This window comes from Brevundimonas sp. NPDC046655 (assembly GCF_044901625.1).
Lineage (GTDB): Bacteria > Pseudomonadota > Alphaproteobacteria > Caulobacterales > Caulobacteraceae > Brevundimonas.
In genome coordinates this window covers 56,529-113,285 of sequence record NZ_JBJDPV010000006.1, presented here as the reverse complement: position 1 = coordinate 113,285, position 56,757 = coordinate 56,529, and the positions used below count along the sequence as shown (strand labels likewise).

Below are 56,757 nucleotides of genomic sequence, written 5' to 3'. Positions count from 1 at the left end.
CGGTGACGACGATCTCGTCCACAGCGGTCTCGACCGCCATCCGCATCATGGGAGCGGCCATGGGCGGCGGAGGCGGGGGCGGCGGCGGGGGCCCGCCATAGTTTGCGAACTCTCCTGAACCCAGGGTCGTCGTGCCCTGCGGCCAGCAGCCGGTCTGCGGATAGCGGATCACCGGCTCAACCGGCACTGTGCCGTCGTCCTTCCTCAGCGTGCCGGCCACCACCTGAACCGGAGCGTCAGGGAAGCCGGTGCCGCCGAAGTTGGCCAGGGTCACCCACCCCGTGAGGTCCAGCGTCCGCCCGTCGGGGTTCAGGCGCGCCACATAGTCGGCCGACCACTGCAGCCCCGTGGCCAGATAGGCCAGGGTCACGGTGTGGCGGCCGGCCTGCTCGGCGCGGGTGCGGACGGACAGCACCGGCTGGTCGCCCAGACCTTCCGGCACGCGGTCGAAGATGACGCGCTCGGTCTGGCCCGAGCAGTCCAGGGCCTCGAACCGGCCGTCGATTTCCAGCACGGTCCCTTGCGCGCCCGCGCGGATGACGGCGACCTTCTCGACCTGTTCGCCGGTCGCGGGATTGGTGCGGACGACGCGGACGACCTCGCCCACCGACTTCTCCATCAGGCTGGCGGGCGACAGAAGGTCGAAGTCGGCGTTGCGCTCGACCAAATGGGCGGGCAGGCCCTCCAGCACCGCGCTCTGGGGCACCACGCCGGTGGCCAGGCCACGAAAGCGGATGATCCCCTCGCCCGCCGGCAGGTCGACGGTGCGCGTCTCGACGATCAGGGCCAGGCCCTGCTGGTCCAACCGGTTCCAGGACTGACGCGACTGGGCCATCAGTTCGACGGTGTTCACGGGGCGGTCGCGGTAGATGACCACCGTCGCTCCGTCCGGTCGCGCGGAGACGCTTTCCGTCTGGGCCAGGGCGACGGGAGCCCAGACCGCAGGGCCCAGCAGCGTCAGGGCCGTGGTGATCGCCAGCAGGCGGCGCATGGGATCAGCCGCCGGTCGTGATGGTCGCGGTCAGCTTGGTCTCGCCGTTGGCGGGCACGGGCACGCGCCAGACCACGGTGTTGGCGTCACGCAGGTCGCCCTCGATGCTCTGCTCGCTCAGTTCCGTGTCGCGCCCAAGACCGCGCTGGCGCACCTCGACCGTCACCGGCTGCGAGCGGGCGTTGCGGACGGTGTATTCCATCGCGTAGCGGGTGCGCCAACGATAGTAGGACGACTTGGGCGCGGCGGCGCTGGAAACCAGACGCGGCTGCACCGTGACGTCAAAGGCCTCGCCGGTCGTGATGACGATCTCGGATCCGGCGGGGGCATGATCGACCTGATCCTCGCCGATGAAGCGCGGCTCGCCCGCCTCGTCCTTCACATAGACGCGCATGACGCCCGCCGGCAGGGCGCGGGCGGCGCTGCCCGAGGCGTTGCTGAAGATGACTCCCACTTCGGCCGCGCTGGGCTCCTCGGCGGTCTGGAAGCCGTTGGCCACATAGAGGTAGCGCTTGCTGGCCGGGACGCCGACCGCGTCCAGCAGACCGACCTGCTTGGTCTGGTTGTTGGCGACAGTGACGGCTTCCGGCAGCGGATAGACATAGACATCGGCCAGGGCGCCCTGCCCGCCCGACTGTGTTCCATTCCCCCGCACGGCGCCCGCACGCACCTGGCGTGGATTATAGCCGCCCTGGTTGACCAGGTTAATGTCGCCGGCCACCACCCGTGTCTGGGCGTTGGAGAAGGTCGCGCCGGAGTTGTTGGTGATGGTGACCCAGCCGGTCAGGTCCAGCTTGCCCGCCTTCTCGTCGAAGCGGGCGACATAGTCCGCCTTCCACGCCAGGCCGGTGGTCAGGTAGCTGAGGGTGGTTTCGCGACGGCCGGCGCCCTCGGCGTCCAGTGTGACGCTGAGCGTCGGGCGCGGGCGCAGGTTCTGCGGCACGCGGTCGAAGATGACGCGGGTCGGCACGCCGTCGTCGCGCAGCACCTCGATGCGGTTTCCGATCTGCAGCACCACGCCCTGATTCGCCGCCAGGACGCGCGCGCGCTCAGTCTCCTGCACCCCCGAGCCGGGATTGGTGCGGACAATGCCAATATCGCCGCCGACGGCGCTTTCCATCAGCTTGCCCGGCGTCAGCAGGTCATAGTCGAAGTTCTGCTCGACCACCGACAGGCCGCGCCCCGACAGACCCACCGTCTCGGGCCGGATGCTGGCCGACACGCCCGGAAACTCCTGACGCGATCGCCCGGCGGGCACGTTCAGGTTCCGCACGTCCTCGACCAGGGCGATGTTCTGGTTATAGACGGTCAGGGAGACGCGGTCGGGACCGCCCGGCCCCTCCTCTACCTGCTGAGCGGCTGCGGGCGCGGCCAGCAGCATGGCGACGGCGAAGGGTCCGAGTGCGCGGATCATGGGTTCCCCCTGAGCTTGTCCGGCGACCACGCTGGCACGGAGAAACAGCCGTTGTCGAGGGTGCGCGGCGTCCGGTCGCTATAGCTTCACACTACGGGAAGGTTTAAGCCCCGGTCCGTGACCCGGTCCCAGAGTGAAAACTGGTCGATTGCGCGCTCGCTGGCCTTCCTGGCCGCGACGTTCGCCATCGTGATCGGAACCCTGATGCCGTTCGCGGCTCTGGCGGCCTCGGTTCCCGGCCAGCCCATCGTCATCTGCTCGGCCGAAGGGCCGCAGACGATCCTGGCGGGCGGCGTGGACGGCCCCATCAACAAGCACGTCGGGGCCAGGTGCGCGGCCTGCGTCATGCCCCTGCTGGCCGCTCTGCCCGAACCTCCAGCACCGACGCCCGCTCCGGTCGTCCGCATGGTCGAGCCGGTCGTCTATACGCCTTTCCGAGTCAGCCCCCCGCCGCCGGCTCGCGCTCCGCCGCGCCCGCCGTCCACCGCCCCGCCCCACGCCTGAAACCAGAACCTCTGCCGCCTCGCGCACGCCCGATGACGACGCCCGCGACCGCACCTCTGTTTTCAGGATTTGATCTTCCATGTCTTTCAAGACCACCGCGGCGCCGTGCGCGCTGCTCATCGGCGCCTGTCTGGCGCCCGCCTTCGCTCACGCCTCCGAGGCTGAGGGCCCAACGACCGTTGTCGACAGCATCATTGTCACCGGCCGCCGCAACGCCGAAGACCCCGCCGTCGTGGCCGAAGCGCGCGACCGCCTCAGCCGCACTCCCGGGGCCGTCGCCGTCGTCTCGGCCGAGAGCTACGCCGACCGCTTCGCCCAAGGCTTTTCCGACACCCTGAGGAACGTCCCCGGCTTGCTCGCGCAAAAGCGCTATGGCGAGGAAAGCCGCCTTTCCATTCGCGGCTCGGGCATCGCCCAGGGCTTCCACCAGCGCGGCGTCCTGCTGGCCCAGGACGGCGTGCCCTTCGCCGACGCCGACGGCTTTTCCGACTTTCAGGGCGTGGACGCCCTGAGCGCCCGCTACATCGAGGTGTGGAAGGGGTCGAACACGCTGCGCTTTGGCGGGGCGCAACTGGGCGGGGCGATCAATCTGGTCACGCCGACCGGCCGCACGGCCCGGCAGGAAAACCTTTGGCAGCTTGAGGGCGGCAGCTTCGGCTCGGTGCGCGGCCACGCCGCCGTGGCCCGCACCCAGGGCGACTGGGACGTCTATGCCGCCGCCTCCGCCATGCAGAGCGACGGCTGGCGCGACCATAGCGAACAGTCGCAGGCCCGCCTGACCGTCAATACCGGGCGTTCGTTCGGCGAGGATCGCGAGGTGCGCCTGATCGCCCAGGCGGCGGATATCAAGCAGGACATCCCCGGCGCCCTGACGCTGGATCAGGCCCTGAAGACGCCGCGTATGGCCTCCGCCTCGGCTCTGTCGGGGGATCAGGCCCGCGACCTGACGGTCAAGCGGCTGACGCTGCAGACCCGCTGGCGCTTCAATGAGGCAACCCTGTTCGAGGGCGCCGTCTGGGGTTGGGAGAAGTCGCTTTATCACCCGATCTTCCAGGTCATGGATCAGGACAGCGCCACGCGCGGCGCCTTTGGCCGGATCGACTGGACGGGTCAGGTCGCGGGCCTGCGCGCCGACGCCTTCTATGGCTTTTCGTGGCGGGACGGCGAGGTCGAGGCCCTGCGCTACGTCAACCTGAGCGGCCTGCGCGGGGCCAAGACGGCGGATGCGCGACAGGAGGCCTCGGGCCTGGACGTCTTCGCCGAGGGACGGTTGTTCGTCACCGACCGGCTGGCGCTGGTCGCGGGCGGTTCCTGGGGGCGGGCCACGCGCGACTACGCCGACCGCATGAACCCCGCCAATGACGACAGCATCGACTACGACTGGTTCTCGCCGCGTCTGGGCCTGTTGTGGGAAGCGGAAAGCGGGGCCCAGGTCTTCGCCAATGTGACCCGCTCGGTCGAACCGCCGACCTATGGCGCGCTGGTGCAGGCGCCGCTGACGGGCTTTACGCCCGTCGAGGTTCAGGACGCCTGGACCGCCGAGATCGGCACGCGCGGGCGGCGCGGCGCCTTCGCCTGGGACGTGACGGCGTATCGCAGCCAGATCGACGGCGAGATGCTGAACTTCATCATCGGTCCTGACATTCCGGCTGCGACCTTCAACGCCGACAGGACCGTGCATCAGGGAATCGAGGCGGGTCTGGACTGGCGCCTGCCTGTCGAGATCGCGGACGGCTCGTTACTGTTGCGCCAGACATACAACTGGAGCGACTTCCGCTTCGACGGGGATGCGCGCTGGGGCGACAACCGCCTGCCGGTCGTGCCTGAGCACCAGTATCGGGCCGAGCTGACCTGGCGTCATACCTCAGGAGTCTTCGTCACCCCCTCGGTCGAGTGGCGGATCAGCAGTCCCTATGTCGACTACGCCAACACGATGAAGGCGCCCGACTACGCCCTGCTGGGCCTGACGAGCGGCTTCGACATCGCCCCGAACGCCTCGGTCTATGTCGATGCGCGGAACCTGACGGACGAGCGTTACGTCGGCGAATTCTCGGCCGTGACCGACGCCCGTTCGGCGTCGACCGCCGTCTTCTTCCCCGGCGAGGGCCGTTCGGTCTTTGTCGGCCTGCGGTTGGCCTACTGATGCCCGCTCCGATCAAGGGAAGGGCGCCAGACATTATGTCTGGCGCCTACAGGGCCGTCTGGCGCTGGCACTTCTACGCCGGGGTGCTGGTGATGCCCTTCCTGATGCTGCTGGCGCTGACCGGCGGCCTCTATCTGTTCAAGGACGAGATCGATCAGTTCGCCAACCGGCGGATGATCCAGATTGCCCCAGCAGCGGCACGGGCCGCGCCAGGCGACTGGATCGGCAATGCGGCGCAGGCCGGAGGCGGCCGCGCGGCCAATCTGACCCTGCCGGCCTCGCCCGATCAGGCGGTGCGGGTGCGCATCGACCGCCCGGACGGATCGCAGAAGACCGTCTTCGTCGATCCGCACACGGCCCGAGTGACCGGCGTCATTGACCAGGGCGGCGTCACCGAAACCATCAAGAAGCTGCACTCGCTGAGCCTGTTCGGCGGAGCGACCGGCAAGGCGCTGAACATCCTGATCGAGATCGTGGCCGGATGGACCATCGTCCTGTGCGCCACGGGTCTGTATCTGTGGTGGCCGAGGCGGCGTCAGGGCGCGGTGCTGGTCCCGCATGAGACAGACCTGCGCCGTCGTCCCTTCTGGCGCGATCTGCACGCCCTGGCCGGCCTCTATGTCGGCGGGATCATCCTGTTTCTGGCAGTGACGGGGATGCCGTGGTCCGCTGTCTGGGGCGATCAGGTCATGGGCGCGGTCAAGGCCAGCGGCTTGGGCCGTCCACCGGCGCCGGTGGCCGGCGCCTGGCAGAGGGCCGAGCATCACGATCACCCCGCCGGCGCCGGGTGGACCATGGAGGGGGTCGTCCTGCCGTCGCCGTCCCACGATCAAAGCCTGACCGCCGTGATTGCGGCGGCCGAAGCTCGGAACCTGCCTCGCCCCTATACGGTGTCGATCCCGGCCCAGCCCGATACGGCCTATACCGTCACCGCACAGGTTCGTCGGGTGCAGGACAGCCGCACCCTCTATGTCGATCCGGCGAAGGGCGCGGTTCTGGCCGACATCGGTTTCGACCGCTTCGGCGCCGGGGCCAAGGTCATCGAATGGGGAATCTATACCCATCAGGGCACGCAGTTCGGCCAGATCAACCGCCTGCTCATGCTGGCCGGCTGCATCGGCGTCTGGCTGCTGGGCGTCAGCGGTCTGGTGATGTGGTGGAAGCGCCGCCCGCCCAGCCTGTCTCGCGCCCGCCTTGGGGCGCCTACGGCTCCGCCCGGTCCTCGCGCACGGTTCACCGTGCTGGGGATCGTCATCCCGCTTTGCATCCTCTATCCCCTGACGGGACTGAGCCTCGTGACCGTCCTGCTGCTGGATTTCGCCGCAAGACGCCTCATGCGGCCCCGCCCCGTCGTTTCCTGAAAGAAAGACCCGCCATGAAACGCATTCTCGCCCTGTCCGCCTTCCTCGCCCTTGGCGCCTGTGGTCAGGCCGCCGAAAAGCCCGCAGAGGCCGCGCCCGGCACCGTCACGGTCGCCGACGCCTGGTGCCGCCCGACGCCGAACGGCGCCAAGGCCGGCGGCTGCTACGTCACCCTGACCGCCGGGTCCGACGACCGCCTGGTCAGCGTCTCCACCCCCCTGGCCGACACTGCCCAGATCCATGAGATGAAGATGGAGAACGGCATGATGAGCATGAGCGAGCTGAAGGACGGCCTGCCCCTGCCCGCCGGTCAGAAGGTCGAGCTGAAGCCCGGCTCGACGCACATCATGCTGATGGGCCTGCGCGATCCGCTGGTCGATGGCGGCGTGGCGTCGTTCACCCTGACCTTCGAGAAGGCCCCGGCCATTGGGGTCCATGCGGCGGTGAAACAGCCGCCGGTGGTGGATTCCGAGGAGTAACAACAGCCCGACTTTCCTCCCCACTCGTGGGGAGGGGGACCGCGCAGCGGTGGAGGGGGTGACGCAGACGTCAGCCGTCGAGTCGCCCCCTCCGTCACGTCGGCTACGCCGCCGCGCCACCTCCCCATAGGATGGGGAGGAAAGCTGGATTTGCCCCCGCACCTGACAAACAGCACCGAACCGGCTAAAGGCTCGCGCTCACGAGGAATCCCATGGCTCTTAAAGTCGCGATCGTCGGCCTGCCCAACGTCGGCAAGTCCACCCTGTTCAACGCCCTGACCAAGACGGCGGCGGCGCAGGCCGCCAACTATCCGTTCTGCACCATCGAGCCGAACACCGGCGACGTGGCCGTGCCCGAGCCGCGCCTCGACGTGCTGGCCGGCATCGCCGGGTCCAAGGAGATCATCCCCTCGCGGATCACCTTCGTGGACATCGCCGGTCTGGTGCGCGGCGCGTCCAAGGGCGAGGGCCTGGGCAACCAGTTCCTGGCCAACATCCGCGACTGCGACGCCGTGGCCTTTGTCGCGCGCTGCTTCGTCGATGACGACATCACCCACGTCGAGAACCGCATCGACCCCATTTCGGACCTCGAGATCATCGAGACCGAACTGATGCTGGCCGACCTCGAAAGCCTCGAGAAGCGCGTCGTCAACGTCGAGAAGAAGGCCAAGGGCGGCGACAAGGACGCCCAGCAGACCCTGCGTCTGATCAACCTGGCCCTGACGCCCCTTCGCGCCGGCAAGCCCGCCCGCGTGGCCCAGGTGGACAAGGAAGACGAGAAGGCGTGGCACATGCTGCAGCTTCTGACCTCCCTGCCCGCCCTCTACGTCGCCAACGTCGACGAAGCCTCGGCCGACAAGGGCAATGAGCTGTCCGACCTGGTGGCCAAGCGCGCCGCCGAGGACAACGCCAACTCGGTGGTCATCTCGGCCCAGATCGAGTCGGAAATCGCCGTCTTGGACGACGAGGAGCAGCGCGAGTTCCTCGAGACCCTGGGTCTGGAAGAGCCCGGCCTGAACCGCCTGATCCGCGAGGCCTACAAGCTGCTGGGCCTGCAAACCTACTTCACGGTCGGCCCCAAGGAAGCCCGCGCCTGGACCATCCCCGTCGGCGCCACCGGCCCGCAAGCCGCCGGCGTGATCCACACCGACTTCGAAAAGGGCTACATCCGCGCCGAAACCATCGCCTTCGACGACTTCGTCGCCCTCAAGGGCGAAGCGGGCGCCAAGGAAGCCGGCAAGATGCGGGCTGAAGGCAAGGCCTATGTCGTCAAGGACGGCGACGTGATGCACTTCCTGTTCAACAACTAGAGCTTCTCCGCTTCAGTTGAGAATTTCTGCAAGGCCGCCCCTCGGGCGGCCTTGCTAGCGTCTGGGCTTCGCCATCGCCCGGAGCCTGCCATGAAGTTCGACACCCTCGCCGTCCACGCCGGCTATTCGCCCGACCCGACGACGAAGTCGGTGGCGGTGCCCATCTATCAGACGACCAGCTACGCCTTCGACGACACCCAGCATGGTGCGGACCTGTTCGACCTGAAGGTGGCGGGCAATATCTACACCCGCATCATGAACCCCACGTCCGACGTGCTGGAGCAGCGTCTGGCGGCGCTGGAGGGCGGGATCGCGGCCTTGACCGTGGCCTCGGGCCAGGCGGCCATCACCTATGCGATCCTGACCATCGCGGAGGCCGGCGACAACATCATCGCCACCAGCACCCTGTACGGCGGCACCTACAACCTGTTCGCACACACCCTGCCCCAGTATGGCATCGAGGTGCGCTTTATCGACGCCGACGACGTGGCGGCGGTCGCGGCCCATACGGATGAGCGGACCAAGGCGGTCTTCTGCGAGTCCATCGGCAATCCGCTAGGCAATGTAGTGGACTTAGCCGCCCTGGCTGATGCGGCCCACGCTCAGGGCCTGCCGCTGATCGTCGACAACACCGTGCCGACCCCCTACCTGACGCGCCCGATCGAGCACGGCGCCGACATCGTGGTGCAGTCACTGACCAAGTATATCGGCGGCCACGGCACCAGCATCGGCGGGGCCATCATCGACAGCGGCAAATTCCCCTGGGCCGAGCACAAGACGCGATTCCGCCGCCTGAACGAGCCCGAGGTCAGCTATCATGGCGTGGTCTATACCGAGGCGCTTGGCCCCGCGGCCTATATCGGCCGGGTGCGGACCGTGCTGTTGCGGAACACCGGCGCGGCGATCTCGCCGTTCAACAGCTTCCTGATCCTGCAGGGGCTGGAGACCCTGGCCCTGCGTATGGACCGGCACGTCGAGAACGCCGTGGCCGTGGCGACCTATCTGAAGGGCCACTCCAAGGTGAAGTGGGTCAACTACGCCGGTCTGCCCGACCATCCGTCCCACCCGCTGATCCAGAAGTATTTCGGCGGCAAGGCGTCGGGTCTGCTCACCTTTGGCGTGGACGGAGGCCGCGACGCCGGCGGGCGCTTCCAGGACGCCGTCAAGCTGTTCACCCGTCTGGTCAACATCGGCGACGCCAAGTCCCTGGTCTGCCACCCGGCCTCGACCACCCACCGCCAGCTGTCGCCGGACGAGCTGAAGAAGGCGGGGGTGACCGAGGACACCGTGCGCCTGTCCGTCGGGATCGAACACATCGACGACCTGATCGCCGATCTGGAACAGGCGCTGGCCGCTGTCTGAGCTTCAGCCGGCCAGGGTGGTGCACCGCAGCAGCCGGACCGGCCGGTCGCTGCGGTCCATCCAGCTGATGGCCAGGGTCTGCTTGGTGGCCGTCAGCCGCACCCGCTCGTAGCGCGCCTCGCCCTCAGCGTCGCATTTCAAAGCGGCCTCATAGCCTTCGCTGATCTCGGTGATGCGCTGGATGTCGCAGCGGTTCTCGTAGCCGCGCAGCTCGGTCGTGGTGATCTCGATCGGCACGCGGTCGCCGCGCGGATTGAAGCACCAGTCCGCCTCGGCCGCCCAGCGGCCGACGAAGCTGACGGGCCCCGCCCCCGGCAACATGGTATCTGCGCCGGGCGGGCGCGGCGCAGGAGAGGCTTTCGCCTCCGGCCCGTCGATCGGAGCCGCCGGTTCCGTCGGCGGATTGACGCGCGGCTGCCGATCACAGGCGGCAAGCCCGGCGACCGCCAGCATCAGGATGACCAAGCCTCTCATGCCGTTGAAAACGAACGAGAGCTGGCCTGGTTCATCACCACCGGGGACGGGCCGCGAAACCCGTCCCGCGGTACCTTGGATCAACGCCGCGCCGCGTCGCTGGCCACGCGGACCTGGCCAAACTCAGAGGTCGGCTTCCAGGTCGGCCATTCGTCGCTGTTGGCCAGTTGCAGGCCGAGGCGATACAGCAGGGTCAGGTTCTCGACCGCCGAACGCAGGTCCCAGTCCGCCGACCATTCGTCGCTGGGCTTGTGATAGTCGGCCGCGAACCTGGCCTTCCACGCCGCCAGACCGGCCTCCTTCCCGCCATCCACCCAATCCACGCCGTGCCACGGCATCAGGGCCGGCACGCCCGCGCGGGCGAAGGGGAAGTGGTCGGAGCGATAGTAGAAGCCCTGCTCCGGCTGGCCGTCGTCCGAGACATAGCGACCTTCCTGCGCCGCCAGAGCCTGCAGATCGTCCTCGAGGCTGTTCTGCCCCTTGCCGAAGATCGGCACGTCGCGCGTCGGTCCCGACAGGGGCAGCATGTCGATGTTGATGTCGGCCACCGTCGTCTCCAGCGGATAGACCGGATCCGCGGCATAGGCGTAGGCGCCCAGCAGGCCCATTTCCTCGGCCGCCATGTGGGCGAAGACGATGGTGCGGTCGGGCGCGGGCGCGGCCTTCAGCTGACGCGCCATCTCCAGCACGCCGATGGTGCCCGAGGCGTTGTCCCAGGCGCCGTTGAAGACCTTGTCGTCGCCGGCGGCGTGCTCGTTGACGCCGACGTGGTCCCAGTGGGCCGAATAGATGATGGTCTCGTTCGGCCGCTTGGCGCCCGGGATTTTGGCCAGCAGGTTATGGGTGCGCAGGGTGTCCGTGGTCTCGGCCGTCTCGACCGACAGGGTCACGCCCGGCACGACGAAGGCGCGGAAGTCGCCGGTGCTAATCCGAGACGTCAGTTCAGCCATGTCCAGGCCCAGAGCCTTGGCCGTGTCGGCGTTGATCGCGCCCGAGAACTCCAGATCCGCCGCGCCCGGCGTCAGGGTGCGGGTGCGGGCGTTGCCCTGGACCATGCGGGTCCAGGCGGTGTCGGTGGCGGTCGCCTTGGACACGGTGATGACGCCCAGGGCGCCGCGGCGCTTGGCCTCGTCCGCCTTATAGGCGCCGGACTGGTAGTTGGTCGTGTAAGGGCCGTTGAACAGGTCGCCGTCCGGCTCGCCGCCGACGACGAGAACGATCTTGCCGGTCACGTCGAGGCCGCCGTAGTCGTCCCAGCCGCGCTCGGGCGCGTTGATGCCGTAGCCGGCGAAGACCAGGCCCGCGCCAGCAATCGACGCCTTGCCGTCATTGCTGACCGCCCGCAGGGTGATGTCGGTTCCGGGCGTCAGAGCGTGCGCCTGACCGTCCGGGCCGGCCCAGCTGGCCCGGGCGGCGTCCGCGACGGGGGTGAAGCGCTTCAGGTCGACGACCTGCAGCCACTGACCGTTCGGACCGCCCGGGGCCAGGCCCATGGCCTCGTACTGCGCCTGCAGCCAGTCCAGGGTCTTCTTCTCGCCGTCCGTGCCGGGATAGCGGCCCTGGAAGTCGTCGGCGCTGATGGTGCGGATTTCCTCCGAAAGGCGTTGAGCCGAAAAGTCTTGAGCGGCGGCCGAACCGGCGACCAGCAAAAGAGCGGTTGCGGCGACGCCGCTGATGAATCGACGATTCATGGAAACTCCCGAGCCCTCCCCACGGAGGCTTTCGCGCAAAGTAATAGGGCGGCCCCTCGCGAGACCGCCCCTTACATTTTTGTCATGTTCCGCGAAGGCGGCGGGGAACCGGCCTACTTGCGCTGATCGGCGCTGACGGCGCGCGCCGGGCCGAACTCGGACCCCGGCTTCCACTGCGGCCAGTCGCGGCTGTTGGCCAGGGCCTGACCGGCGTCATAGACGACCGACAGATCCTGGATCATGCCGCGATAATCCCAGGTCGGCTCCCACTCGTCGGCGGCCTGGTGATAGCGGTTGGCGCGATATTCGTTGGCCGCGGCCTGGCGCTGGGCGATCGGCTCGTCAATGTATTCGCCCGTCGAGGAAAGGTAGCCCATCGGCACGCCGCGCTTGGCCAGCGGGAAGTGGTCCGAGCGGAAGTATATGCCCGCGCCCGCCCCCGCGTCGCCCTCGAAGCCGCGCCCCTGGGCCGACGCCAGGGCGACGACGCGCTCGTCCAGATCGGACTGACCATAGCCGGTGACGCCCAGCTTGCTCATCCGGCCCAGCACGTTCGTGGCGTCCAGATTGAAGCCCGCAACCGTGGTTTCCAGCGGATACAGCGGATTGGCGGCGTAGAATTCCGAGCCCAGCAGACCGCTTTCCTCGCCGGTGAAGCTGATCATTACGATGCTGCGTGCGGGCTTCGGGCCCTTGGCCCATTGACGCGCCAGCTCCAGCAGGCCCGCCGTGCCCGAGGCGTTGTCCACGGCGCCGTTGAAGATGCGGTCGCCGTTGGCGTCCGGCTCGCCCATGCCGATGTGATCCCAGTGACCGGTGTAGAGGATGGTTTCGTCCGGATGGGTCGTGCCTTCCAGCTTGGCCAGCACGTTGTGGGTGGTGATCTGGTCAGTCTTCACGTCGAATTTGGCGTCGATGGTCGCGCCCTTCAGCTCGACAGGCCGGAAGTCGCGGCTGCGCGCCTTGATCTTCTCCTGCTCGAAGTCGAGCCCGGCCTGGCGGAACATCTCGACGGCCACGTCGCGCTGGATCCAGGCCTCCATCGGCACCCGCTCGGCCGAGGGGTTCTGACGCACGATGTCGAACTGCGGCACGGACCAGGAGTTGGCCACGGTGGTCCAGCCGTAGGAGGCCGGCCTGGTCTCGTGGACGATCAGCACGCCCGCCGCGCCCTGACGCGCCGCCTCTTCGTACTTGTAGGTCCAGCGGCCGTAGTAGGTCATGGCCACGCCGCCGAAGGTGTTCAGCGACGGCTCCTCGAAGTCGGCGTCGTTGACCAGGACGACGATGACCTTGCCGCGCACGTCGGTCTTGAAGTCGTTCCAGTCGCGCTCCGGCGCGTTGGTGCCGTAGCCGACGAAGACCAGGGGCTTGCCGCGCAGGTCGACGCCATTGCTCGGCAGGCGGGTGGTGATGGTGGCCTGCTGGCCCTGGGCCAGGGCTTGCGTCCAGTCGCCGACCTTGATCTGGCCGCTGACGTTGGAGACGGTGAAGCGGTTCAGGCCGACCGCCTGGGTCCAGCCGCCGTTTTCGCCGCCGGGGGCGAAGCCGGCCGCCGCATATTGCCGGCTCAGATAGTCGATGACCTTCTGCTCGGCCGGGGTGGCGATGCCCCGCCCCTCGAAGCTGTCGTCCGACAGGACCTTGATGTCGTTGGAGATGCGCGCGGCATCAAAATCGGGGGTCTGGGCGGCTGCGCCCGACGCCAGCGAGGCGGCGAACAAAAGGACGGCGGCGGACGACATCAGGCGCATGAAACGGACCCCTCGGGCAAATCAGAGGGACGGACCCTAGAGGCCCTGCTCCATCGTGTCGATGCGACGCGCCCTCCTCGCCGTTCAAGGCGTCGGCGAGACCGCCCCGCCCGCCGGCCAATCGGTGTCGCCGACCCGCGTCAGCCGCATCTCAATGGCCTTACGCGGGGGCTGGCCCTCGGCGACGTATGTGCCGACCTCGTGCCAGGTTCCGTCGCGCACCACGGCGACGTACTGCATCTTGGCATTGGGCCCTGCCGGCGTCTCCCAGCGGAAGCCGTCCTCCGTGGCTTCGAAGGCGTAATCGCCCGAATACCCCTGAGCGTACGAACGGAACCCGTAGCGGCCGGCTCGGACGTCCCAGGACACCAGGGCGATGGCGTTGAACTGGGTCGAGCCGTCGGCGGCATAGCCGCGCCCCTCGATGATCTTGATCGACCCGCCGAGCATCGATCCGACCCGCTCTGTCTGCGTCAGGGTCATGGTTCCGGAGGGGCCATGGACGGTCGCCTCGCCGCGCCATTCGCCATCCATGAAGTTCAGACGATTGATGGCTGCACGCTGGGCCTCCGAGCCGTTGGGCGATGCGGGCATCTGGGCATGGACAGATACGGGAGCAATCAGAAGAGCGGCGGCCAGCGCCAGACAGGCATGCAACTTCATCAGCGGATCTCCTTTGCACTTTGCTTTATAAAGAACTTTCGCAACCAACGCAACGAACAAGAAAAAACCCGCCGGATCGCTCCGGCGGGTCATCTCGTCTCGAATGGGTTTCGCCTTAGTGGGCGACGCCCTTCCAGATGCGGCGGTAGCTGGCGTAGGTGATCCCTGCGAACAGCAGCAGGAAGATGATCACGCCGAAGCCCATCTGCTTGCGCTCGGTCGCCTTGGGCTCGGAGGTCCAGGCGATGAAGGCGGCGACGTCCTTGGCCATCTGGTCGACGCTGGCCTTGGTGCCGTCGTCATAGGTGACCTGACCGTCGCGCAGCGGCGCGGGCATGGCGATGAAGCCGCCCGGAGGCACGTGGCCCTTCTTCTTGTCCCAGAACGGGGTCAGGTCGCCCGCCATGTAGGGGTTGTAGTGCTGGCTCGAGGTCATGGTCAGACCTTCCGGCGGCGTCACATAACCCGACAGCAGCGAGTAGATGTAGTTGGCGCCGTCGTGACGGGCCTTGGCCATGACCGAGAGGTCCGGCGGGGTCGCGCCGCCGTTGGCGGCGGCCGCGGCCGTAGCGTTCGGATAGGGCGACGGGAACTTGTCAGCAGTGGTGGCGTCACGCATCAGCGCCTCGCCCGTCTCGCTGTCGATGTCCGCGACCTGAACTTCCTTGGCCAGGGCTTTCACGACCGGGTTGTCGTTCGGGTTCGGATATTCCGGGTTCCAGAACGGCCCGTGCTTGTCGCCCAGGTTACGGAAGTGCACCAGGTTCATGCCGTGGCACGAGGCGCAGACTTCCTTGTAGACCTTGTAGCCGCGCTGCAACTGACCCTGATCGTAGGTGCCGAACGGCCCCTCGAAGCTGAAGCCGCCGCTGCGCGGATGCTTGGCGCCCCCTGCGGCCAGCGCCGGAGCGGCGGTGGCGGCCAGGCCCAGAGCGGCCGTCAGAACGACCAGGGTTTTGCGGAAGGACACGGTTTTCTTCTCGTTCGAAATCATCGCGCTCAGCCCTTCTGCTCGGTGACGGGCAGGACCGGCTCCGAGATCGTCGCCGGGACCGGCAGCGGCTTCTCGCGCAGGCCGATCAGCGGCATCAGCACCAGGAAGAAGATGAAGTAGTAGGCCGTCAGGAAACGCGTCAGCCACAGGTAGGAGTTCAGGTCGCCGTCGATCAGGGTGAAGGTCTTGAAGCTACCGATCACAGGAGCGTCCGGCAGCTGGGCGCCGCACCAGCCGAGGCCGAAGCAGACGAACAGGAAGATGATGAAGAAGGTCTTCATCGTCGGGCGGTAGCGCATCGAGCGCACCTTGGACGTGTCCAGCCAGGGCAGGACGAACAGGACGCCGATGGCGGCGAACATGGCCACCACGCCGCCGAACTTGTCGGGGATGGCGCGCAGGATCGCGTAGAAGGGCAGCATGTACCACTCAGGCACGATGTGCGCCGGGGTCTGCAGCGGGTTGGCCGGAATGTAGTTGTCGGCGTGGCCCAAGGCGTTCGGCTGATAGAAGACGAAGACCGCGAACAGGATCAGGAACAGGATGATGGCGAAGCCGTCCTTGACCGTGAAATACGGGTGGAAGGGCAGCATGTCCTTCTTCTGGCGGTCCTTCGGGATCAGGATGCCGACCGGGTTGTTCTGACCGGCGGCGTGCAGGGCCCACAGGTGCAGCACCACGCAGCCGGCGATGACGAACGGCAGCAGGTAGTGCAGCGAGAAGAAGCGGTTCAGCGTGGCGTTGTCGATCGCCGGGCCGCCGCGCAGCCAGATCAGGATCGGCTCGCCGACGACCGGAATGGCGCCGATCAGGTTGGTGATGACCTCAGCGCCCCAGAAGGACATCTGGCCCCAGGGCAGGACGTAGCCCAGGAAGGCGGTGGCGATCATCAGGAAGAAGATGACGCAGCCGATGATCCAGATCATCTCGCGCGGTGCCTTGTAGGACCCGTAGTAGAGACCCCGCAGCATGTGCAGGTAGACGGCGATGAAGAACATCGACGCGCCGTTGGCGTGCACATAGCGGATCAGCCAGCCGCCGTTCACGTCGCGCATGATGCGCTCGACCGAGGCGAAGGCCAGGTCGATGTGCGGGGTGTAGTGCATGGCCAGAACGATGCCGGTGATGATCTGGGTCATCAGGCAGAGAGCCAGGATGCCGCCGAAGGTCCACCAGTAGTTCAGGTTCCGGGGGGTCGGCAGGTTGGCGTAGTCCATGCCGAAACGGATGATCGGCAGGCGGGTGTCCATCCACCGCTCGATCGCGGTTTTGGGGACGTAGGTGGATTCGTGATCGCTCATGGTTCCTCTGTCCGTCCTCAGCCGATCTTCACGCGGGTGTCGGACACGTATTCGTAGTTCGGCACGATCAGGTTCAGCGGCGCCGGGCCCTTACGGATGCGGCCCGAGGCGTCGTAGTGCGAACCGTGGCAGGGGCAGAACCAGCCGCCGTAGTCGCCGGCGTTGAAGGTCGGCACGCAGCCCAGGTGGGTGCACGAACCGACGACGACCAGATATTTCTCATGGCCGGCCTTGGTGCGCTCGGCGTCGGTCTGCGGCGGGCTGCCCACGGCGCCCTCGTCGATGACCTTGGTCAGCTCGGCCGGGGTGCGGTAGCGCACGAAGACCGGCTTGCCCTGCCACTTGATGACGACCTGCTGGCCTTCCTGAACCTTGGTCAGATCGAACTCGATCGACGCCAAGGCCAGGGTGTCGGCGGCGGGGTTCATCTGGTTGATCAGCGGCCAGGCCACCATCACGCCAGCACCGACCGCGGCGGCGCCGGCGGCGATGTGGATGAAATCGCGGCGGGTGGCGTCGCCGCCCCCGTGTTGGCCCTCGGGCCCTTCAGCATTCACGACCGATTCGGCCACGCTCTCACCTCTGCACTCCCGATCGCCCGCCCCGGAAGGGGTTAGTCGTCGGCATGGATCGTCCCTGCGAGACGGCAAAAGATGCCCGCGGCCCTTGTTTTACCCCAATAGACACAAGTTGCTGACACAACTTGCGAAACGGTCGCAACAAAGACCGCGACAAGACCCCGCCCCGCGCGTATGACGGCCTTAGAATGCGTCTCGCCCTTTTTCAACCTGACATCCCGCAGAATGTGGGCGCCTGCATCCGCCAGAGCGCCTGTTTCGGCGTGGAATTGCACGTAATCGAGCCCACCGGCTTCCGTTTCGACGACCGCGCCATGAAACGCGCGGCGCTGGACTACGGCCCGCTGTCGCATATGATCCGCCACTCTGACTGGGAGACCTTCCAGCGCGACCGCGCGCCCGGACGGCTGGTCCTGTTCACGACCAAGGGCGCCACGCCCCTGCCTGAATTCGAGTTCCGGCCCGACGACGTCCTGCTGTTCGGCAAGGAAAGCGCCGGGGCGCCCGACTACGTCCACGCCGCCGCCGACGCCCGGGTCTTCATCCCCATCCGACCGGAGACACGCTCGCTGAACCTGTCGGTCAGCGCGGGCATCGCCCTGTGGGAAGGCATGCGTCAGTTGGGCGGGTTGCCGACGAGGCCCTGACGACCAGGAACAGGCTCGAACCGATCCTTGCGCCACCGATGCCGGACACCGAACCGCAGTTCGGCTGTCGAGCCATGACCAAAGGCGGCGAGGTTCGGCCATCCCCCTTGTCCCCGGCGGTTTTCGACCAGAAGGCTGTACCCTTCGTCCTGGAATAACGACGCCGAAGTTTCGGATTGGAGGGAAATCACCGACGGCATGTCGAGGACATATCGCTGGGAGATGGTCTCCATTGCTCCATCGCTGTTCAGGTCGATCTGGCCTGTACAGAAACGCTGTTGCCGCCCTGCTTCATCCTGATTCTGCGCGTCGCATGACACCGGGCTCAGCTTCAGCCAACCTGCAGGGCCCTCCTCCACTTCGACGTCGCCATAGCGCCCCGGCGACAAGTTCAGCGGTCCGACGGCCGTGGCGCAGCCGCCCAGCAACAGGGTGGCAATCACACCCCATGCGCCGGCTCGCAGTTCCACCCCCTACTCCGGCGCGCCGTCGTTGGGCAGTTGCGCCAGGTTGGGACGCTCGGCGCGCTGGGCGGTGGCGGCGCGTTCGACGGCGCGCATGGTGCGCAGCAGGTTCTCGCCCGAAATCTTGCGGATATCGGCCTCGGTCCAGCCACGCCGCATCAGTTCGGCCAGGATGCGGGGATAGGCCTCCACGCTCTCCACGCCCTCAGGCAGGCTGTCGACGCCGTCGAAATCGCCGCCCAGCCCCACATGGTCGATGCCCGCCACGTCGCGAACGTGCTGAATGTGGGCCACGACGTCGTCCAGCGTGGCCTTGGGCGAAGGGTTGGCGGCCGTCCAGGCGTCCATGCCCGCCTTCACCGCGTCAGGGTCGCCCTGGTTCAGAGCCGAGAGCCGCGAGAGCTCGGCGGAGCGCAGGGCGCCCCACTGGCGCACCGGCTCGCTGATGAAGCCCGGCACGAAGGTCACCATGACGATGCCGCCGTTGGCCGGCATCATCCGCAGCACGGCGTCGGGCACGTTGCGGGGGTGGCCCGTCACGGCGCGCGCCGACGAGTGCGAGAAGATGACCGGGGCCGTCGAGACGCGGATGGCGTCGTACATGGTCTCTTCCGAGACGTGGCTCAGGTCCACCATCATGCCGAGGCGGTTCATCTCCTTGACCACCTGCTCGCCGAAGGGCGACAGGCCGCCCCACCTGGGCGCGTCCGTGGCGCTGTCGGCCCAGGTCGTGGTCTTGGAGTGGGTCAGCGTCATGTAGCGCGAACCCGAATCATAGAACTCGCGCAGCAGGCCCAGGGAATCATCGATCGAATAGCCGCCTTCCATGCCGATCAGGCTGGCGATGCGGCCCGCCTTGTGGATGCGGGCGATGTCGTCGGCTGTGACAGCGATCTCGAACACCGAGGGATAGGCGGCGGCGATGCGCTTGACCGTGTCGATCTGCTCGAAGGTGGCCTTGGCGGCCTCGACCGGCTCCAGGCTGGCAGGGACATAGACGGACCAGAACTGCGCCCCGACGCCGCCCGCGGGCAGGCGCGGGATGTCGGTGTGAAGGCGCGTCGTCGCCGCCAGATTGGTCGCCAGATCAACACGATAAGGGTCATTTCCGAAGCCCTGACGCAAGGCCCACGGCAGGTCGTTGTGGCCGTCGATCAGGGGCGTGCGGCGCAGGATCTGCATCACCCGCTCCTGCCCTGCGGTGTTGTCGCCGGCCGGGGTTTGCGCCAGCGCGGGTCCGGCCAGGACAGCGAGCGAGACGGCGGCGAGCAGAGCGGTGCGGATCATGAGGGTCCCCTGAAGACTGATAAGGTCACGCTGACACAGGCGAGGCGGCATGGAAACGGGGGTCTGATCTGGATCAAGGCCCTGTTTTGAGCCGGGGCGCATGAAGCGCGCATCGCACACTGTTCACAAAGGCCGCCCGTCATGGTTGAAGCCCTGATGATCCAAGACACCCCCACCCTGATGGTCGAGCACCGCGAGCGCGCCCGCGTCTGGTTCGAGACCCTGCGTGATCAGATCCACGCCGGTTTCGAGGCCCTGGAAGACGCCGCCCCCGCCGACCTCTTCCCCGGCGAGGCCGGCCGCTTCGTGCGCACGCCCTGGGACCGCAAGGAAGGCGGCGGCGGCGTCATGGGCATGATGAGCGGCCGCCTGTTCGAAAAGGTGGGCGTCCACTGTTCGACCGTCCACGGGACCTTCCCCGCCGACTATGCGAAGAACGTCCCCGGCGCCGAGGAAGACCCGCGCTTTTTCGCCACCGGCATCAGCCTGATCTGCCATCCGGTCAGCCCGCGCGTGCCCGCCGTGCACATGAACACCCGACTGATTTCGACTACGAAAACCTGGTTCGGCGGCGGCGGCGACCTGACGCCGGTGCTGGACGCGGACCGTCGCGACGACCACCCCGACACCCTCGCCTTCCACGCCGCAATGAAGGGCGCCTGCGACGCCTATGACCCGGCATGGCACGCCAAATACAAGCAGTGGTGCGACGAATACTTCTTCCTGCCCCACCGCAACGAACCGCGCGGCACCGGCGGCATCTTCTACGACCATCACGACAGCGGCGACTGGGAACGCGACTTCGCCTTCACCCAGGACGTCGGCAAGGCCTTCCTCGACGTCTATTCCAGGATCGTGTCGGGGCGCATGACCGAGGCCTGGACGCCCGAGGAACGCGAGGAACAGCTGATCCGTCGCGGCCGCTACGTCGAGTTCAACCTGCTCTACGATCGCGGCACCATGTTCGGGCTGAAGACCGGCGGCAATGTCGAGTCGATCCTCAGTTCCATGCCGCCCGTGGTGAAGTGGCCCTGATCAGGCCCTAGGCGGCGCGGTCGCGCCGGGTCATCACCTGATCTATCCCGTCGAACAGGGCGGCGAGGGTCAGGGGCTTGGTCAGATGGCCGTCCGAGCCTGCCGCCCGCCCCGCCTCGACATGCTCGGCCATGGCGTTGGCGGTCAGCATCAGGATCGGGGTCCGGGCGCGGCCGTGCTGCGCCTCAAAGGCGCGAATGCCCGCGGTGGCGGTCAGGCCGTCCATCACCGGCATCTGCATGTCCATCAGGACCAGATCGAAGGCCTCGCGCTTGAAAGTCTCCAGCGCCTGCGCCCCGTCCTCGACGGCGACCAGTTCCATCGCGGTCGCGCCCAGCATGATCTCGATGACCTTGCGGTTGGCCGGGTGGTCGTCGGCCAGCAATACCCGCAGCGGCTGTTCGCGCACATCGCCGACGGGGTGAACCTCATCGACGGCCTCGATCGCTTCCCCGACGGGCGGCAATGGAATCTCGAACCAGAAGCGCGAGCCCACGCCGGGCGTGCTGTCGCATTCCAGCCAGCCGCCCATGAGTTCGACCAGTTCACGCGAGATGGCCAGGCCCAGGCCGGTGCCGCCGAAGCGCCGCGTGATCGAGCCGTCAGCCTGCTGGAAGCGGCCGAAGATGCGCGCCTTCTGCTCCTCGTCGAAGCCGACGCCGGTGTCGGTGACGATAAACCGCACATCCCCCTCAAGGCCCGGTTCGACCGTCAGGCTGACCTTGCCCTGCGACGTGAACTTCAGCGCGTTGCTGACCAGATTGGTCAGAACCTGACGCACTCGCACGGCGTCTCCTAGCACCTGGCGGTCAAAGACGGGATGGACGTGCAAGACGACCTCCACCCCCTTTGCTTCGGCCGGAATGCGCCACAGAGCCGCCACGTCCTGCACCGCGCGGCCCAGATGGAAGGGCGCGGGTTCGATCATGACCTGGCCGGACTCGATGCGGGCGCTGTCCAGGATGTCGGACAACAGGCGTTCCAGCATGGCGCCGGATGAGCGAATGACCTCGACCATGTCATGCTCGTCCGCGTTCAGCTGGCGCTGACCCAAGGCGTCGGCCATTGCCACGACCCCGTTCAGCGGAGTGCGGATCTCGTGGCTCATATTGGCCAGGAACTCGCTCTTGGCGCGATTGGCCTCCTCGGCGCGGCGGCGGGCGCGGCGCAGTTCGCCCCCCTGACGCCACTGCCACAGCAGGGTCAGCAGCGCCGACAGCATGAAGACCACGCCGATGCCGACGATCCAGTTCTGCCAACGGATGACCGTGCGCTGCAGCTCGGTGTTGGCGCGAGCGGTCTCCAGTTGCTGTCGCCGCCGATCCAACTGTTCCTGGATGTCGCCGGTGACCTGACGAATGCCCGCGCTGAACCTCTGGGCCGTCTGGACATCCCGTTCGCGTTGATAGGTCCGCAACACCGCATAGGCCTCGGCCGACTGGCCAGAGGCGAACAGAAGTTCGGCCTCGACCAGGGCCACGTGGGAATCCACGCCCCCCTCGCGGTCCAGCACGCGCAGTTGAGCCAGATCACGACGCGCCCCGTCGAGGTCGCCGGTCCGCGCGCGGGCCACAGCCCGCAAAGGCAACAGCTCCAGCTTCAGGAATGCGGCCGAGCCCATGTCCTCGCCATAGGGCGCGACGCAAGCCAGCACCTCCAGCGGCTCGTCCCTGGCATCCGCCACCTGGGCGCACAGGCTGGCGTCATAGACCAGCAGGTTCTCCAGACCCGTGCGCATGCTGAGGCGGCGGTGAGCGGCGTAATAGGCCTGGGCCCGGCTCAGGTCGCCGACCTGCACCGCCATCTTGGTCAGGTTGTAAAGGCTGTCGAAGTCGGGGCGCGGATAGGCCGGATTAGCGTAGTCGAGCTCGAAGCGACGGAAGGCGATCGTCGCCCCCACCACGTCGTTCAGCTTCATCAACCCCATGCCGGTCATCTCCCACAGCCCCGAATGGGCGGTGGCGGCGAAAGGATCTTCGTCCTGAATCTCGGTCTCGGCCTGACTGAGCAGCTTCAGGCCCTCGCCCACCTTGTCCTGATCCATGAGAGCCATGGCCGTGAGACGCGCGGCGTGAGCCCGCACGAACCAGTCAGATCCCACGGCGGTCATGCGGGCCATCTCAGCGTCGACGCTAAGATCGCCTTGGTCGTAGCGGGCGGTCAGATCATTCAGTCGCGCGATCTCGATGTAGCGACGGTCGCTTTGCGCACGCGCGTTTTCGGCCAATCGCGCGTTCCAGAAGCCCGCGCGCTCGAACTCGCCCTGGTTCTGAATGATCCAGACGACGTGATAGAGGCGATTCAGTCCCTCGCGGTCGTGGCGCTTGTAGGCCGCCTCGCCGAAGGCTTCGAGCGCGGCGAAGCTGGTCTGCGAGGCGCGCTGCTCGACGGCCCGCAGCAAGTCATCGCGCGGCGCGGGCGCCTGCGCCTGAGCCAGGCCCGGAGACAGAAGAATGGCGGTCGCGAGGACCGCGGCTTTGATTGGCGACATATCACTTCCGGACTGACGCCCCAGATTGGCACAGCAGAAGTTGAGCAAGGTTTAGCGTTCGACGAACGCGCCCGCGTCAGATGCCGCTACCGTCGGCCTCGACCGGCGGCGGGGTCAGCAGCAGATAGGCGCGGATCCAGGCCGTCAGCACCGCCCGGTCGTTCGCCCCTTCGAGGCTCAGCAGGGCTTCGTCCGCCAGATCGTGCGGGATGCGATGGCCGCGTCGTCCCTCGATCAGGGCGGCGGCGTAGGCCGGCTGGAACTCCGGGTGGCACTGGAAGCTGACCGCGTCCTCGCCCCATGCCAGACCGGCATAGGGGGTGAAGGCGCTGGAGGCGATGACGCGCGCGTCGGGCGCGACCGCCACCACCTGATCCTGATGCGACACCGGGATGGCGATGGAGGACGCGCGCGGGTGCATCCAGGGCTCCTGACCGACCACGTCGTAGCGGTGCAGGCCGACGCCCCAGCCCTTGTGCGACTTCTCGACCTTGCCGCCGAAGGCATGGGCGATGACCTGATGGCCGAAGCAGATCCCCAGCAGGCGGGTCTGGCCGCGCGCCGCCCTCAGCCAGTCCACCAGCGGCGAGATCCACGGCAGGTCGTCATAGACCCCGGCCGCCGAGCCGGTGACGATGACGCCCGTATAGACAGATGGGTCTTCCGGCAGTTGCCCCGACTGCACGTCGAAGCGCGTCGTCGGCACGTTCTCGCCCAACAGATAGCGGAAGCGCGCCGGATAGTCGTCGAAGGCGTCCCGCAGATGCTCGGGCGGGTGGCCGGTTTCCAGAATGGCGATGCGGGTCATTTCGGCGTTTTCCAGCGGGGAGAAGGAAGCGTCTGTCTCTGGATTGGGGTAGAAGTCGGGCGATTGCAACGAGGCCGCCCTTCATGACCGCCGACGCGTCCGTCGAATCTCCCGTCGTCCTGATCAACATCTTCAAGTGCGACGCGCGCCGTCAGGAGGAATTGATCGAGCATCTGACGGCCCTGGCCCAGGTGCAGCGCACCCTGCCCGGCTTTGTCTCGGGCACCCTGCATCGCGGCCTGAACGGACGTGTCGTCGCCAACCACGCCGTCTGGGCCAGCGCCACGGACTGGAAGGTCATGACCCGTCATCCTCAGGTCGTGGCCGCCATGGAGCCGATCCTGGCCATCGCCACCTTCGAGCCGCACCTGTATGAGCCCGGCGAGGTGGTCGAGGCTTAGCCGGCCCGCCAGACCTCGGCCCGGGCGCCCGCCTCACCCAGGGTCGCCGCGACCCAACCGCAGATTTCCGCAGCCGCCGCCTCGGCGCCCGACGGCGGGTTGATCACCGTCATGGTGCAGCCGTTCATCTTCATCGGATTGTTCAGCGGGCGCAGGCGCGCCTCGGCCACCAGCACCCGACCGACCCTGGCCTCCTCCAGACGGCGGATGAAGCCGTCGAAGGTCTCCATGTCCTTCAAGGGGGTCCAGACCGCCACCGTCGCCGTGCGGTCGTGGCGCAGGATGGCCGCAGCCGTCTCGGCCGAGCGCACATAGTCGTCGGGCCGCTCGAACGGCGGATCGATCAGGACCAACGGCCCCTTGGTCGCCCTGGCCGCCTTCAACGCCTCGACATATCCGTCGCCCTGACGGCCCTCGGCTGCGGGCCAATCGGCCAAGGCCTCGGCCAGCATTTCCTGCACGGGCGGATGGAACTCGAAGCCGAGGTAGCGGTCGCCTTCACGCAGCGCCCGAGCGATCAGCAGTGGCGAGCCCGGATAGAAGCGCGCCCCGCCGTCCGGATTCAGCGCCGCGACCTCGGCCGCCAGGGCCTCGATCAGCGGCGGCCGGTGCTCGGCGGTCATCAGCCGCGCCACGCCCGCCTCGGCCTCTTTCGACCGCGCACCGTCGCCCGACAAGTCATAGAGGCCCGCGCCCGCATGAGTGTCGAGGACCGTGACCGCCCCCCTCTCCTGCCGCTCCTTCAGCAGCCACAGCACCAGGGCGTGCTTGACCAGGTCGGCGAAGTTTCCGGCGTGAAAGCTGTGACGATAGTTCATGCCCGCTCCGTCCCCCGGTCCGGGCGCTGGGTCAAGAGGAACCCGCGCGCGATGCGGCCCGTTGGCCTCCGGCGACCAGGACCCGACCCATGCCCGACGGCCCCTCTGCTCTTCCAATCGTCCACGATATCCCCGAGGGGCTGAGCTGGTGCAGCGACGACAGCCCCGGCATCACCCGTCGCCGGTCGGGCAAGGGCTTTTCCTATCGCGACCGGGACGACCGCCCCATTGGAGACCGCAAGACGCTGGACCGCATCCGCGCCCTGGCCGTCCCGCCCGCCTGGACGGACGTCTGGATCTGCCCGCGCGCCAACGGCCATGTCCAGGCGACGGGGCGCGACGCGCGTGGGCGCAAGCAGTACCGCTATCACCCCGACTGGACCCGCCACGCCGCCAGCCACAAGTTCGACCGCCTGTCCGACTTCGCCCGCAGACTGCCGAAGCTGCGGCAGAGGGTGGAGCATGATCTGTCTCGACGCGGGCCATGCCGCGACAAGGTGCTGGCCACCGCCGTGCGCCTGCTGGAAATCACCCTGATCCGCGTCGGCAACGCCGAGTACGCCCGCCAGAACCGCAGCTACGGCCTGACCACCCTGCACAAGCGACATCTGGATGTGGACGGCGCGGCCCTGACCTTCGAGTTTCGCGGCAAGAGCGGCAAGGACCACAAGATAAGCGTTCGCGATCAGCGGCTGGCGCGGGCGATGCGCACCCTGGAGGGCCTGCCCGGCCAGCATCTGTTCAAATACCGGGACGCGGCGGGCGACCTGCGTCCGGTCACCTCGGACGACGTCAACGCCTATATCCGCGAGGCCATGGGCGAGCAGTTCTCGGCCAAGGATTTCCGCACCTGGGCCGGGACCGTGTCCGCCGCGCGCGCCCTGTGCGGCATGGAGCCGCCGACCTCGTCCACAGATGCGCGGCGCAAGATCACCCTGTGCGTCAAGGAGGTGTCCGGCCTGCTGGGCAATACGCCGACGGTCTGCCGCGCCGCCTATGTCCATCCGCGCGTGATGGCGACGTTCGAGGACGGGAGCCTGGCCGACGCCCTGCCCGGCGCCGAAGCGAAAGGGTTCGAGCCGGCCCTGATCCGGTTGCTGTCGTCGCCATGAAATGACGGTTGTTTCATTTTGAAGATCGGCGTTCTTCATCCTAATCCGCCTGCCTGGCCGCCCCCTTGTGAGGATACGCTGATGGATTACCGCCTTTCCAACCGCTTCCTGAGGCTGGCGGTCCTGTTCGCCCTGATCGGCATGGGGCTGGGCTACTGGATGGGGGCGACCGAACAGTTCGCCGCCTCGCCGGTTCACGCTCACATCAATCTGCTGGGCTGGGTGTCGATGGCGCTTTACGGCCTCTTCTATCGGATTCAGCCCGGGGCGGCGCTGGGCTGGCTGCCCCAGACGCACTTCTGGGTTTCGCTGGTCGGGCTGGTGATCTTCATGCCGGCGCTTGCGGCCAAGCTGCTGGGCGGGGCGGACGTGCAGGCGGCGGCCAACCTGGGCCTGATGGCGGGCCCGACCCTGACCCTGCTGTCGATGATCCTGTTCGTGATCATCGTCTTCCGCGCCACCGGCCCGCGCTCCGCCGTGGCCTGATACGAAAAGCCCCCTGCCTTGCGGTCAGGGGGCCTCGGCTTCGCGGGTCAGCGACCGATCAATCAGCCCAGTTCAGCACGACCTTGCCCGACTGGCCGGACTTCATGGCCTCAAAGCCCTGCTGGAAATCCTGATAGGGCATCTGGTGGGTGATCAGCGGCGACAGGTCCAGACCAGCCTTCAGCAGACCCAGCATCTTGCGCCAGGTGGTGAACATCTCGCGGCCATAGACGCCCTTGATGGTCAAGGCCTTCAGGATGATCGTGCCCCAGTCGGTCTCCATCGGCTTGGACGGAATGCCCAGCAGGGCCATGCCGCCGCCCATGATCAGGGTGTCGACGCACTGCTTGAAGGCGACGGGCGAGCCCGACATCTCCAGCGCCACGTCGAAGCCGACCTTCAGGCCCAGTTCGTGCATGACGTCGCGCAGGTCCTCCTTGGTGGTGTTGACCGTGCGCACGCCCGGCGCAACCTTCTGCGCAAGTTCCAGACGGAAGTCATTGATATCGGTCAGGACCACGGTGCGGGCGCCCGCATGGCGCGCAACGGCGGCGGCCATCATGCCGATGGGACCGGCGCCGGTGACCAGCACGTCCTCGCCCAGCAGGTCGAACTGCTGCGCCGTGTGCACGGCATTGCCGAACGGGTCCAGGATCGAGCCAATCTCATAGGGAACGTCGTCCGGCAGCTCAATGACGTTGAAGGCCGGGGCCACCACGTATTCGGCGAAGGCGCCCTGGCGGTTCACGCCGATGCCGCGGGTGTCGGGGTCCAGGTGGAAGTGACCGGCGCGGGCCGCTTCGGAGTTCAGGTCGATGACGTGGCCCTCGGCCGAGACGCGCTGGCCGACCTTGAGGCGGCGATCCACGTCCTTGCCGATGGCGACGATCTCGCCGGCGAACTCGTGGCCGGTGATCATCGGGACAGGCACGTTCTTCTGGGACCATTCGTCCCAATTCCAGATGTGGATGTCGGTGCCGCAGACAGCGGTGCGGTGCACCTTGATCAGCACGTCCTCGTCGCCCGCGACGGGGATGGGGGCGTCGATCAGTTCCAGCCCCTCGGCCGGTTTCGTCTTGGCCAGGGCCTTCATGGTGGCGGTCATGGTGGGTGCTCCCGTTGCTTAGATGCAGCCGCTAGGCCCCCTTGGCCATGATCGCAAGCGGATCATGCGCTCTTCGACCGGATCCGCCGTCCGGAGCGCCGTCGCCCAGCCCCTCGACGTAACAAAATGAGACAGGTCGCCTCGAACAAGCTTGGCCGTAAGAATGCGAATCAGCTACCGCCGCGCCTCGTGGATCGAAGATCGACGGCGAGATGGTCTCGACGTAGTTTCGGACTTAAATTTTAGAAAAACCCATGAGAAAGATGATCGCCGCCTTCGTCGGCGCCACCATGGTCCTTGCGGCCAACGCAGCCTCGGCCGGCGTCCTGACCAACGTCTCCGTCAGCCTTTCGGACAGCCGTGTGTCGCAGCCGACGGACGTGACCATCCGCTACACGACCGCAACAACCCTCGACACGCCAAGCCTTCGCACCAACCTGCTGCTGGCCGAGTTCAGCGGTCTGGTCATCACCAACGGAAGTTGCGGCGCCGATGTGACGTTTACGGTCAATGGGACGCCGCTGGCGCAAGGCGCTTTAGACTATTGCTCGGTTTGGAACGGCAACAACGTCCAGTTCCGCCTGGCCACAGGAGAAAGCGTCGCCGCCGGCTCAAATGTGGAGATCGTGATCGACAGCGCGCGCGTCACAACCACGGCGACGTCGGGATCCTATGGCGCCGCGGCCTTCAAGACCGCTACGGACGGCGGCGCCACGGTTGATGCGCCCGCCACCCTGCCCACCTACTTCATCGGCACGCCGCCGCCCGCCCCTGTCCCGACCATGACGGAATGGGCCATGATCCTGTTGACGGTCGCTCTGGGCGGTTTCGCCGCCTTGACCATTCACAAGCGTCGCCGCACGGTCTGATCGGATCAGACGACGGCAGGGGCGGGCCGTCACGGTCCGCCCCCGTTTTCCAACTTCCATCTCCCGCTGAAGAGGCGACGACGCCCGACCATGCCGCGCTTTTTCAAATCCCCAGCCGTCCAGTATCTGGGGCTGTTCGCCCTGCTGGCGATCACCCTGTTCAGCGTTCTGGCCACACCGTGGGCCGAGAGGTTGTTCGTCCAGCCCTTCACCCAACTGCTGGTCGACATCTGCGCCTTCGTGCTTGCACCGTTCGATCCCCGCGTTCAGGCACAGGGCGACATCCTGCGCTTTTCCGACGGACATGGCGCGGTGCAGGTGCTGGCGGGCTGTAATGCGGTCGAGGTCTGCGCCCTGCTGATCGCGGCCATCCTGGCCTTCCCGGGGCGGCTGCGCGACGGCCTGATCGGGGCGGCTGTCGGCGTGATCGCGCTGCAGTTGGTCAACCTGCTGCGGATCATCAGCCTGCTCTATCTGTCGCGCGGGTCGGAATCCCTTTTCGAGTTTTTCCACCACTATGTCTGGGACGCGATGATCGGGCTGGAGGGCCTGCTGGTCTTCTTCTTCTGGACCCGCTGGCAGAGCCGCCAACCGGGCAATGCGCCCAAAACCGTCGTTGAGGACGCCGCCTGATGACCGCCTGGTTCGACACCCTGGGCGCCAAGACGCCGGAAGAGGCCGCGCGTCGTCGCTTCGGCCTGTGGTCGCTGGGCCTGTTCGTACTGGCGCTGCCGCTCTGGTGGCTGTGGGGCGCGGACCTGTTCGCGACGGCTCTGCGCCCGCTGGCGGGTCTGGCGTTCCGCCTCTTCGGCCTATCGGGCGAGATCGCGGTGCTGGCGGACGGAGGCTGGAGCGTCGGCACGCATCTGACCAGCGGCGGCGTCCCCGTGTCCTACGACGTGCCCCATACCTCGCTGCGTCGGCTGTTGCTGGGCTTCCCCCTGGCCCTGGCCTTCCTGACCGCGCCTCCGCGTACGCCGAACCCGCTCAAGGCGGCGGTCGTGGCCGTGGCGGTGCTGACGCTGCTGTTCATCGTGTCGCTGATCAGCCTGATCTGGGGCGATCTGGCGGCGCAGCTGAACCCCGCCCTGGCCCCGCCCAGCGCGGACGTGCGGCAGGCCCTGGATCAACGGGCCCTGCACCCCATCCTGGCGCAGATCGCCATCATCGGCCGCTATATCGGCATGTCGGTCGCGCCCCTGGTCGGCGCGGTCGTGCTGTGGGCCGCGCTCAACCCCGCCGGGCGCTCGGTCATCATGGCCGACGACAGCCTGAAGTCGTAGGTTTGCCGGGGGTCAGATGACCCCCAGCTCCTTGCCTGCCTGGGTGAAGGCGGCGACAGCGGCGTCGATCTGCTCGAACGTATGCGCCGCCGACATCTGGGTGCGGATGCGGGCCTGACCGCGCGGCACCACCGGGAAGCTGAAGCCGATCACATAGACGCCCAGTTCCAGCATCCGCGCCGCCATGTCCTGGGCCAGCTTGGCGTCGCCCAGCATGACGGGAATGATGGGGTGCTCTCCCGGTTGCAGGGTGAAGCCCGCCGCTGTCATGGCCGAGCGGAAGCGCGCGGCGTTGGCGAACAGCTGGGCGCGCAGGGCGTCGCCCTCCTCGCCGGCCGCGATGCGGATGGCTTCCAGCGACGAGCCGCAGACGGCGGGCGCCAGGGCGTTGGAGAAGAGGTAGGGCCGCGCACGCTGCTTCAGCAGGGCCACGACATTAGCCTTGGCGCAGATGAAGCCACCCATGGCGCCGCCCAGGGCCTTGCCGAAGGTGCCGGTGACGAAGTCCACCTCGACCTCGTTCCAGGCATAGGAGCCCCGCCCCTTCTCGCCCAGGAAGCCGGTGGCGTGGCAGTCGTCGACCATGATCAGGGCGCCGTATTGATCGGCCAGGGCGCGGATGTCCTTCAGCCTGGCGATGTAGCCGTCCATCGAGAAGGCGCCGTCGGTGGCGATGATGATCTCGCGCGCGCCGTCGGCCCGAGCCTGCTTCAGCTGGGCCTCCAGATCGGCCATGTCCGAGGTCGCGAAGCGATAGCGCTTGGCCTTGCACAGGCGCACGCCGTCGATGATCGAGGCGTGATTCAGGCTGTCAGAGACGATGGCGTCCTCGGCCCCGAACAGGGGCTCGAAGATGCCGCCGTTGGCGTCGAAGGCGGCGGCGAACAGGATGGCAGCCTCAAAGCCGAGGTAGTCGGCGATGGCGCGCTCCAGCTCCTTGTGGATCTCCAGCGTGCCGCAGATGAAGCGGACCGAGGCCGTGCCCGCGCCCCACTTCTCCATCGCCCTGATGCCAGCCTGGGTGACGCGCTCGTCGCCCGCCAGACCGAGGTAGTTGTTGGCGCAGAAGTTGAGGACCTCGCGGCCGTTGACCGAAATCACCGGCCCCTGACGCGAGGCGATGACGCGCTCGGGCTTGGTCAGCCCCTGGGCGTCGATGTCGGTCAGTTCGGCGGAGATGCGGTCGTAGAAGGCCGTATTGGTGCTCTGGGTCATGATTTCTCCGCTACGCTGAATCCCGGCAGGTTTGAACCCCCGATTTCAGGTCGCCGGGGCAGGTCTGGCCGAGGCGTCGGTGACCGGGCGGAACGGGCGGAACGGGCGGAACGGGCGGAACGGGCTGACACGAACTTGCTTCCCACACGGCGTCAAGGCCAGCGGCAGGCTGACCACCGCCGTGTCGCCAGACATGGTCAGGCGCAGGGTCTTGGCCTCGGGGCAGGTCTTTTCGCCCTCGGATTCATGAGGGACGACGTTCCAGGCCAGATCGAAATAGGCCTTGGCCTGGGGCGCCAGCGAGACCGGCGTCGGGACCGTTCCCTTGGCGAAGTAATTGCCCGGCTCCTGCACTGCCTTGACCGTGGTCAGAGCGCCGCCGTTCGCATCGGCCAGCGTCACGGTGGGATAGCCGGTCAGGCTGCAAGCCTGCGTCCCCGCATTCTGCAAGGCCAGGGTGGTCACGCGATTGCCCATGCCCGCGTCGCCGCCCTCGACCGACAGCCGCAGGTTGGTTCCGACGCAGGGCGCCTCGGGCGACGGGGCCAGAACCGGGACCGGGCGGCTGCACCGCTCGATGATCGTCCCGCCTGTCGTATCATTTGGCGCCAGTCGGCTGAGGGTTCCGCTTTCCTGCCCGTCGCGGCTGGCGGTCCACCATTCCAGCCCCTGCCCGACGTAACGCGCGCCGCTGGCCGAGACTGCGCTGGTCAGGACATAGTCGCGCCCGTCGTAGGACACCCGCGCCGTCTCGGTGTCCGGGTAGGTGGCGGTGACGACCTTGCCGCTTTCGCAGGCGTAGCCGACCGCGGCGGCGGGGGGGCCGGCCGGCGCCTCGAGCGGAGCGGTCGGCGCGGGCGCCGGCTCTTGCGAACAGGCGGCGGCGGTCAGGCCGATACAGGACAGCAGCGCAACGGCGGAACGGGTCATCGACAAGCTCTCCATGAACGTCCCGTCCGAACGCCGCTCTGCGTCAAAGGCTCCGCTTGCAAGGAAATGCAGCGAGGCGGTTGCGTGATGATACACTATAACATATCAAGTTCGCGACATTGTAACGGGGATGCGTGCCTTGCGACTTCAAACCTTCCTGCTGACCGCCGCCGGGGCCGCCGCCCTCTCGACGTCCGCCTTCGCGGCTGATGAGGTCATCCAGACCGCCCATCAGGACGAGCCGACCGAGATCGCCGACGTGGTTGTGCGCGCCCTGCCCCTGGGCCGAGCCGGCGACGACGTGGGCTCGCACGTCGCCCTGCTGAGCGGCGATGAACTGGTACACCGCCGCCAATCGACCCTGGGCGACACCCTCAGCGGCATTCCCGGCGTCAGTTCCGACACCTTCGGCGGCGGCGCCAGTCGCCCGGTGGTGCGTGGCCAGACCGCCCCGCGGGTCAAGGTGCTGAGCGAAGGCGCGGGCCTGATGGACGCCTCCGAAGTCTCGCCCGACCACGCCATCTCCGGCGAGCCCCTGCTGCTGGAAGGCATCGAGATCCTGCGCGGTCCCTCGGCCCTGCTCTATGGCGGCGGCGCCATCGGCGGGGCGGTCAATCTGCTGGACAAGAAGATCCCCACCCGCGTCCCGGCCAACGGCGGCGAGGCCGTGGTCGAATACCGCCGCGGCTCGGTCGACAACGAGGAAGCCGGCGTGGTCGGCGCCACGGTGGGCGCCGGCAACTTCGCCGTCCGCATTGAGGCGGCGGCCCGCAAGGCCGACGACTACAAGGTGCCTGACTGGGACGAAGCGCGTCTGGACGGCTCCTACAATGAGACCTCGACCGCGACGCTTGGCGCCTCATACATCGGGTCGCGCGGCTATCTGGGCGCGGCCTATACCGAACAGACCAGCCGCTATGGTCTGGCCGGTCACACCCACGAATACGAGGGCTGCCACCCGCACGGCGACCACCTGCATTGCGGCGGGCACGACGATCATGACCATGACGGCCACGACCACGAAGAGGGCGAAGAGCACGATCACGACCACGGCGTGCCCGAAGTGCGGTTGAAGAGCCGCCGGTTCGACCTGCGCGGCGAGGTGCGCGATCCCCTGCCCGGTATCGAGAACGTGCGTCTGCGCGCCGGCTATACCGACTATCAGCACCAGGAGCTGGAGGAAGGCGTCGTCTCGACCACCTTCACCAACGAGGGCTATGACGGCCGCATCGAGGCCCAGCATCGCGAGATCGCCGGCTTCAAGGGCGTGGTCGGCCTGCAACTGAGCAAGAGCGACTTCGCCGCTGTCGGTGAGGAAAGCTTCCTGGCCCCCAGCACGACCAAGAACACCGGCCTGTTCGTGATGGAGGAATACGAACTGGGCGACTGGCATCTGGAAGGCGCCGTGCGTCAGGAGTGGCAGGAGGCTTCGGCCCTGGGCCTGACCGATACCGAGCACAAGCCCTTCTCGATCTCCGGCTCGGCGGTCTGGCACTTCATGCCCGGCTGGACCGGCGCCGTCTCGCTGTCACGCTCGCAGCGCGCCCCCTCGGCGCAGGAAATGTACGCCGACGGCGTCCACCTGGCGACCAATACCTATGAGATCGGCGACAGCAGCCTGGACGTCGAAACCGCCAACGCGCTGGAGCTGACCCTGCGCAAGACGGCGGGGTCCACCACGGCCTCGGTCAGTGCCTATCACTACGTCTACGACGACTACATCTTCGCCCGGACCCTGGACCAGTTCGAGGACTTCCGCCTGATCCAGTACAGTCAGGCCGACGCCACCTTCACCGGGATCGAGGGCGAGGTGCGCCAGCAACTGACGCCCTGGCTGTCGGCCACCGTCTTCGGCGACTATGTGCGTGGCGAGCTGAAGGGCGACGGCGGCAACCTGCCCCGCATTCCCGCCGCCCGTCTCGGCGTCCGCGCCGAAGCCTTCGCCGGCCCCTGGTCGGGGGACGTGGAGTACAGCCGCACCTTCAAGCAGAACGACATCGCCGCCTTCGAAAGCGAGACGCCGGGCTACAACATGGTCAACGCCACCGTGGCCTATGACGTCGAGCTGGCCGGGGTGAAGTCGCAGGTCTTCCTGCGCGGCACCAACCTGCTGGACGAACTGGCGCTGAACCACGCCTCCTTCCTGGCCGAGACCGCGCCGCAACGGGGCCGCAACCTGGTCGTGGGCGTCCGCGCCCGCTTCTGATTTCATCGAAGTCGAAAAAAGAAGGGGCGGCGTGCGACGGACGCCGCCCCTTCGTTCGTTTAGACTGGTGTCGAGCCTGCTGTGACATTTCTACGTCATTACAGGCTGTTAATCTGACGGAGCCCGTGTCGCCCTTATTCGGCGCACATCGGTCTTCAAGCAGGTCGACGCCCAAGCCTTCGGTCTAGCCAGGACTCTTCATGTCGCCCGTCGTTCTGCTTCTCGCCCTCGCCTCGCTCGACCCCAATGCGGAGACGGCGACCCCTGCGGCGGCGCCACAGACCCAGACGCCTGCGGTCCCGGCCATCAACGAGCAGGAAGCCTATGACCTGGGCGAGATTCAAGCTGTCTCGACCAAACGCCGGGGCGCGGCGCTCGGTGATTACGAGCCCGAACTGGTGCTGGATGAGGAACAACTGAAGGCCTATGGCGCCAGCAGCATCCAGGAGTTGATGACCCTGCTGGAGCCGGTGACGCGCAGCTCGCGCGGCGGCTCGCCGGTCTTCCTGGTCAACGGCCGGCGCATCTCGGGCTTCCAGGAAATCCGGGGCATCCCGCCCGAGGCCATCGAACGCACCGAAATCCTTCCCGAGGAAACGGCCCTCTCCTACGGCTACAGCGCCGACCAGCGGGTCGTGAACTTCGTTCTCAAGGCCAATTTCCGCTCGCTGACCATGCAGGCCAGCGTCCGCCGCCCCGATGAGGGCGGCCGCACCGTCAGTGATCTGGAAGGCAACATCCTGCGCATCGCCGGCAAGCAGCGCACGACGCTGGATTTGGAATACGAGAACGACACCCCGCTGTTCGAGACCGAGCGCGACATCCGGCGCGAGGACGGCGATCCCACCGACTACCGCACCCTGCTGGCCAAACAGGAACAGGCCTCGGTCGCCGGCTCGGTGGTGCGCGACCTGGACGACACCACCGCCCTGACGCTGAGCGCCAGCCTGGAGGACACCTCGCGGCTGTCCTACCAGGGGTTGCCCAGCGTCCGGTTGGCCCTGCCGCCGTCCAGCATCTCGGAACAACTGTATCTGAACGCGCCCGACGCCCTGTCGCGCACCACCGACACCCTGGCGGGCAAGGTCGGGGCCCTGGTGGACGGCTATCTGGGCGACTGGCGCTGGACGCTGACCGGCGGCTATGACCGCACAGAGACCAAGACCCGCACCGGGCGCGGCCTGGATCAGCAAACCCTGCAGGCCGGGGTGACGGCGGGCGCGATCGACCCGTTCGGCGACGCAGACCTGCTGCCGCGCCTGCCTTTCGACACCGCACGGTCCGTGTCCAGCAGCGGCAATCTCGAAGGCGTCATCAACGGCACCGTCTGGGAGGGTCCGGCAGGAGCGCTGACCTCGACCTTCAAGGTCGGCTTCAACACCCAGACGCTGGATTCCGAGAGCGTGCGTTCCGGCGTCTTCTCGGAACGTTCCCTGTCGCGCGACCGGACCAGCGCCTCGGGCAACTTCAACCTGCCGATCGCCAGCCGCGACCGCGAGGTCCTGGGCGTGCTGGGCGACCTGTCGGCCAACCTGAACCTGGCCTATCAGGACCTGTCCGACTTCGGCGGCCTGAGCGCCTATACCCTGGGCCTGAACTGGTCCCCCTGGACGCCCATCAACTTCAACGTCAGCTGGAGCGACGAGCAGAACGCCCCGTCGATGTCGCAGTTGAACGACCCGACCATCTCGACACCCAATGTGCCGGTCTATGACTTCGCTACCGGCCAGTCGGTCAACATCACCCGCATCGAGGGCGGCAACGCCGGCCTGTCCGAGGAAACCAAGCGCATCCTGAAGCTGGGCTTCAACTTCACGCCGTTGAAGGACAAGGACCTGCGCCTGACGGCCAACTACAGCCGCACCGAGGTCGAGGGCTCCATCGCCGCCTTCCCGACCATCACTCCGGAACTGGAAGCCGCCCTGCCCGAACGCTTCACGCGAGATCTGGACGGCAACCTGCTGTCGATCGACGCCCGGCCGCTGAACTTCCAGAAGGCCGAGCAGCAGGAAATCCGCTGGGGTCTGAACTTCTCGACGCCGTTCGGCAAGCCCGACCCGGCGGCGGCGGCGCGAATGGGTCAACGCGGCCCCGGCGGCTCGGGCGGCGCACGCCCGGGCGGCGGCGCCTCTGCCTCTGGCGGCGCTCCGGTCGTGATGCGCATGGAAGGCGGCCCGCCACCCGGCGGCGGCGCGGGCGGTCCTCCCCCCGGCGGCGGCATGCGGATGCAGATGGGCGGCGGACGCGGTGGACGCGGCCCGGCCATGCAGCCCGGCCAAGGGCGCTTCAACGTCTCGCTGTACCACACCTATCGCATCCAGGATGAGATCACGATCCGTGACGGCCTGCCGGTGCTGGACCTGCTGGACGGCGCCGCCACAGGCTCGCGCGGGGGTCAGGCGCGCAACGAGGTCCAGCTCCAGATGGGCCTGTTCAAGAGCGGCATGGGCGGCTTCCTGAACGCCAACTGGAAGGAATCCACCCGGATCAACGGCGGCAGCGAGGCCAGCGACCTGACCTTCTCGGACCTGACGACGGTGAACCTGAACCTGTTCGCCGACCTGTCATCGCGTCAGACCCTCGTGGCGAAGTATCCGTGGCTGAAGGGCGCGCGGGTCAGCGTCGGCATCGACAACATCTTCGACCAGAAGCTGGACGTGCGAAACGGCCTGGGCGAGACGCCGCTGTCCTATCAGCCCGACTATCTGGACCCGCTGGGCCGGACCTTCCGGGTCAGCTTCCGCAAGATCCTGTTCTGACAAGAAAAAGGCCCGGTCATCGACCGGGCCTTTTGACTTCAGTGCGCCTCTTTCGGCGTTTCCATCAGTTCGATCAGGACGCCGCCCATCTCCTTGGGATGCAGGAAGACGACCGGGGTGCCGTGCGCGCCGATGCGGGGCTCGCCGGTGCCCAGGATGGTGACGCCCTTGGCGCGCATGTCGGCGATGGCGGCGTGGATGTCGGCCACCTCGAAGCAGACGTGGTGCTGGCCGCCCTTGGGGTTCTTGGCCAGGAAGCCGGTGATGGGGCTGGTCTCATCATAGGGCTCGATCAGTTCAATCTGGGCCGTCGGCGTGTCGATGAAGCAGACCTTGACCCCCTGCGACGGCAGGTCGAATGGTTCGCCGATCTTCGTCGCGCCCAGGATGTCGCGATACAGCTTGATCGAGTCCGCGATCGAGGGCGTGGCGACGCCCACGTGGTTCAGATTGCCGATCATTATTTCTTCTCTGCAGGCGCGGGCTGGGCGTAACCCAGACGCAGGTTCAGCTTTTCAATCAGGTCCGCCGCCGTGTCGGCGATGACCGAGCCGGGCGGATAGACCGCCGCCGCGCCCATATCCAATAGCGGCTGGACGTCCGAGGGCGGAATGACGCCGCCGACTACCACCATGATGTCCGGGCGGCCCAGCTTGGCCAGTTCGGCGATCAGTTCGGGCGCCAGCGTCAGATGCCCCGCCGCCAGCGACGAGGCCCCGACCGCGTGGACGTTCTTCTCGACCGCATCCTTGGCGGCCTCGGCGGGGGTCTGGAACAGCGAACCGGCGGTGACGTCGAAACCGATGTCGCCATAGCCGGTGGCGACGACCTTCTGGCCCCGGTCGTGGCCGTCCTGACCCAGCTTGGCGATCAGGATGCGCGGCGGGCCGCCGTCGTTTTCCACGAAGGTCGCGACCATGTCGCGGGCGCGGGCCACCTTGGGATCATTGCCCGCCTCCTTGCCATAGACGCCCGAGACGGTCTTCACCGTGGCCACGTGGCGACCGAAGGCGGCCTCCAGCGCGTCGGAAATCTCGCCCACCGTCGCCTTGGCGCGGGCGGCCTGAACCGCCAGCTCCAGCAGGTTGGCGTCGCCGCGCGCGCCGGCCGTCAGGGCCTCCAGAGCGGCGTCGGTCGCGGCCTGATCGCGCTCGGCGCGCAGCTTCTTCAGCTTCTCGATCTGGGCGGCCAGCACGGCGGCGTTGTCGACCTTCAGCATCGGAATGTCGTCGGGCGTGTCGTTCAGATAGCGGTTCACGCCGACCACGGTCTGCTGGCCGGTGTCGATGCGGGCCTGGGTCTTGGCCGCCGCCTCTTCGATGCGCAGCTTGGGAATGCCGGCCTCGATGGCCTTGGCCATGCCGCCCGCCGCCTCGACCTCGTCCATCAGGGCGCGGGCGCGGTTGGCCAGATCATGGGTCAGGCGCTCGACGTAGAAGCTGCCGCCCCAGGGATCGATGGTGCGGGTCAGGCCCGTCTCCATCTGCAGCAGGATCTGGGTGTTTCGCGCGATCCGGGCCGAGAAATCGGTCGGTAGGGCCAGAGCTTCGTCCAGGGCGTTGGTGTGCAGGCTCTGGGTCTGACCGCCCGCCGCCGCCATGGCCTCGATCATGGTGCGCGACACGTTGTTGAAGACGTCTTGCGCGGCGAGGCTCCAGCCCGAGGTCTGGCAGTGGGTGCGCAGCGACAGCGACCTCTGGTCCTTGGGCGAGAACTTCTCGGCGACCTTTTCAGCCCACAACAGGCGGCCGGCCCGCATCTTGGCCACCTCCATGAAGTAGTTCATGCCGATGGCCCAGAAGAAGGACAGGCGCGGCGCGAACCGGTCCACGTCCATGCCGGCGTCCACGCCCGCCTTGATGTATTCCAGCCCGTCCGACAGCGTATAGGCCAGCTCGATCTCGGCCGAGGCCCCGGCCTCCTGCATGTGATAGCCGGAGATGGAGATGGAGTTGAACTTCGGCGTCTCCTGCGCGGTCCAGGCGAAGATGTCCGAGATGATCCGCATCGAGGGCGCGGGCGGATAGATGTAGGTGTTGCGGACCATGAACTCCTTCAGAATGTCATTCTGAATGGTTCCGGTCAGGGCCGCGTGCGGCACGCCCTGCTCTTCGGCGGCGACGACATAGAGGGCCAGGATCGGCAGGACGGCGCCGTTCATGGTCATGGACACGGACATCTGATCCAGCGGGATGCCGTCGAACAGGGTCCGCATGTCCAGAATGCTGTCGATGGCCACGCCGGCCATGCCGACGTCGCCCTTCACCCGTGGGTGGTCGCTGTCATAGCCCCGGTGCGTGGCCAGGTCGAAGGCGATCGACAGCCCCTTCTGACCCGCCGCCAGGTTGCGGCGATAGAAGGCGTTGGACTCCTCGGCGGTCGAGAAGCCCGCGTACTGGCGGATGGTCCACGGATTGCCCGCGTACATGGTCGGATAGGGCCCGCGCATATAGGGGGCGAAACCCGGCAGGCCGTGGATGGCGTCGAGGCCTTCCAGCGCCTCGGGGCCATAGGCGGTCTCGACCGTCAGCCCCTCGGGCGTCAGCCAGGGGTCGCGGCTCGGGCCAGCGCCCGTCGCGGTCAGGTCGAGGTCGACTCTGGAGAAGTCGGGGAAGCTCATGGGTTCGCCTCCTCGGACGCGATTTCAAACGGCGCGGCGAACCGAACCGGGGTCAGGGCGCCGTGGCGCACCGGGACGAAGGCAGGATCGGCGGCCTCAACCGGGGCCGGGCGCGGATCGGGATCGACGTATTTGGTGACGCCGACCATGTGGCGGGCGCCGTCCTTCAGCGCCGCTTCCAACTGGCCGCGCGCGCGTTCGACGCGCGGCTGGATCAGGTGGTGTTTCAGGGCGTCGACCACGCCGCCTTCGGCTTCGATCGACTGGAACTCCTTCCAGCCCGCCTCGGCCAGATCCCGGGTGCGGCTGTCCAGGAACCAGGAGCCGGCGGCGGGATCATCCACCCGACCCAGATTGGCCTCTTCCATCAGCACCAGCTGGGTGTTGCGGGCCTGACGCCGGGCGAAGGCGTCGGGACGGCCCTCGGCGCGGGTGAAGCCGTCCAGCACCACCACATCGGCGCCGCCGACCGCGCCCGCGAAACCGGCGGCGGTCAGGCGCAGCAGGTTGGGCCAGGGATCGCGCGCCGACAGCATCCGCCGCGACGAGCGGGCCTCGATGACGGCGGGGGTCTCATGGCCAAAGGCCTTGGACACGCTGGCCCAGATCAGGCGCATGGCCCGCACCTTGGCCAGGGCGTCGAAATATTCAGCGTCGACCGAGACGCCCAGCACCACGCCCTTCAGCGCCTGTTCGACGGTCAGTCCGGCCAGAACGGCGGCCTTGACGTAGGCGACGGCGCTGGCGGCGGCGAAGGCCAGCTCCTGCCCCGCCGAACCGCCGGCCTCATGCACCACACGGCCCGAGGCGAGGAAGAGCTTGGCGTCAGGATAGGTCCCGGCCAGACGCCCAGCGGCCTCCGCCGCCTCGTTCACGGCGGCGTCGATGTCGCCCTTCCCAGACTCTGGGCCAGCCTCGGCATAGGCCGAGATCAGGTCGAGATGGAATTGCAGCTGGGCGCGGGGCGAACCCTTGGCCACGGCCGCCAGAGCCTCGGCGGCCTTTACGCCATCAAAGCCCGCGTCCAGCGCCACCGGCGCCAGTTCCAGCGCCACGCCGTCCAGCGCGGCGGCCAGCGTCGTCTCGTCCGTCGTGAACGCGCCCTTCAGCACCACCGAGGCGGCGCCATTTTCAAGGTCGGTCAGCACGGCGGCGTTGATCGCCGCCGCCTCGTCGCCCTCGACAAGGGTGCGCAGGTCCCACGCCCGCCCCTCGGCGTCCGTGGTGCGCGGCGCACGAAGCGCCTGCACCCCGGTTGCGTCGGCATAGAGCGGCCGGATGATCAGGCCGTCGGCGTCGAGGTGGAGCAGGCTTTCGATCGCCCGCCCCTTCAGCGCCTTCTCAGCCTGTTCCCGCCATTCCAGCGGGCTCGGCGTGGGAAAGGTCATGCCTTCGCCCCTCCACTAACCCGTCGCACCAGTTTCGTCACAGTGGCGGCCAGTATCCAAACGGCCAGCGCCATCCACGTCATGGCGATCAAAGCGGCCAAAAGCGTAGACAGCGTCGTGCCGCTCGGCGTCGAGAAGGCCCAGACCAGCATGCCCACGATCAACATCTGACCCACGACCAGGACAGCGAGCGCGCTCAGGGGTCCGCGCCCCGTTAGCGCTCCGCGAAAGCTAAACGCCTGCCGCATCATGCAAACTCCACCAGCACATCGTCGGCGGCGACCGGATCGCCCGCCTTGGCGCCGACCGCCTTCACCACGCCGTCGCGCTCGGCCTTGAGGATGTTCTGCATCTTCATGGCTTCGATGATGGCGACGGTCTCGCCCGACTTGACCTCTTGACCCACGCTTACGGGGATGTCGACGACCAGGCCCGGCATGGGCGACAGCACCAGCTTGGAGGTGTCGGCGGCGACCTTTTCCGGCAGGCGCTGATACATGGCGGCGGTGCTGGGCGTCAGGACGCGGACGCGGGCCTTGGCCGCCCGGTGACGAATGTCGAAGCCGTCGGGCGCGCGCTTGACCTCGGCGGTGAAGGGCTCGTCGTCCAGAACCGCGCGGAACTGGGCCATGCCCGGACGCCAGTCGATTTCCGACAGGGTCAGGTCGCGATCATCCAGCGAGATGACCAGATCCTCGGCCTCGTCATAGGACAGCGACACGGAGTGGGCCTCGCGGTCGATCAGCACGGTCCAGTCGGTGCGTTCCGACGGATCGCCCGCCTGCTCGGCCAGGACCTCGTTCATCGCCGCCGCCACGGTGATGAAGATGTCCTTCTGCGCCTCGCTGGGCTCCAGACCGCGGAAGCCGTCGGGGAACTCGTCCTTGATGTAGCTGGTCGACAGTTGGCCGGACTTGAAGCGCTCCTGATCCATCACCGCCGACAGGAAGGGCACGTTGTGGCCCAGACCCGACAGGTGGGTGTCTTCCAGAGCGCGGGCCATGCCCTCGACGGCGGCGTCGCGCGTCTCGCCCCAGGCGCACAGCTTGGCGATCATGGGGTCGTAGAACATGGAGATCTCGTCGCCCTCGCGGACCCCCGAGTCATTGCGGACCGTATAGTCGCCCTGATCGCCCTCTTCCGGCTGCTCATAGCGCACCAGACGACCGATCGACGGCAGGAAGCCGCGATAGGGGTCCTCGGCGTAGATGCGGCTTTCAATGGCCCAGCCGTTGATCGACAGGTCTTCCTGCTTGAAGCCCATGGTCTCGCCCGCCGCCGAACGGATCATCTGCTCGACCAGATCGACGCCGGTGATCAGCTCCGTCACCGGGTGCTCGACCTGCAGACGGGTGTTCATTTCCAGGAAGTAGAAGCTGCGGTCCTGACCGGCCACGAACTCGACCGTGCCGGCGGAGTCGTAGTTGACGGCGCGGGCCAGAGCCACGGCCTGATCGCCCATGGCCTTGCGCGTCGCGTCGTCCAGCAGGGGCGACGGCGCCTCTTCGATGACCTTCTGGTTGCGGCGCTGGATCGAGCATTCGCGGTCGAACAGCGAGACGATGTTGCCGTGCTTGTCGCCCAGCACCTGAATCTCGATGTGGCGCGGATTGACGATGAACTTCTCAAGGAAGACACGGTCGTCGCCGAACGCGGTCAGGGCCTCGGCCTTCACCGCCGCAAAGCCCTCGGCCATGTCGGCGTCGGAATGGGCGACGCGGATGCCCTTGCCGCCGCCGCCGGCGCTGGCCTTGATCATGACCGGATAGCCGATCTCGTTGGCGATCTTCACCGCCTCTTCGGTCGATTCAATCAGGCCCATGTGGCCCGGCACGGTCGAGACGCCCGCTTCAGCCGCGAACTTCTTGGACGTGATCTTGTCGCCCATGGCCTCGATGGCGTGCGGGTTCGGGCCGATGAAGGTGATGCCCTCGGCCTCCAGACGACGCGCGAAGACCGGGTTTTCCGACAGGAAGCCAAAGCCGGGGTGAACCGCCTCGGCGCCCGACTGGCGCACCGCGTCCACGATCTTGTCCTGGATCAGATAGGACTGGGCGGCGGGCGACGGCCCGATGTGGATGGTCTCGTCGGCCATCTCGCAGGCCAGCGAGCCAGCGTCAGCGTCCGAGTACACGAGCACCGTCTTGATGCCCATCTTGCGGCAGGTCTTGATGATGCGAACCGCGATCTCGCCCCGGTTGGCGATCAGAATTTTCTTGAACATTTCTGGGCCTTACAGGGGGATGTTGTCGTGCTTCTTCCAGGGATTTTCCTGGGTCTTGTTCTTCAGCGTCCGCAGGGCCTTGATCAGGCGGCGGCGCGTGCCGTGGGGCATGATGACGTCATCGATGTAGCCCAGACCGGCCGCCACGAAGGGGTTGGCGAAGCGTGCCTTGTATTCGGCCTCGCGCGCCGCCAGGGCCTCGGGATCGCCGGCCTCCTTGCGGAAGATGATCTCGACCGCGCCCTTGGCGCCCATGACCGCGATCTCCGCAGTGGGCCAGGCGTAGTTGACGTCGCCCCGCAGGTGCTTGGAGCTCATGACGTCATAGGCGCCGCCATAGGCCTTGCGCGTGATGACCGTCAGCTTGGGCACGGTGGCCTCGGCATAGGCGAACAGCAGCTTGGCGCCGTGCTTGATCAGGGCGCCGTACTCCTGCTTGGTGCCCGGCATGAAGCCCGGCACGTCCACCAGGGTCACCAGCGGGATGTGGAAGGCGTCGCAGAAGCGGACGAAGCGCGCGGCCTTGCGGCTGCTGTCGATGTCCAGAACGCCCGCCAGAACCTGAGGCTGGTTAGCGACGATGCCGACGCTCTGGCCGTCCAGACGACCGAAGCCGCAGATGATGTTCTTGGCGAAGTCGGCGCCGATCTCGAAGAAGTCGGCCTCGTCGACCGTCTTCAGGATCAGCTCCTTCATGTCATAGGGCTGGTTCGGATTGGTCGGGACCAGGGTGTCCAGCGAGGCCTCGTCGCGATCCGGCTCGTCATAGCTGTCGCGGACCGGTGGCTTTTCGCGGTTCGACAGAGGCAGGAAGCCGATCAGGCGGCGGACCTCGGACAGAGCCTCCAGATCATTCTCGAAGGCGCCGTCGGCGACGCCCGACTTGCCGGCGTGAACGCGGGCGCCGCCCAGGTCCTCGTGGCTGACGACCTCGTTGGTGACGGTCTTCACCACGTCCGGGCCGGTCACGTACATGTAGGACGTGTCCTTCACCATGAAGATGAAGTCGGTGATGGCAGGCGAATAGACGTCGCCGCCCGCGCACGGGCCCATGATGACCGAAATCTGCGGGATGACGCCGCTGGCGAGCGTGTTCTGCAGGAAGATGTCGGCGTAACCGGCGAGGCTCTCCACCCCTTCCTGAATGCGCGCGCCGCCCGCATCGAACAGACCGATGATGGGGGCGCCGGCGGTCAGGGCCATCTTCTGGATCTTGACGATCTTGGCCGCATGGGCGCCCGACAGCGAGCCGCCGAAGACGGTGAAGTCCTTGGAGAAGACATAGACCAGACGACCGCCGATGGTGCCGCGTCCGGTGACGACGCCGTCGCCGGGGATGCGCTGCTGGTCCATGCCGAAGTCGTGGCTGCGATGCTCCACGAACATGTCGGTCTCTTCGAAGCTGCCTTCGTCCAGCAGGACTTCGATCCGTTCGCGCGCGGTCAGCTTGCCCTTGGCGTGCTGGCTCTCGATGCGCTTCTCACCACCGCCCAGCTTGGCGGCGGCGCGACGGCGCTCGAGTTCCTCGAGGATGGCCTGGCTCATGGTTCGGGCGACTCCCTGCAATCTTTGCGGATCACCAAGACGCTCCGTTGCAAAAAGGCAATCGCAACTTTGCAAAAGGGGCGTAAGTGCGTAAGCCTGCCAAGGTCGATCGACTATTTTGCAAAGTTGCGATGGCGGAAAAACTCTACCTCGGGGCCAAGGTGCGCAAGCTGCGCGAAGCGCGCGGCTGGACGCTGGAAGCCTGCGCCGGGCGGCTGGCCCTGTCGCCCAGCTACCTGTCGCAGATCGAGACCAATCAACGCCCGGCGACGGCGCGGGTTCTGATCGCGCTGACGCGGGCCTTTGACGTGGACGCCAGCCTGTTCGATCTGGACGGCGACGCCCGCCTGATCGCGGACCTGCGCGAAGCGGTCACCGACATCGCCGGTCACGCCGAGGCCCCCTCGCCCGTCGAGCTGAAGCAGGCGGTGACCAACACCCCCCGGCTGGCGCGACAGTTCCTGGCCCTGCATCAGGACTATCGCCGTCTGGACGAGCGGCTGAAGACGCTGAACGAAACCCTGGGCCGGGACGAGCGGGCGCAGGCTGCCCCCGCCCTGCCCTATGAGGCGGTGCGCGACTTCTTCCACTATCGCGACAACTACATCGACGTGCTGGATCAGGCGGCGGAGGCGCTGGCGGAACAGCTCGGGCTGGGCGCGGGCGGCCACCCGGAGCGTGATCTGGAAGCGGCCCTGAACGACCTGTGCGGGGTGCGCCTGGCGACCGGCGAAGGGCGCGGGGCCATGCGGCGCTTCGATCCGGCGGCGCGCATCCTCTATGTCGACGCCAGCCTGCCCGGCGCGACGCGGTCCTTCCTGATGGCGCACCAGCTGGTGCTGCTGCGCTTCCACGACCTGATCGAGCATGAACTGGACCGGGCCGCCTTTGACATTCCCGCCGCGCGCGACGTCTGCCGGGTCGGTCTGGCCAACTATGCGGCGGGGGCTTTGCTGCTGCCCTATCGCCGCTTCCTGGAGGCTGCGCGTGAGCTGCGCCACGACGTGGACCGACTGCGCAACCGCTTCCACGTCAGCTTCGAGCAGGTCTGCCACCGGCTTTCGACCCTGCAACGCCCCGGCTGGCGCGGCGTGCCCTTCTATTTCGCGCGGGTGGACATGGCAGGGAACATCACCAAGCGGCACAGCGCCACCCGGTTCCAGTTCGCCCGCTTCGGCGGCGCCTGCCCCCTTTGGAACGTGCACGAGGCCTTCGGCGCGCCGGACCGCATCCTGGTCAATCTGTCGGAGATGCCGGACGGCTCGCGCTACATCTGCATCGCCAAGAGCGTGTCCAAGCCGGGCGGCTCATACCTCGAACCCGACCGCCGCTATGCGCTCGGCCTCGGCTGCGAAATCGAGCACGCCGATCAACTGGTCTATGCGGCAGGGCTGGACCTGAACGGTCCGCCGACGCGCATGGGGGTCAGCTGTCGCATCTGCGAGCGCACCGACTGCGCCCAGCGGGCCTTCCCGCCCATCGACCGGACCTTGCGGGTGCCGGACCATGAGCGGGGGGTCATTCCGTATACGCTGAGCTGAAGCCTGCACTTCTCCTCCCCATGAAATGGGGAGGTGGATCGGCGGCGAAGCCGCCGAGACGGAGGGGCCGTTCGCCGAAGCCGCCCCTCCACCACTTCGTGGTCCCCCTCCCCACGCAGTGGGGAGGATAACTGCATCAGCCCATCGTCGGGATGACGAAGGAGCTGTCGGCGTGTTCCAGCGCGCTATCGGGCCAGCGGGCCGTCACGGTCTTGGTCTTGGTCCAGAAGCGCAGACCTTCCATGCCGTGCTGGTTGATGTCGCCGAAGGCCGAACGCTTCCAGCCGCCGAACGAGTGATAGGCCACCGGCACCGGGATCGGCACATTGATGCCGACCATGCCGACGTTGACGCGGGCGGCGAAGTCGCGGGCCGCGCGGCCGTTCTGGGTGAAGATGGCGACGCCGTTGCCGTATTGATGCTTCGACGGGAGGCTCAGCGCCTCCTCGAAGCTGGCGGCGCGCATGATCTGCAGCACCGGGCCGAAGATCTCTTCCTTGTAGGATTCCATCTCGGGCTTGACGTGGTCGAACAGCGACGGGCCGATGAAGAAGCCCTTCTCATGCCCTTGCAGGCTGAACTCGCGGCCGTCGACGACCAGTTCGGCGCCTTCCTCGACGCCCTTGTTGATCCAGCCCAGGACCTTGTCCTTGTGGGTCTGGGTGACGACCGGGCCGTAGTGGGCCTCGGCGTCGGTCGAGACGCCGACGCGCAGGTTGGGGATTTCCGAGACCAGACGCTCGCGTAGTTCATCCGCCGTGCGCTGGCCGACCGGCACCACGACCGGCAAGGCCATGCAGCGCTCGCCGGCCGAGCCATAGGCCGCGCCGGTCAGGTCCTTGATGACCTGATCCATGTCGGCGTCAGGCAGGACGATGCCGTGGTTCTTGGCGCCGCCCATGGCCTGGACGCGTTTTCCGTGCTGGGCGCCCATCTGATAGACGTAGTGGGCGATGTCGGACGAGCCGACGAAGCTGACGGCGTGGATGTCGGGGTGGGTCAGGATGGCGTCGACCGCCACCTTGTCGCCGTGGACGACGTTCAGCACGCCCTTGGGCGCGCCGGCCTCCATCATCAGTTCGCCCAGACGCACCGGCAGGGACGGGTCACGCTCCGACGGCTTCAGGATGAAGGTGTTACCGGCGGCGATCGCCATGCCGAACATCCACATCGGGATCATGCCGGGGAAGTTGAACGGAGTGATGCCCGCCACCACGCCGAGCGGCTGACGCATGGAATAGACGTCGATGCCGGGGCCGGCGCCTTGCGTGTATTCGCCCTTCAGGGCGTGGGGGATGCCGCAGGCGAACTCGATGACCTCAAGGCCGCGCTGGATGTCGCCCTTGGAGTCGGCGATGACCTTGCCGTGTTCCGAGGACAGCAGCTCGGCCAGCTCGTTCATATTGGCCTCGACCAGGCGCTTGAACTCGAACATGACGCGGGCGCGGCGTTGCGGGTTGGTGCTGGCCCAGCCCTCAAACGCGGCTTGGGCCGATTGGACCGCGCGGTCCATCTCGGCGACGGTGGCCAGCTGGACGCGGGCCTGAACCTCGCCGGTGTTGGGGTTGAACACGTCGCCGAAGCGGCCCGATGCGCCGTCGAAGGCCGCACCGTCGATGAAGTGGCGAATGTCGCGCATGGAGGCGTTTCCCTGTGATGTCGTGGTTCGTTCCAGCATGGCCTAGCAGACCAACGCCAAACCACCCATTGCAATCGTGCATCCTATGCTGTGCATTCCTGCAATGTTCGACTGGGACGACGTTCGCATCTTCATCGCCGCCGCGCGGGCGGGCTCACTGGCCACGGCGGCACAGCGGCTGGGCATAGACGCAGCCACGGTCGGGCGGCGCGTGGCGCGGCTGGAGACGGCGTTGAAGTCGACCCTGGTGGTGCGCTCGGCGTCCGGCCTGCTGCTGACGGCGGCGGGGGCGCAACTGCTGGAAACGGCGCTGGACGCCGAAAGCGCCATGGAGGCCGCCGAGCGGGTCACCCGCCCCGACCTGATCGCCGGCACGGTGCGGATCAGCGCCTCTGAGGGTTTCGGCGGCGCCGTCCTGGCCCCTGCCCTGCCCGGTCTGCTGGCGGCGCATCCGGGGTTGAACATCGAACTGGCCGCCAGTTCCGGCTTCCTGTCGCCCAGCCGCCGCGAAGTGGACATGGCCATCACCCTCAGCCCCGCCGCCAGCCCGCGCCTGATCGTCGAGCCCCTGACGCCCTACCAGTTGGCCCTCTATGCTTCGCCCGAGCATCTGGCCCGGCATGGTGCGCCGGAGCGCGTCGACGACCTGCCGGACTTCGACATCGTCGGCTATGTCGACGACCTGATCTATGCGCCGGAACTGCATTACCTGGACGAGATCCGTCCCAACCTGCGCCCGCGCCTAGCCTCGTCCTCGATCCGAGCGCAGCGGGACATGATCGCGGCGGGCGGCGGGATCGGGGTCCTGCCCTGCTTCCTGGCCGAGGGGCTGACGCGGGTCCTGCCGGATCAGGTCCTGATCGAGCGCCGCTTCTGGCTGAGCACCCACCGCGAAGTCCACGGCACGGCGCGGCTGAAGGCGGCGCGGCGCTGGATCAAGGCCCTGTGTCGCGACGCCGCCGAACGCCTGTCGCCCTGGTCCGACTAAAGTCGGCCCCTGCCGGAACCCAATTCCCGCTAAGCTCAGGCATAAGGTCAAGCTTCATCGGCAGGTCGGAATGTGACGCAATTTTACATTCTGGACCGCTGACGCCGACCACATCCCGCAAAGCGCAAGCTATGGTCAGGGCGCTCCGGAGTGTTGAAGTAAAATGAAAATTGCCCTGCTCGACGACGACCCAGTCCAGCTGGAAACCATGGCCGCCACAGCCCAGGACCTCGGGTATCGCGCCGTGCTGTTCTCACGCGCGCAGGCGCTGATCTCCGCGCTGCGCAAGGACACTTTCGACCTCCTGATCGTAGATTGGAATTTGCCCGACCGCTCCGGGCTGGAGGTTCTGGCCTGGGCGCGTACCAATCTGCGGCCGCCGCCCCCCATGCTGCTGGTCACCAGCCGCTCCGAAGACGACGACATCGTCGCCGGCCTGAACGCCGGCGCCGACGACTACCTGCCCAAACCCCTGTCGCCGCCGGTCCTGGCGGCCCGCATCAGCGCCCTGATGCGTCGGGTTTACGCCCAGCCCTCCGCGCCAGGCGCCGAGGTCCATGCCAATACCCTGTTCGACGAGTCCACCGGCGCCGTGGTGCGCGACGGCCAGACCGTGGTGCTGACGGCCAAGGAATTCGCCCTGGCGCTTCTGCTGTTCCGCAACCTTCACCGCGCCCTGTCGCGGACCTACATCCTTGAAACGGTCTGGGGCAACGAGCCCAATCTGAACAGTCGGTCGCTGGACATGCACATCTCGCGAATCCGCACCAAGCTGAACCTGCGTCCCGAGCAGGGGTTTCGCCTGACGCCCATTTACAGCTACGGTTATCGCCTTGAGCGCATAGGCGCGACAGACGAGGTCGAACCGGCGATCCGGGACGAGGCCCCCAGCGTGGAAGAGACGACGGAATGATGGGACGGGCGCTGGTCGCCGGGGCTCTGGCGGCGGCATTCTGCGCCCCCTCCTCCTTCGCGCAATCTCTGGCGGATCCGGCCGCCGGCACCATCGATTATCAGGTGCAGCGCGGCGACACCCTGATCAACCTGGCCGTCGCCTATCTGAATCATCCGGCTGACTACCGGCAGGTCCAGCGCGGCAACCGCGTCGCCGACCCCCGCCGCATGAGCGTGGGCCGGACGCTGGCCATCCCCGTCGAACTGCTGCGGGCTGACCCGGACCAGGCGCGGATTGTCGGCTTTCGCGGCGCCGTGACCCTGACCCAGGGGACGTCGACCGGTGCTCCGACCCAGGGGCAGATGGTGTCCGAAGGCGCCGTACTGACCACCGGCGCAAACGCCTTCGTGCGCCTGGCCCTGTCGGACGGCAGCTATGTCGTGGCGCCGTCGAACAGCCGGGTGCGGCTGACCCGCCTGCGGCGCTACGCCATCAACGGAGCCGTCGATCACGCCATGACGGTCGAGGCGGGTCGCGCGGAGTCCCGCGTGACGCCGCGCCGCCGCCCCGGCGGCTTCGTCGTCCGCACGCCGGTTTCGGTATCGGCCGTCCGCGGCACGGACTTCCGCGTCGCCTTCGACGACGCCGCCGACCGATCGGCGACCGAGGTCATCGAAGGCAGGGTCGAGGTCGAATCGGGCGACGGGCTGGTGGAGGCCACGGCCGTAGCCGCCGAGGGCGTGATGGCCAGCGCCACGGCCGCGCGTCTGGTGCCCCTGTTGCCCGCGCCCGCCCTGACTCGCCCCGACGAGGTGCAGTCCAGGCCCTCGGCCGTGTTCGGCATCGACGCCTTGCCGGGCGCTGGTCGCTATCGCGGGCGTCTGGCGACAGACGCCGGCATGATCGACGCCTTCGCCGAGACGGACAGCGCGGCCGGCACCGCGTCTCTGACCTTCAGCGACCTGACGGACGGGGCCTATTTCCTGCGGCTCAGCGCCCTGTCGCCCGAAGGGGTCGAAGGGCGCAGCACCACCTACAGCTTCATCCGCGCCCGCAACGGCGTCGGCGGTCTGGCGGCCAGCAACGCCATGGTGGACGGCCGCCGCGTCTATCGCTTCCGTTGGGAGGCCGAGGGCGAGGGCGAGGCCAGTTTCCGTTTCCAACTGTCTCGCGAAGACGTCGACGGCGCGCGCGAAGGGGTTCCCCTGATCGACCAGCCCGGTCTGGCCGATCAGGCCTTCAGCCTGACGGACCTGCCGCCTGGGGTTTACACCTGGAGGGTGCTGGGCTCGCGCCATCGTTTCGGCCGCCTGCTTCAGGTCTGGTCCGAGCCGCAGCAGCTGCGCATCGGACGCTGACCCGTGGCCGGCGTTCGCCAGCTGGGGACCAGACTGACGGGGCGGCGCGCCCTGATCGAATGGGCGCTGGTGGCGAGCCTGACCGGTCTGGTCGTATGCTGGCTGGCGCTCAGCCCGACCGCCGACCGCGCCGATAATCTGGTCTATGACGCCCTGATCCGGCTGCAGGGCGGCCCGACGGACGAGGCCATCGTCATCGTCGCCATCGACGACCGCAGCCTGCAGAGCCTGGGCCGCTGGCCATGGCCGCGCGCGACCCACGCCGCTCTGATCGACCGCCTGACCGAGGCTGGTCCTCGGGCCGTCGCCTACGACGTTCTGTTCACCGAGCCGGAAGCCGACGACCCGTCTCTGGCCGCCGCGATGGCGCGTGCGGGCAATGTCCATCTGCCGCTTCTGGTCGATGCCACCGGCGAGAACGGCGCCCCCTGGCGGGTCAGCGAACCCGACGCCCTGGTCGGGAGCGCCGCGGGACTGGGCCATGTCAACCTGACGGTGGACGGCGACGGCGTGATCCGCCGCCTGCCCCTCTATATGCAGGGTGGCGATCAGGTCTGGCCGCAACTGATCCTGCCGCTGGCCCGGACGCGTGTCGCCACGCCCGCGCCTGATCCGGACGCCGCCACGCCCGACGCCCTGATTGCCGCACGGCCTGAGGCCATCGCCTATCGCGGTCCTCCCGGACGGTTCCGCACCCTGTCCTTCGTCGATGTGTTGAACGGCGAGGTCCCCCCCGGCTTTCTGAAGGACAGGCTTGTGCTGGTCGGCGCGACCGCCCCCGGCCTGGGCGACCGCTACGCCACGCCCGCCGCACCCCACGGCGAACTGAGCCCCGGCGTCGAGATCCAGGCCGCCCTGCTGCAGACCCTGCTGGAAGGCGGCGGCCCGCGCCCCCTGGCGCCGCCCTGGGTTCTGGCCTTGTCCTTGCTGCCGTTGGCCCTGCTGGTGGGCGGGTTCCTGTTCCTGCGCCCCGTCGTCAACATGGTGCTGGGCGCGGGGCTGATCGTCCTGACGCTGGCGGGCAGCCTGATCGCCTTCCTGGGCGCCGGCCTGTGGTTCCCGCCCGCAGCCGCCGTCGCCGGACTGGCCCTGGCCTATCCCTTCTGGAGCTGGCGACGCCTGGCCGCCGCCTCAGCCTATATGCAAAGCGAGGTCGAGACCTTCGAACGCGACGCCCCCGCCCTGCCCGGCGCGGCGCGGTCGTCGTTCCGGCCGCAGGGCGACGTGGTGGCCAAGCAGGTGGACACCCTGCGCGCCGCGCTGAAGCAGCTTCGCGATCTGGACCGGTTCATCTCCGACGCTCTGCGCAGCCTGCCCGACGCCACCGTGGTGGCCGATCCTGCGGGCCGGGTGCTGCTGTCCAACGACCGGGCGCAAGCCCTGTTCGGCGACGCGCTGAAGGACGAGGCGAACCTGACCGAACTGTTCCAGTCGCTCGGCGAACCGTCGTGGCGGCGCTTCCTGGTTTCAGAAGGGGGCGATCCGGGCGACATCCAAGGCCCCGGCGGACGCGTGCTGAAGGTCGCCGCCGCCGCCCTGACCAACGCCACGGGCGAACCTGTCGGCCATATTGTCCGCTTCGCCGACATGACCCGGTTCCGCGCCGCCGAACGGCAGCGTGAACAGGCGCTGCAACTGCTCAGCCACGACATGCGCGCGCCCCAGGTCTCGATCCTGACCCTGCTGGAAGGCGGCCAGAACCGCGCCGACCCCGCCTTTGAGCGCCGCATCGGCGACTATGCGCGCCAGACGCTGGATCTGGCCGAAGGCTACGTCCAGCTGGCCCGCGCTGAATCCCAACCCTATCGCGCCGTCGTCCTGGACCTCGGTCAGGTGCTGATGGACGCCGCCGACACCCTGTGGCCACAGGCCTCCGCCAAGGGCGCGACCATCCAGACGCCGATAGGCGAGGAGGAATTTCTGGTCGAGGGCGATCCCGCCCTGCTTCGCCGGCTGATGACCAATCTGCTCGACAATGCGTTGAAGTACGGCCCGCCAAGGGGCGTCATCAGTTGCACGCTCGACACGGATGAGACCGACGACGGCCCTGTCTGCATCCTGCGCATCCGCGATCAGGGGCCGGGCCTGTCAGCGGAGGCGGCGCGGCGGCTGTTCCAGCCCTTCGGTCACGGCGACGCCGACCACCGGGGCGCCGGCCTGGGCCTGGCCTTCGTCCGCACCGTCGCCGAGCGTCACGGCGGCCGGATCCGCTACGAGGCCGGCGAGGTCGGCGCGACCTTCGTCCTGACCCTGCCCCGCCTGATCGAGGCCGACTAGGGCGTCAGTTCGGAAACGGCGGCGGCGGCCAGGGCCGGCAAGGCGGCGTCAGCCTGTCGCGGCGCCACCGTTGTGGCCGCGCTCGCCTGATAGGCGCCGGCCGCGGCCTCGGGTCCATGCAGCGTCAGGGTGAGGCTGTGCGCCAGCCGCTTGCGTTCCCACCACTGCGGCACGATCGGCGCATCCAGCCATTCGCCGTCACGAGCCGAGGCGTCGGAATAGGCGCCCGTCGCCTGTGGCCGAACGGCATAGGCCGCCTCGATCCGCCACGCCGGACCGTCGCGCGTTTCGCGCCACCCCTTGGCCGTCAGCTGATCGCGCACCGCCACGAGCAGGGCCTGATCGGTAGCCGACGCCGGTTCGGGTTCGATCAGGCGATAGGTCGTCGCCGCTGCCGGGAAGGCCGCAGGCGCCGTGGTCACGATGTCGGGGCCAGAGGCGCACGCCGACAGGGCAACGGCGGCAGCGGACAGGATCAGCAAGAGACGGGCCATGCCTCAACCTACAGCCCCGCCGCGAGCTGAGCCATAGACGAAAGCGCCGCCGCACAGCCTGTGTGCTGCACGACGGCGCTTCGCCTTTGTGTCTTCAGACTAGATCGGGCTCTTGGCGCGCGCCGCCAGCTCTTCCGCGCGACGGTCCAGCTCGGCGGCCCGTTCAACCAGCTTGGGGCTCAGGGCGATCAGGTCCGCGTCGGTGACGATGTTGCCCTGATCGCGATTGCGGGCGATCTGTTCGGCGCGGTAGGCCGGGTCGCGCAGGCGAACCGCCTCCTCGCGCATGTTGGCCGCGCCGCGATGCATGTTTTCAGCGCCGCGCCCCATCTGTTCGCGCGCCTGGACACGAGCCCGAGCCGCGATGACGCGGGCTTCATCGCCCTGCCGCCGCGCGACGAGGCCCTGTGCCCGCGCCTGTTCGGCCTGTTGGCGGGCGACGGCGGCCTGGGCGCGGACCTGCACCGCCTGACGACGGGCCTCCTCGCCTTGTTGACGAGCGACGGCCGCCTGGGCGCGAGCCTGGACCGCCTGTTGCCGCGCCTCCTCGCCCTGCCTGCGGGCGTCGGCGGCCAGAGCCCGGGCCTGACGGGCCACCTCGCGCGCCGCCTCAGCCTCGGCGCGCTGCTCCGGCGTGCCGTTCTCGAAGTAGTAGCCGTTCGAGGAATAGTAGGTGGTCACGCGTCCGGGCGGAGGCGCAGGCGGGGCCGGCGGCGCGGGCGGCGCGGCAGGCGGCGGAGCGGGCGGGGCTGGAGGTGCGGGGGGGGCTGGAGGTGCGGGGGGGGCGGGCGGCGCCGGGGCATAGGCGGACGCCTGCTCGCGCAGATCCAGCGCCGCCAGCGGCGTGGCGACGGCGGCGAGCGCGGCGACGGTCAGGGCGACCGCCAGCGGGCGACGGCGAGCAGAGGTGTTCGTCATGATGCAGGCGATCCTTTTTTCGAGCGTGTGGGTGTCGGCGGCCATGGCGGTCGCGGGACAGACGGCGGGATTGGCGGCCAGACGGACCAGGACGCGGGCGTAGTCCCTGCGGTCCACGGTGCGCACGGCCTCGGCGTCGGCCGCCTCTTCAGAAGCCTCGGTCAAGACGACGGACAGCCGCCAGACCAGAGGGTTGAACCAGAACAGCGCCAGCGCCAGCCGCGAGAGGATCAGGAAAACCCAGTCCTTGCGCCGCAGATGGGCCAGTTCGTGCGCCAGAACGGCGGAGGCGGTTTTGGGCTCGGCCAGGCTGGCGGGGTCGAGGACGATGACGCCGGGGGCCACGCCCCAGCTCAGCGGGCTGGACACCCGCTCGCTGCTGACCAGACGCGGGCGCGCGGCGGGGGCCAGCGGCTCCAGCGGCGAGCGCCAGGCGGGGCATTGAACCGCCCGTCCCTGCTCGGTCCAGCGGCTGAGCGTGTTCAGGCCCAGCAGCAGCCGACCCACGACCGCCGCCACGCCGGTCAGCCACAGGCCGGCGGCCACGGTCGCCCAGGACGGCCACGGCAGGTTGGCCGTGACCGCGACGCCCGCGACCGACCCGACCTCGCCCGACCAGAGCGGCGTCAGCGGAGCGCTGTCCGCGACGGACGAGGCTGGAAGCAGCGCCAGCTCCAGGGCGGGCAGGACCGCCGCCAGAACCGGCAGGGCCAGAAGCAGGCAGACGGTCGCGCGCAGAATGTCGACGCGATCGACGGCGCGACGCGCCACGAAGCGGGCGACGATCAGCCCCGCCGCCGCGATCAGGCTGGACTTGACCAGCAGAGACAAAAACAGCGCCAGGCTCACGGCTTGCGCTCCACGGCTTCGTCGATGGCGCGTTCGAGAGCGGCGGCCTCGTCAGCCGTCAGACGCTGCCCCAGACCCAGCAGGGCCGTGGCGGCGCTGGCGGCGGAGCCCGCGAAGAAGGTGTCGATCATCCGCTGCAGGGCGCCGGCGGCGACGGCCTCGGTGCGCGGCACCGGGCGATAGACGAAGCCCTCGGCGCCCGCCGAACGCTCGACCAGGCCCTTGGCCTCCAGCCGGGCCAGCAGGGTGCGGATCGCTGAATCGCTAAGCGTGTCGGTCAGGGCGTTGCGCACCCCCGCGGCGGTGCCCGTCTCCAGCCGACACAGGGTCTCGAAGACCTCGCGTTCACGTCGGGGCAAGGACTCGATCATGGGGACTCTCCGCATCGGTTGACGCTACTTTTGTAGCGCTACGTTTGTAGCGGATCGAGTCTAAAATGAGGCGACGAGATTAACTCGCCGTAGGCCCCTCCTCCCGCCGGTCGGCGGGAGGAGAAGGCGAAGGCGTCAGCCGACCGGCTTGACGTTGTCGTCCGAGTTGCGGTCGATCCAGCGGTTGTAGGGATCGATGCCTGCAAAGGCCGGCTTCTTGTCCGTGACGAAGCGGAAGACCTGGGTTCCGCTGCGCAGGGGACGGCGCTCCATCAGGATGACCGACTTCTGGTCGAACGCCCCCTTGCCCGGCTCGGCCGAGAACAGGCCGACGTCGAAGGTCTCGTTCAACGGGGCCTCGGTCTCCTCGCCCTTGCCGTCGGCGTACAGCTTGCGAGCCTCGACCGTCAGGGCGACGTCCCACTTGCCGTCGGCGCGCTTGGTCGCCGTGACCGACTTCGACTTCACGTCATACAGGGTGATTTTCTCGAACAGGTCGGTGATCAGGGCCTGCTTGTCGGCCGGCGCCTCGGCGCGGATCGCGTTGATAAGATCCAGCGAGCGCGGATAGGGCGCGGACTTGAAGGCGTACTGCGCCAGCACCCGACGCAGGGCGCGGTTGACCGCCTCCTCGCCGATCTGATCGCGCAGCAGGTACATGACCAGACCGCCCTTCTGATAGTGGATGTACTGCTGGTTCTCGATGCGCATCAGC

Annotated in this window: 49 protein-coding genes (2 of these 49 running past the window's edge); 21 read left to right on the top strand and 28 right to left on the bottom strand. The window is 67.8% G+C overall.

Annotated elements, in window-relative coordinates; all coding sequences use genetic code 11:
* Together ACI2KI_RS15445 and ACI2KI_RS15440 are read right to left on the bottom strand one after the other, a co-directional pair.
* Positions 1–991 carry the 5' portion of a DUF4139 domain-containing protein gene (locus ACI2KI_RS15445; RefSeq protein ID WP_404621487.1) on the bottom strand. 635 nt of this gene lie to the left of the window's left edge, so only the first 991 of its 1,626 coding nucleotides appear in the window; it begins with the start codon at positions 989–991; its stop codon lies beyond the left edge, outside the window.
* Between the two features lie 4 nt (positions 992–995).
* Complete coding sequence (locus ACI2KI_RS15440; protein ID WP_404621485.1) at positions 996–2,405, bottom strand: DUF4139 domain-containing protein; 1,410 nt, start codon at positions 2,403–2,405, stop codon at positions 996–998.
* 117 nt (positions 2,406–2,522) lie between these two features.
* On the opposite strand from ACI2KI_RS15440, the gene ACI2KI_RS15435 reads away from it, so the two are divergent.
* The 6 genes from ACI2KI_RS15435 (at position 2,523) to ACI2KI_RS15410 (ending at position 9,564) form a co-directional block, all read left to right on the top strand.
* Positions 2,523–2,909 carry a hypothetical protein gene (locus ACI2KI_RS15435; RefSeq protein WP_404621483.1) on the top strand — a complete coding sequence of 129 codons (387 nt, stop codon included), beginning with the start codon at positions 2,523–2,525 and terminating at the stop codon, positions 2,907–2,909.
* A gap of 79 nt (positions 2,910–2,988) precedes the next feature.
* A complete protein-coding gene (locus tag ACI2KI_RS15430) occupies positions 2,989–5,052 on the top strand; it encodes a TonB-dependent receptor family protein (protein WP_404621481.1) in 2,064 nt (687 codons plus the stop codon).
* A 35-nt stretch (positions 5,053–5,087) separates the two neighbouring features.
* On the top strand, positions 5,088–6,413 hold the full coding sequence (locus tag ACI2KI_RS15425; RefSeq protein WP_404621479.1) for a PepSY-associated TM helix domain-containing protein: 1,326 nt from the start codon (positions 5,088–5,090) through the stop codon (positions 6,411–6,413).
* 14 nt (positions 6,414–6,427) lie between these two features.
* Positions 6,428–6,892 carry a copper chaperone PCu(A)C gene (locus ACI2KI_RS15420; protein WP_404621477.1) on the top strand — a complete coding sequence of 155 codons (465 nt, stop codon included), beginning with the start codon at positions 6,428–6,430 and terminating at the stop codon, positions 6,890–6,892.
* Positions 6,893–7,104: 212 nt separating this feature from the next.
* Positions 7,105–8,202: a redox-regulated ATPase YchF gene (gene ychF / locus ACI2KI_RS15415; protein ID WP_404621475.1), complete on the top strand. Its 1,098-nt coding sequence runs from the start codon at positions 7,105–7,107 to the stop codon at positions 8,200–8,202.
* Between the two features lie 90 nt (positions 8,203–8,292).
* Complete coding sequence (locus ACI2KI_RS15410; protein ID WP_404621473.1) at positions 8,293–9,564, top strand: O-acetylhomoserine aminocarboxypropyltransferase/cysteine synthase family protein; 1,272 nt, start codon at positions 8,293–8,295, stop codon at positions 9,562–9,564.
* Positions 9,565–9,567: 3 nt separating this feature from the next.
* Here ACI2KI_RS15410 and ACI2KI_RS15405 read toward each other — a convergent pair whose 3' ends face one another.
* The 7 genes from ACI2KI_RS15405 to petA all read right to left on the bottom strand — a co-directional run bounded on the left by ACI2KI_RS15405 (position 9,568) and on the right by petA (position 17,013).
* Positions 9,568–10,038, bottom strand: a complete 471-nt coding sequence (locus ACI2KI_RS15405; RefSeq protein ID WP_404621471.1) for a hypothetical protein — start codon at positions 10,036–10,038, stop codon at positions 9,568–9,570.
* A gap of 80 nt (positions 10,039–10,118) precedes the next feature.
* Positions 10,119–11,729 carry a M28 family peptidase gene (locus ACI2KI_RS15400; RefSeq protein WP_404621469.1) on the bottom strand — a complete coding sequence of 537 codons (1,611 nt, stop codon included), beginning with the start codon at positions 11,727–11,729 and terminating at the stop codon, positions 10,119–10,121.
* Between the two features lie 113 nt (positions 11,730–11,842).
* Positions 11,843–13,483 (bottom strand): M28 family metallopeptidase, encoded by a 1,641-nt coding sequence (locus ACI2KI_RS15395; RefSeq protein ID WP_404621467.1) that lies wholly within the window; start codon positions 13,481–13,483, stop codon positions 11,843–11,845.
* A gap of 84 nt (positions 13,484–13,567) precedes the next feature.
* Positions 13,568–14,146: a DUF1579 domain-containing protein gene (locus tag ACI2KI_RS15390; protein WP_404621465.1), complete on the bottom strand. Its 579-nt coding sequence runs from the start codon at positions 14,144–14,146 to the stop codon at positions 13,568–13,570.
* Positions 14,147–14,261: 115 nt separating this feature from the next.
* Complete coding sequence (locus tag ACI2KI_RS15385; RefSeq protein WP_292081829.1) at positions 14,262–15,140, bottom strand: cytochrome c1; 879 nt, start codon at positions 15,138–15,140, stop codon at positions 14,262–14,264.
* A 5-nt stretch (positions 15,141–15,145) separates the two neighbouring features.
* Complete coding sequence (locus tag ACI2KI_RS15380) at positions 15,146–16,441, bottom strand: cytochrome b N-terminal domain-containing protein (protein WP_292081831.1); 1,296 nt, start codon at positions 16,439–16,441, stop codon at positions 15,146–15,148.
* A gap of 17 nt (positions 16,442–16,458) precedes the next feature.
* Positions 16,459–17,013 (bottom strand): ubiquinol-cytochrome c reductase iron-sulfur subunit, encoded by a 555-nt coding sequence (gene petA / locus ACI2KI_RS15375; RefSeq protein ID WP_292081833.1) that lies wholly within the window; start codon positions 17,011–17,013, stop codon positions 16,459–16,461.
* Positions 17,014–17,207: 194 nt separating this feature from the next.
* Between petA and ACI2KI_RS15370 the strand changes: the two genes are divergently transcribed.
* Positions 17,208–17,666 (top strand): tRNA (cytidine(34)-2'-O)-methyltransferase, encoded by a 459-nt coding sequence (locus ACI2KI_RS15370; RefSeq protein ID WP_404621463.1) that lies wholly within the window; start codon positions 17,208–17,210, stop codon positions 17,664–17,666.
* Here the strand turns inward: ACI2KI_RS15370 and ACI2KI_RS15365 are convergent.
* Positions 17,636–18,136, bottom strand: a complete 501-nt coding sequence (locus tag ACI2KI_RS15365; RefSeq protein ID WP_404621461.1) for a hypothetical protein — start codon at positions 18,134–18,136, stop codon at positions 17,636–17,638. The two genes, ACI2KI_RS15370 and ACI2KI_RS15365, sit on opposite strands and share 31 nt — an antisense overlap.
* A gap of 3 nt (positions 18,137–18,139) precedes the next feature.
* Positions 18,140–19,417 (bottom strand): dipeptidase, encoded by a 1,278-nt coding sequence (locus tag ACI2KI_RS15360; protein WP_404621459.1) that lies wholly within the window; start codon positions 19,415–19,417, stop codon positions 18,140–18,142.
* 180 nt (positions 19,418–19,597) lie between these two features.
* Here ACI2KI_RS15360 and hemF point away from each other — a divergent pair, with 180 nt between their 5' ends.
* The gene (gene hemF / locus ACI2KI_RS15355; protein WP_404621584.1) at positions 19,598–20,452 is read left to right on the top strand and encodes an oxygen-dependent coproporphyrinogen oxidase; all 855 of its coding nucleotides are present in this window, start codon (positions 19,598–19,600) and stop codon (positions 20,450–20,452) included.
* 7 nt (positions 20,453–20,459) lie between these two features.
* Here hemF and ACI2KI_RS15350 read toward each other — a convergent pair whose 3' ends face one another.
* Entirely contained in the window at positions 20,460–22,943 is a 2,484-nt protein-coding gene (locus ACI2KI_RS15350) for an ATP-binding protein (RefSeq protein ID WP_404621457.1), read from the bottom strand.
* A gap of 76 nt (positions 22,944–23,019) precedes the next feature.
* The gene (locus tag ACI2KI_RS15345; RefSeq protein WP_404621455.1) at positions 23,020–23,751 is read right to left on the bottom strand and encodes a type 1 glutamine amidotransferase; all 732 of its coding nucleotides are present in this window, start codon (positions 23,749–23,751) and stop codon (positions 23,020–23,022) included.
* Positions 23,752–23,834: 83 nt separating this feature from the next.
* Between ACI2KI_RS15345 and ACI2KI_RS15340 the strand changes: the two genes are divergently transcribed.
* Entirely contained in the window at positions 23,835–24,152 is a 318-nt protein-coding gene (locus ACI2KI_RS15340) for an antibiotic biosynthesis monooxygenase (RefSeq protein ID WP_292081840.1), read from the top strand.
* On the opposite strand, the gene rlmJ is transcribed toward ACI2KI_RS15340, so the two are convergent.
* Positions 24,149–24,970, bottom strand: coding sequence for a 23S rRNA (adenine(2030)-N(6))-methyltransferase RlmJ (rlmJ, locus tag ACI2KI_RS15335; protein WP_404621452.1), 822 nt, complete (start codon positions 24,968–24,970; stop codon positions 24,149–24,151). The genes ACI2KI_RS15340 and rlmJ overlap by 4 nt on opposite strands.
* Positions 24,971–25,059: 89 nt before the next feature.
* Between rlmJ and ACI2KI_RS15330 the strand changes: the two genes are divergently transcribed.
* Together ACI2KI_RS15330 and ACI2KI_RS15325 are read left to right on the top strand one after the other, a co-directional pair.
* Positions 25,060–26,082: a DNA topoisomerase IB gene (locus ACI2KI_RS15330; protein WP_404621450.1), complete on the top strand. Its 1,023-nt coding sequence runs from the start codon at positions 25,060–25,062 to the stop codon at positions 26,080–26,082.
* Positions 26,083–26,163: 81 nt separating this feature from the next.
* A complete protein-coding gene (locus tag ACI2KI_RS15325) occupies positions 26,164–26,568 on the top strand; it encodes a hypothetical protein (RefSeq protein ID WP_312064375.1) in 405 nt (134 codons plus the stop codon).
* A 58-nt stretch (positions 26,569–26,626) separates the two neighbouring features.
* Here the strand turns inward: ACI2KI_RS15325 and tdh are convergent, their stop codons facing one another.
* On the bottom strand, positions 26,627–27,661 hold the full coding sequence (gene tdh, locus ACI2KI_RS15320) for an L-threonine 3-dehydrogenase (protein ID WP_404621582.1): 1,035 nt from the start codon (positions 27,659–27,661) through the stop codon (positions 26,627–26,629).
* A 266-nt stretch (positions 27,662–27,927) separates the two neighbouring features.
* Between tdh and ACI2KI_RS15315 the strand changes: the two genes are divergently transcribed.
* The 3 genes from ACI2KI_RS15315 to ACI2KI_RS15305 all read left to right on the top strand — a co-directional run bounded on the left by ACI2KI_RS15315 (position 27,928) and on the right by ACI2KI_RS15305 (position 29,825).
* The gene (locus ACI2KI_RS15315; RefSeq protein ID WP_404621448.1) at positions 27,928–28,542 is read left to right on the top strand and encodes a hypothetical protein; all 615 of its coding nucleotides are present in this window, start codon (positions 27,928–27,930) and stop codon (positions 28,540–28,542) included.
* Positions 28,543–28,632: 90 nt separating this feature from the next.
* A complete protein-coding gene (gene xrtH / locus ACI2KI_RS15310; RefSeq protein ID WP_404621446.1) occupies positions 28,633–29,175 on the top strand; it encodes an exosortase H in 543 nt (180 codons plus the stop codon).
* Positions 29,175–29,825: an exosortase H-associated membrane protein gene (locus ACI2KI_RS15305; protein WP_404621444.1), complete on the top strand. Its 651-nt coding sequence runs from the start codon at positions 29,175–29,177 to the stop codon at positions 29,823–29,825. Before xrtH ends, ACI2KI_RS15305 begins: the two co-directional genes overlap by 1 nt.
* Before the next feature lie 12 nt (positions 29,826–29,837).
* Here the strand turns inward: ACI2KI_RS15305 and ACI2KI_RS15300 are convergent, their stop codons facing one another.
* Both ACI2KI_RS15300 and ACI2KI_RS15295 read right to left on the bottom strand, forming a co-directional pair.
* Positions 29,838–31,040: a glycine C-acetyltransferase gene (locus ACI2KI_RS15300; RefSeq protein ID WP_404621442.1), complete on the bottom strand. Its 1,203-nt coding sequence runs from the start codon at positions 31,038–31,040 to the stop codon at positions 29,838–29,840.
* Positions 31,041–31,085: 45 nt separating this feature from the next.
* Positions 31,086–31,970: a DUF4232 domain-containing protein gene (locus ACI2KI_RS15295; protein WP_404621440.1), complete on the bottom strand. Its 885-nt coding sequence runs from the start codon at positions 31,968–31,970 to the stop codon at positions 31,086–31,088.
* A gap of 130 nt (positions 31,971–32,100) precedes the next feature.
* Here ACI2KI_RS15295 and ACI2KI_RS15290 point away from each other — a divergent pair, with 130 nt between their 5' ends.
* Both ACI2KI_RS15290 and ACI2KI_RS15285 read left to right on the top strand, forming a co-directional pair.
* The gene (locus tag ACI2KI_RS15290) at positions 32,101–34,176 is read left to right on the top strand and encodes a TonB-dependent receptor domain-containing protein (RefSeq protein WP_404621438.1); all 2,076 of its coding nucleotides are present in this window, start codon (positions 32,101–32,103) and stop codon (positions 34,174–34,176) included.
* 200 nt (positions 34,177–34,376) lie between these two features.
* Positions 34,377–36,935, top strand: coding sequence for a TonB-dependent receptor (locus ACI2KI_RS15285; RefSeq protein WP_404621436.1), 2,559 nt, complete (start codon positions 34,377–34,379; stop codon positions 36,933–36,935).
* A gap of 38 nt (positions 36,936–36,973) precedes the next feature.
* Here the strand turns inward: ACI2KI_RS15285 and mce are convergent, their stop codons facing one another.
* The 6 genes from mce to ACI2KI_RS15255 form a co-directional block, all read right to left on the bottom strand.
* Positions 36,974–37,396 (bottom strand): methylmalonyl-CoA epimerase, encoded by a 423-nt coding sequence (gene mce / locus ACI2KI_RS15280; RefSeq protein ID WP_404621434.1) that lies wholly within the window; start codon positions 37,394–37,396, stop codon positions 36,974–36,976.
* Complete coding sequence (scpA, locus tag ACI2KI_RS15275) at positions 37,396–39,555, bottom strand: methylmalonyl-CoA mutase (RefSeq protein WP_404621432.1); 2,160 nt, start codon at positions 39,553–39,555, stop codon at positions 37,396–37,398. The genes mce and scpA overlap by 1 nt, the downstream gene beginning before the upstream one ends.
* Positions 39,552–40,943, bottom strand: a complete 1,392-nt coding sequence (locus ACI2KI_RS15270; protein ID WP_404621430.1) for a methylmalonyl-CoA mutase family protein — start codon at positions 40,941–40,943, stop codon at positions 39,552–39,554. The genes scpA and ACI2KI_RS15270 overlap by 4 nt, the downstream gene beginning before the upstream one ends.
* Entirely contained in the window at positions 40,940–41,095 is a 156-nt protein-coding gene (locus ACI2KI_RS15265; RefSeq protein WP_404621428.1) for a hypothetical protein, read from the bottom strand. The genes ACI2KI_RS15270 and ACI2KI_RS15265 overlap by 4 nt, the downstream gene beginning before the upstream one ends.
* Before the next feature lie 95 nt (positions 41,096–41,190).
* Positions 41,191–43,167: an acetyl-CoA carboxylase biotin carboxylase subunit gene (locus tag ACI2KI_RS15260; protein ID WP_404621426.1), complete on the bottom strand. Its 1,977-nt coding sequence runs from the start codon at positions 43,165–43,167 to the stop codon at positions 41,191–41,193.
* Positions 43,168–43,176: 9 nt separating this feature from the next.
* Positions 43,177–44,712, bottom strand: coding sequence for an acyl-CoA carboxylase subunit beta (locus ACI2KI_RS15255; protein ID WP_404621424.1), 1,536 nt, complete (start codon positions 44,710–44,712; stop codon positions 43,177–43,179).
* A gap of 131 nt (positions 44,713–44,843) precedes the next feature.
* Between ACI2KI_RS15255 and ACI2KI_RS15250 the strand changes: the two genes are divergently transcribed.
* Positions 44,844–46,253, top strand: coding sequence for a short-chain fatty acyl-CoA regulator family protein (locus ACI2KI_RS15250; RefSeq protein ID WP_404621422.1), 1,410 nt, complete (start codon positions 44,844–44,846; stop codon positions 46,251–46,253).
* A 136-nt stretch (positions 46,254–46,389) separates the two neighbouring features.
* Here ACI2KI_RS15250 and ACI2KI_RS15245 read toward each other — a convergent pair whose 3' ends face one another.
* The gene (locus ACI2KI_RS15245) at positions 46,390–47,892 is read right to left on the bottom strand and encodes a CoA-acylating methylmalonate-semialdehyde dehydrogenase (RefSeq protein WP_404621420.1); all 1,503 of its coding nucleotides are present in this window, start codon (positions 47,890–47,892) and stop codon (positions 46,390–46,392) included.
* Positions 47,893–47,995: 103 nt separating this feature from the next.
* On the opposite strand from ACI2KI_RS15245, the gene ACI2KI_RS15240 reads away from it, so the two are divergent.
* From ACI2KI_RS15240 to ACI2KI_RS15225, 4 genes are all read left to right on the top strand, one after another.
* Entirely contained in the window at positions 47,996–48,880 is an 885-nt protein-coding gene (locus tag ACI2KI_RS15240; protein WP_404621418.1) for a LysR family transcriptional regulator, read from the top strand.
* A gap of 163 nt (positions 48,881–49,043) precedes the next feature.
* Positions 49,044–49,793, top strand: a complete 750-nt coding sequence (locus tag ACI2KI_RS15235) for a response regulator transcription factor (RefSeq protein WP_404621416.1) — start codon at positions 49,044–49,046, stop codon at positions 49,791–49,793.
* Complete coding sequence (locus ACI2KI_RS15230) at positions 49,790–51,133, top strand: FecR domain-containing protein (protein WP_404621414.1); 1,344 nt, start codon at positions 49,790–49,792, stop codon at positions 51,131–51,133. Before ACI2KI_RS15235 ends, ACI2KI_RS15230 begins: the two co-directional genes overlap by 4 nt.
* A gap of 3 nt (positions 51,134–51,136) precedes the next feature.
* Positions 51,137–53,410, top strand: a complete 2,274-nt coding sequence (locus ACI2KI_RS15225) for a CHASE2 domain-containing protein (RefSeq protein ID WP_404621412.1) — start codon at positions 51,137–51,139, stop codon at positions 53,408–53,410.
* Here ACI2KI_RS15225 and ACI2KI_RS15220 read toward each other — a convergent pair.
* From ACI2KI_RS15220 to ACI2KI_RS15205, 4 genes are all read right to left on the bottom strand, one after another.
* Positions 53,407–53,904 carry a hypothetical protein gene (locus ACI2KI_RS15220; RefSeq protein WP_404621408.1) on the bottom strand — a complete coding sequence of 166 codons (498 nt, stop codon included), beginning with the start codon at positions 53,902–53,904 and terminating at the stop codon, positions 53,407–53,409. The genes ACI2KI_RS15225 and ACI2KI_RS15220 overlap by 4 nt on opposite strands.
* A gap of 99 nt (positions 53,905–54,003) precedes the next feature.
* Entirely contained in the window at positions 54,004–55,671 is a 1,668-nt protein-coding gene (locus ACI2KI_RS15215; RefSeq protein WP_404621406.1) for a M56 family metallopeptidase, read from the bottom strand.
* Positions 55,668–56,042 (bottom strand): BlaI/MecI/CopY family transcriptional regulator, encoded by a 375-nt coding sequence (locus tag ACI2KI_RS15210; RefSeq protein ID WP_312063485.1) that lies wholly within the window; start codon positions 56,040–56,042, stop codon positions 55,668–55,670. Before ACI2KI_RS15210 ends, ACI2KI_RS15215 begins: the two co-directional genes overlap by 4 nt.
* Before the next feature lie 135 nt (positions 56,043–56,177).
* Positions 56,178–56,757 carry the 3' end of a M1 family aminopeptidase gene (locus tag ACI2KI_RS15205; RefSeq protein ID WP_404621404.1) on the bottom strand. 2,996 nt of this gene lie beyond the right edge of the window, so 580 of the gene's 3,576 nt are visible here — the last part of the coding sequence; its start codon lies beyond the right edge, outside the window; it ends in the stop codon at positions 56,178–56,180.

Bases quoted from the DNA above. Each gene is read 5' to 3' on its own strand.
- ACI2KI_RS15325 (WP_312064375.1), top strand. From the start codon at position 26,164: ATGGATTACCGCCTTTCCAACCGCTTCCTGAGGCTGGCGGTCCTGTTC.
- hemF (WP_404621584.1), top strand. From the start codon at position 19,598: ATGGTCGAGCACCGCGAGCGCGCCCGCGTCTGGTTCGAGACCCTGCGT.
- ACI2KI_RS15385 (WP_292081829.1), bottom strand. From the start codon at position 15,140: ATGATTTCGAACGAGAAGAAAACCGTGTCCTTCCGCAAAACCCTGGTC.
- ACI2KI_RS15260 (WP_404621426.1), bottom strand. From the start codon at position 43,167: ATGTTCAAGAAAATTCTGATCGCCAACCGGGGCGAGATCGCGGTTCGC.
- ACI2KI_RS15240 (WP_404621418.1), top strand. From the start codon at position 47,996: ATGTTCGACTGGGACGACGTTCGCATCTTCATCGCCGCCGCGCGGGCG.
- ACI2KI_RS15420 (WP_404621477.1), top strand. From the start codon at position 6,428: ATGAAACGCATTCTCGCCCTGTCCGCCTTCCTCGCCCTTGGCGCCTGT.
- ACI2KI_RS15430 (WP_404621481.1), top strand. From the start codon at position 2,989: ATGTCTTTCAAGACCACCGCGGCGCCGTGCGCGCTGCTCATCGGCGCC.
- ACI2KI_RS15340 (WP_292081840.1), top strand. From the start codon at position 23,835: ATGACCGCCGACGCGTCCGTCGAATCTCCCGTCGTCCTGATCAACATC.
- ACI2KI_RS15405 (WP_404621471.1), bottom strand. From the start codon at position 10,038: ATGAGAGGCTTGGTCATCCTGATGCTGGCGGTCGCCGGGCTTGCCGCC.
- ACI2KI_RS15410 (WP_404621473.1), top strand. From the start codon at position 8,293: ATGAAGTTCGACACCCTCGCCGTCCACGCCGGCTATTCGCCCGACCCG.
- scpA (WP_404621432.1), bottom strand. From the start codon at position 39,555: ATGAGCTTCCCCGACTTCTCCAGAGTCGACCTCGACCTGACCGCGACG.
- ACI2KI_RS15380 (WP_292081831.1), bottom strand. From the start codon at position 16,441: ATGAGCGATCACGAATCCACCTACGTCCCCAAAACCGCGATCGAGCGG.
- ACI2KI_RS15360 (WP_404621459.1), bottom strand. From the start codon at position 19,417: ATGATCCGCACCGCTCTGCTCGCCGCCGTCTCGCTCGCTGTCCTGGCC.
- ACI2KI_RS15250 (WP_404621422.1), top strand. From the start codon at position 44,844: ATGGCGGAAAAACTCTACCTCGGGGCCAAGGTGCGCAAGCTGCGCGAA.
- ACI2KI_RS15210 (WP_312063485.1), bottom strand. From the start codon at position 56,042: ATGATCGAGTCCTTGCCCCGACGTGAACGCGAGGTCTTCGAGACCCTG.
- ACI2KI_RS15235 (WP_404621416.1), top strand. From the start codon at position 49,044: ATGAAAATTGCCCTGCTCGACGACGACCCAGTCCAGCTGGAAACCATG.
- ACI2KI_RS15400 (WP_404621469.1), bottom strand. From the start codon at position 11,729: ATGAATCGTCGATTCATCAGCGGCGTCGCCGCAACCGCTCTTTTGCTG.
- ACI2KI_RS15270 (WP_404621430.1), bottom strand. From the start codon at position 40,943: ATGACCTTTCCCACGCCGAGCCCGCTGGAATGGCGGGAACAGGCTGAG.
- ACI2KI_RS15315 (WP_404621448.1), top strand. From the start codon at position 27,928: ATGAGAAAGATGATCGCCGCCTTCGTCGGCGCCACCATGGTCCTTGCG.
- ACI2KI_RS15395 (WP_404621467.1), bottom strand. From the start codon at position 13,483: ATGCGCCTGATGTCGTCCGCCGCCGTCCTTTTGTTCGCCGCCTCGCTG.
- ACI2KI_RS15265 (WP_404621428.1), bottom strand. From the start codon at position 41,095: ATGCTGGTCTGGGCCTTCTCGACGCCGAGCGGCACGACGCTGTCTACG.
- mce (WP_404621434.1), bottom strand. From the start codon at position 37,396: ATGATCGGCAATCTGAACCACGTGGGCGTCGCCACGCCCTCGATCGCG.
- ACI2KI_RS15295 (WP_404621440.1), bottom strand. From the start codon at position 31,970: ATGACCCGTTCCGCCGTTGCGCTGCTGTCCTGTATCGGCCTGACCGCC.
- ACI2KI_RS15285 (WP_404621436.1), top strand. From the start codon at position 34,377: ATGTCGCCCGTCGTTCTGCTTCTCGCCCTCGCCTCGCTCGACCCCAAT.
- ACI2KI_RS15290 (WP_404621438.1), top strand. From the start codon at position 32,101: ATGCGTGCCTTGCGACTTCAAACCTTCCTGCTGACCGCCGCCGGGGCC.
- ACI2KI_RS15440 (WP_404621485.1), bottom strand. From the start codon at position 2,405: ATGATCCGCGCACTCGGACCCTTCGCCGTCGCCATGCTGCTGGCCGCG.
- ACI2KI_RS15300 (WP_404621442.1), bottom strand. From the start codon at position 31,040: ATGACCCAGAGCACCAATACGGCCTTCTACGACCGCATCTCCGCCGAA.
- ACI2KI_RS15230 (WP_404621414.1), top strand. From the start codon at position 49,790: ATGATGGGACGGGCGCTGGTCGCCGGGGCTCTGGCGGCGGCATTCTGC.
- ACI2KI_RS15305 (WP_404621444.1), top strand. From the start codon at position 29,175: ATGACCGCCTGGTTCGACACCCTGGGCGCCAAGACGCCGGAAGAGGCC.
- tdh (WP_404621582.1), bottom strand. From the start codon at position 27,661: ATGAAGGCCCTGGCCAAGACGAAACCGGCCGAGGGGCTGGAACTGATC.
- ACI2KI_RS15330 (WP_404621450.1), top strand. From the start codon at position 25,060: ATGCCCGACGGCCCCTCTGCTCTTCCAATCGTCCACGATATCCCCGAG.
- rlmJ (WP_404621452.1), bottom strand. From the start codon at position 24,970: ATGAACTATCGTCACAGCTTTCACGCCGGAAACTTCGCCGACCTGGTC.
- ACI2KI_RS15425 (WP_404621479.1), top strand. From the start codon at position 5,088: ATGTCTGGCGCCTACAGGGCCGTCTGGCGCTGGCACTTCTACGCCGGG.
- ACI2KI_RS15255 (WP_404621424.1), bottom strand. From the start codon at position 44,712: ATGAGCCAGGCCATCCTCGAGGAACTCGAGCGCCGTCGCGCCGCCGCC.
- ACI2KI_RS15220 (WP_404621408.1), bottom strand. From the start codon at position 53,904: ATGGCCCGTCTCTTGCTGATCCTGTCCGCTGCCGCCGTTGCCCTGTCG.
- ACI2KI_RS15350 (WP_404621457.1), bottom strand. From the start codon at position 22,943: ATGTCGCCAATCAAAGCCGCGGTCCTCGCGACCGCCATTCTTCTGTCT.
- ACI2KI_RS15370 (WP_404621463.1), top strand. From the start codon at position 17,208: ATGCGTCTCGCCCTTTTTCAACCTGACATCCCGCAGAATGTGGGCGCC.
- xrtH (WP_404621446.1), top strand. From the start codon at position 28,633: ATGCCGCGCTTTTTCAAATCCCCAGCCGTCCAGTATCTGGGGCTGTTC.
- ACI2KI_RS15345 (WP_404621455.1), bottom strand. From the start codon at position 23,751: ATGACCCGCATCGCCATTCTGGAAACCGGCCACCCGCCCGAGCATCTG.
- ACI2KI_RS15245 (WP_404621420.1), bottom strand. From the start codon at position 47,892: ATGCGCGACATTCGCCACTTCATCGACGGTGCGGCCTTCGACGGCGCA.
- ychF (WP_404621475.1), top strand. From the start codon at position 7,105: ATGGCTCTTAAAGTCGCGATCGTCGGCCTGCCCAACGTCGGCAAGTCC.
- ACI2KI_RS15390 (WP_404621465.1), bottom strand. From the start codon at position 14,146: ATGAAGTTGCATGCCTGTCTGGCGCTGGCCGCCGCTCTTCTGATTGCT.